54 protein-coding genes (1 of these 54 cut by a window edge) are annotated in these 56242 nt (G+C 67.6%); 25 read left to right on the top strand and 29 right to left on the bottom strand.

From position 1 onward, the window contains the following. Both CYU89_RS07725 and CYU89_RS07730 read left to right on the top strand, forming a co-directional pair. Positions 1 to 251: aldehyde dehydrogenase family protein (locus CYU89_RS07725; protein ID WP_296279970.1), on the top strand; the 251-nt coding region annotated here is incomplete at its 5' end. A 215-nt stretch (positions 252 to 466) separates the two neighbouring features. Next, positions 467 to 1744, top strand: a complete 1278-nt coding sequence (locus CYU89_RS07730; RefSeq protein ID WP_296279972.1) for an MFS transporter — start codon at positions 467 to 469, stop codon at positions 1742 to 1744. 131 nt (positions 1745 to 1875) lie between these two features. Here CYU89_RS07730 and CYU89_RS07735 read toward each other — a convergent pair whose 3' ends face one another. From CYU89_RS07735 to CYU89_RS07750, 4 genes are all read right to left on the bottom strand, one after another. Next, positions 1876 to 2337 (bottom strand): bacteriohemerythrin, encoded by a 462-nt coding sequence (locus CYU89_RS07735; RefSeq protein WP_296279975.1) that lies wholly within the window; start codon positions 2335 to 2337, stop codon positions 1876 to 1878. A gap of 276 nt (positions 2338 to 2613) precedes the next feature. Further along, positions 2614 to 3918, bottom strand: a complete 1305-nt coding sequence (locus CYU89_RS07740) for a diguanylate cyclase (protein WP_296279976.1) — start codon at positions 3916 to 3918, stop codon at positions 2614 to 2616. 97 nt (positions 3919 to 4015) lie between these two features. Next, entirely contained in the window at positions 4016 to 5299 is a 1284-nt protein-coding gene (locus CYU89_RS07745; protein WP_296279978.1) for an FAD-binding oxidoreductase, read from the bottom strand. Positions 5300 to 5315: 16 nt separating this feature from the next. Then, positions 5316 to 6695: a glutamine synthetase family protein gene (locus CYU89_RS07750; RefSeq protein WP_296279981.1), complete on the bottom strand. Its 1380-nt coding sequence runs from the start codon at positions 6693 to 6695 to the stop codon at positions 5316 to 5318. A gap of 209 nt (positions 6696 to 6904) precedes the next feature. Here CYU89_RS07750 and CYU89_RS07755 point away from each other — a divergent pair, with 209 nt between their 5' ends. From CYU89_RS07755 to CYU89_RS07800, 10 genes are all read left to right on the top strand, one after another. Continuing rightward, positions 6905 to 7666 (top strand): gamma-glutamyl-gamma-aminobutyrate hydrolase family protein, encoded by a 762-nt coding sequence (locus tag CYU89_RS07755; protein WP_296279983.1) that lies wholly within the window; start codon positions 6905 to 6907, stop codon positions 7664 to 7666. Positions 7667 to 7777: 111 nt separating this feature from the next. Further along, complete coding sequence (locus tag CYU89_RS07760; RefSeq protein ID WP_296279984.1) at positions 7778 to 9172, top strand: glutamine synthetase family protein; 1395 nt, start codon at positions 7778 to 7780, stop codon at positions 9170 to 9172. A gap of 175 nt (positions 9173 to 9347) precedes the next feature. Beyond that, complete coding sequence (locus CYU89_RS07765; protein WP_296279986.1) at positions 9348 to 10712, top strand: aspartate aminotransferase family protein; 1365 nt, start codon at positions 9348 to 9350, stop codon at positions 10710 to 10712. A gap of 92 nt (positions 10713 to 10804) precedes the next feature. Continuing rightward, a complete protein-coding gene (locus tag CYU89_RS07770) occupies positions 10805 to 11920 on the top strand; it encodes a polyamine ABC transporter substrate-binding protein (RefSeq protein ID WP_296279988.1) in 1116 nt (371 codons plus the stop codon). Between the two features lie 199 nt (positions 11921 to 12119). Next, entirely contained in the window at positions 12120 to 13241 is a 1122-nt protein-coding gene (locus tag CYU89_RS07775; protein WP_296279990.1) for a polyamine ABC transporter substrate-binding protein, read from the top strand. Positions 13242 to 13342: 101 nt separating this feature from the next. Further along, complete coding sequence (gene potA / locus CYU89_RS07780; RefSeq protein WP_296279991.1) at positions 13343 to 14479, top strand: polyamine ABC transporter ATP-binding protein; 1137 nt, start codon at positions 13343 to 13345, stop codon at positions 14477 to 14479. Continuing rightward, positions 14476 to 15390, top strand: coding sequence for an ABC transporter permease subunit (locus CYU89_RS07785; RefSeq protein WP_296279993.1), 915 nt, complete (start codon positions 14476 to 14478; stop codon positions 15388 to 15390). Before potA ends, CYU89_RS07785 begins: the two co-directional genes overlap by 4 nt. Continuing rightward, positions 15387 to 16229 carry an ABC transporter permease subunit gene (locus CYU89_RS07790; protein ID WP_296279994.1) on the top strand — a complete coding sequence of 281 codons (843 nt, stop codon included), beginning with the start codon at positions 15387 to 15389 and terminating at the stop codon, positions 16227 to 16229. Before CYU89_RS07785 ends, CYU89_RS07790 begins: the two co-directional genes overlap by 4 nt. Before the next feature lie 130 nt (positions 16230 to 16359). Further along, positions 16360 to 17721, top strand: coding sequence for an NAD-dependent succinate-semialdehyde dehydrogenase (locus CYU89_RS07795; RefSeq protein WP_296279995.1), 1362 nt, complete (start codon positions 16360 to 16362; stop codon positions 17719 to 17721). Positions 17722 to 17898: 177 nt separating this feature from the next. Beyond that, positions 17899 to 18759 carry a pirin family protein gene (locus tag CYU89_RS07800; protein ID WP_296279996.1) on the top strand — a complete coding sequence of 287 codons (861 nt, stop codon included), beginning with the start codon at positions 17899 to 17901 and terminating at the stop codon, positions 18757 to 18759. Between the two features lie 39 nt (positions 18760 to 18798). Here the strand turns inward: CYU89_RS07800 and CYU89_RS07805 are convergent, their stop codons facing one another. The 5 genes from CYU89_RS07805 to CYU89_RS07825 all read right to left on the bottom strand — a co-directional run bounded on the left by CYU89_RS07805 (position 18799) and on the right by CYU89_RS07825 (position 22608). Continuing rightward, entirely contained in the window at positions 18799 to 19260 is a 462-nt protein-coding gene (locus tag CYU89_RS07805) for a hypothetical protein (protein WP_296279997.1), read from the bottom strand. A 245-nt stretch (positions 19261 to 19505) separates the two neighbouring features. Beyond that, complete coding sequence (aqpZ, locus tag CYU89_RS07810; protein WP_296279998.1) at positions 19506 to 20228, bottom strand: aquaporin Z; 723 nt, start codon at positions 20226 to 20228, stop codon at positions 19506 to 19508. A 154-nt stretch (positions 20229 to 20382) separates the two neighbouring features. After that, entirely contained in the window at positions 20383 to 21246 is an 864-nt protein-coding gene (locus CYU89_RS07815) for a pirin family protein (RefSeq protein WP_296279999.1), read from the bottom strand. Positions 21247 to 21334: 88 nt separating this feature from the next. Beyond that, positions 21335 to 22000 carry a deoxyribonuclease V gene (nfi, locus tag CYU89_RS07820; protein ID WP_296280000.1) on the bottom strand — a complete coding sequence of 222 codons (666 nt, stop codon included), beginning with the start codon at positions 21998 to 22000 and terminating at the stop codon, positions 21335 to 21337. Further along, positions 21997 to 22608 carry a histidine phosphatase family protein gene (locus CYU89_RS07825; protein ID WP_296280001.1) on the bottom strand — a complete coding sequence of 204 codons (612 nt, stop codon included), beginning with the start codon at positions 22606 to 22608 and terminating at the stop codon, positions 21997 to 21999. The genes nfi and CYU89_RS07825 overlap by 4 nt, the downstream gene beginning before the upstream one ends. A 49-nt stretch (positions 22609 to 22657) precedes the next feature. Between CYU89_RS07825 and CYU89_RS07830 the strand changes: the two genes are divergently transcribed. Then, entirely contained in the window at positions 22658 to 24208 is a 1551-nt protein-coding gene (locus CYU89_RS07830) for a phospholipase D family protein (protein ID WP_296280002.1), read from the top strand. A gap of 116 nt (positions 24209 to 24324) precedes the next feature. On the opposite strand, the gene mfd is transcribed toward CYU89_RS07830, so the two are convergent. The 5 genes from mfd to rlmJ form a co-directional block, all read right to left on the bottom strand. Beyond that, the gene (gene mfd / locus CYU89_RS07835; RefSeq protein ID WP_296280004.1) at positions 24325 to 27912 is read right to left on the bottom strand and encodes a transcription-repair coupling factor; all 3588 of its coding nucleotides are present in this window, start codon (positions 27910 to 27912) and stop codon (positions 24325 to 24327) included. A 107-nt stretch (positions 27913 to 28019) separates the two neighbouring features. Further along, entirely contained in the window at positions 28020 to 28322 is a 303-nt protein-coding gene (locus CYU89_RS07840) for a DUF4242 domain-containing protein (protein WP_296280006.1), read from the bottom strand. Positions 28323 to 28379: 57 nt separating this feature from the next. Then, complete coding sequence (locus CYU89_RS07845; RefSeq protein ID WP_296280008.1) at positions 28380 to 28928, bottom strand: GNAT family N-acetyltransferase; 549 nt, start codon at positions 28926 to 28928, stop codon at positions 28380 to 28382. 55 nt (positions 28929 to 28983) lie between these two features. After that, positions 28984 to 29934, bottom strand: coding sequence for a DUF808 domain-containing protein (locus CYU89_RS07850; protein ID WP_296280010.1), 951 nt, complete (start codon positions 29932 to 29934; stop codon positions 28984 to 28986). Positions 29935 to 29991: 57 nt separating this feature from the next. Then, positions 29992 to 30849, bottom strand: a complete 858-nt coding sequence (gene rlmJ / locus CYU89_RS07855) for a 23S rRNA (adenine(2030)-N(6))-methyltransferase RlmJ (RefSeq protein WP_296280012.1) — start codon at positions 30847 to 30849, stop codon at positions 29992 to 29994. Between rlmJ and creB the strand changes: the two genes are divergently transcribed. The 6 genes from creB (at position 30848) to CYU89_RS07885 (ending at position 36629) form a co-directional block, all read left to right on the top strand. Next, entirely contained in the window at positions 30848 to 31558 is a 711-nt protein-coding gene (gene creB, locus CYU89_RS07860) for a two-component system response regulator CreB (protein WP_296280014.1), read from the top strand. The two genes, rlmJ and creB, sit on opposite strands and share 2 nt — an antisense overlap. 1 nt (position 31559) lies before the next feature. Continuing rightward, entirely contained in the window at positions 31560 to 33005 is a 1446-nt protein-coding gene (creC, locus tag CYU89_RS07865) for a two-component system sensor histidine kinase CreC (protein ID WP_296280016.1), read from the top strand. Positions 33006 to 33287: 282 nt separating this feature from the next. After that, complete coding sequence (gene creD / locus CYU89_RS07870; protein WP_296280018.1) at positions 33288 to 34658, top strand: cell envelope integrity protein CreD; 1371 nt, start codon at positions 33288 to 33290, stop codon at positions 34656 to 34658. Positions 34659 to 34665: 7 nt separating this feature from the next. Beyond that, complete coding sequence (locus CYU89_RS07875) at positions 34666 to 35091, top strand: hypothetical protein (protein ID WP_296280019.1); 426 nt, start codon at positions 34666 to 34668, stop codon at positions 35089 to 35091. 54 nt (positions 35092 to 35145) lie between these two features. Continuing rightward, positions 35146 to 35751, top strand: a complete 606-nt coding sequence (locus tag CYU89_RS07880) for a GNAT family N-acetyltransferase (protein WP_296280020.1) — start codon at positions 35146 to 35148, stop codon at positions 35749 to 35751. Next, positions 35748 to 36629, top strand: coding sequence for a carbon-nitrogen hydrolase family protein (locus CYU89_RS07885; RefSeq protein WP_296280023.1), 882 nt, complete (start codon positions 35748 to 35750; stop codon positions 36627 to 36629). The genes CYU89_RS07880 and CYU89_RS07885 overlap by 4 nt, the downstream gene beginning before the upstream one ends. A gap of 131 nt (positions 36630 to 36760) precedes the next feature. Here CYU89_RS07885 and CYU89_RS07890 read toward each other — a convergent pair whose 3' ends face one another. The 3 genes from CYU89_RS07890 to CYU89_RS07900 form a co-directional block, all read right to left on the bottom strand. Continuing rightward, the gene (locus tag CYU89_RS07890) at positions 36761 to 37312 is read right to left on the bottom strand and encodes a phosphatase PAP2 family protein (RefSeq protein ID WP_296280024.1); all 552 of its coding nucleotides are present in this window, start codon (positions 37310 to 37312) and stop codon (positions 36761 to 36763) included. Beyond that, positions 37290 to 38435, bottom strand: coding sequence for a glycosyltransferase family 1 protein (locus CYU89_RS07895; RefSeq protein WP_296280028.1), 1146 nt, complete (start codon positions 38433 to 38435; stop codon positions 37290 to 37292). Before CYU89_RS07895 ends, CYU89_RS07890 begins: the two co-directional genes overlap by 23 nt. Before the next feature lie 91 nt (positions 38436 to 38526). After that, positions 38527 to 38940: a helix-turn-helix domain-containing protein gene (locus CYU89_RS07900; RefSeq protein ID WP_343125247.1), complete on the bottom strand. Its 414-nt coding sequence runs from the start codon at positions 38938 to 38940 to the stop codon at positions 38527 to 38529. Positions 38941 to 39031: 91 nt separating this feature from the next. Here CYU89_RS07900 and CYU89_RS07905 point away from each other — a divergent pair, with 91 nt between their 5' ends. Both CYU89_RS07905 and CYU89_RS07910 read left to right on the top strand, forming a co-directional pair. Further along, a complete protein-coding gene (locus CYU89_RS07905) occupies positions 39032 to 39523 on the top strand; it encodes a DUF2938 domain-containing protein (RefSeq protein WP_296280032.1) in 492 nt (163 codons plus the stop codon). Between the two features lie 26 nt (positions 39524 to 39549). Next, positions 39550 to 39774: a DUF2798 domain-containing protein gene (locus CYU89_RS07910; protein ID WP_296280033.1), complete on the top strand. Its 225-nt coding sequence runs from the start codon at positions 39550 to 39552 to the stop codon at positions 39772 to 39774. 22 nt (positions 39775 to 39796) lie between these two features. On the opposite strand, the gene CYU89_RS07915 is transcribed toward CYU89_RS07910, so the two are convergent. The 11 genes from CYU89_RS07915 to CYU89_RS07965 form a co-directional block, all read right to left on the bottom strand. Next, positions 39797 to 40228, bottom strand: a complete 432-nt coding sequence (locus tag CYU89_RS07915) for a hypothetical protein (protein WP_296280035.1) — start codon at positions 40226 to 40228, stop codon at positions 39797 to 39799. 23 nt (positions 40229 to 40251) lie between these two features. Next, positions 40252 to 40659, bottom strand: coding sequence for a DUF4259 domain-containing protein (locus CYU89_RS07920; protein WP_296280037.1), 408 nt, complete (start codon positions 40657 to 40659; stop codon positions 40252 to 40254). A 168-nt stretch (positions 40660 to 40827) separates the two neighbouring features. Continuing rightward, positions 40828 to 41193 carry a cupin domain-containing protein gene (locus tag CYU89_RS07925; RefSeq protein WP_296280038.1) on the bottom strand — a complete coding sequence of 122 codons (366 nt, stop codon included), beginning with the start codon at positions 41191 to 41193 and terminating at the stop codon, positions 40828 to 40830. Between the two features lie 55 nt (positions 41194 to 41248). Further along, on the bottom strand, positions 41249 to 42217 hold the full coding sequence (locus tag CYU89_RS07930; protein WP_296280040.1) for an aldo/keto reductase: 969 nt from the start codon (positions 42215 to 42217) through the stop codon (positions 41249 to 41251). A 51-nt stretch (positions 42218 to 42268) separates the two neighbouring features. Further along, complete coding sequence (locus CYU89_RS07935) at positions 42269 to 43525, bottom strand: EAL domain-containing protein (RefSeq protein WP_296280043.1); 1257 nt, start codon at positions 43523 to 43525, stop codon at positions 42269 to 42271. Positions 43526 to 43666: 141 nt separating this feature from the next. Further along, positions 43667 to 44875: an erythromycin esterase family protein gene (locus CYU89_RS07940; protein ID WP_296280045.1), complete on the bottom strand. Its 1209-nt coding sequence runs from the start codon at positions 44873 to 44875 to the stop codon at positions 43667 to 43669. 9 nt (positions 44876 to 44884) lie between these two features. Next, entirely contained in the window at positions 44885 to 46414 is a 1530-nt protein-coding gene (ppx, locus tag CYU89_RS07945) for an exopolyphosphatase (RefSeq protein ID WP_343125246.1), read from the bottom strand. Positions 46415 to 46497: 83 nt separating this feature from the next. Beyond that, positions 46498 to 48585 (bottom strand): polyphosphate kinase 1, encoded by a 2088-nt coding sequence (ppk1, locus tag CYU89_RS07950; RefSeq protein WP_296280046.1) that lies wholly within the window; start codon positions 48583 to 48585, stop codon positions 46498 to 46500. Further along, positions 48582 to 49925: a phosphate regulon sensor histidine kinase PhoR gene (phoR, locus tag CYU89_RS07955; protein WP_296280048.1), complete on the bottom strand. Its 1344-nt coding sequence runs from the start codon at positions 49923 to 49925 to the stop codon at positions 48582 to 48584. The genes ppk1 and phoR overlap by 4 nt, the downstream gene beginning before the upstream one ends. 62 nt (positions 49926 to 49987) lie before the next feature. Further along, complete coding sequence (gene phoB / locus CYU89_RS07960; RefSeq protein ID WP_296280049.1) at positions 49988 to 50677, bottom strand: phosphate regulon transcriptional regulator PhoB; 690 nt, start codon at positions 50675 to 50677, stop codon at positions 49988 to 49990. Between the two features lie 100 nt (positions 50678 to 50777). Further along, complete coding sequence (locus CYU89_RS07965; protein WP_296280050.1) at positions 50778 to 52454, bottom strand: M48 family metalloprotease; 1677 nt, start codon at positions 52452 to 52454, stop codon at positions 50778 to 50780. A gap of 152 nt (positions 52455 to 52606) precedes the next feature. Here CYU89_RS07965 and grxC point away from each other — a divergent pair, with 152 nt between their 5' ends. The 4 genes from grxC (at position 52607) to CYU89_RS07985 (ending at position 55945) form a co-directional block, all read left to right on the top strand. Next, the gene (gene grxC / locus CYU89_RS07970) at positions 52607 to 52897 is read left to right on the top strand and encodes a glutaredoxin 3 (RefSeq protein ID WP_296280051.1); all 291 of its coding nucleotides are present in this window, start codon (positions 52607 to 52609) and stop codon (positions 52895 to 52897) included. Then, positions 52894 to 53289, top strand: coding sequence for a carboxymuconolactone decarboxylase family protein (locus CYU89_RS07975; RefSeq protein ID WP_296280052.1), 396 nt, complete (start codon positions 52894 to 52896; stop codon positions 53287 to 53289). The genes grxC and CYU89_RS07975 overlap by 4 nt, the downstream gene beginning before the upstream one ends. Before the next feature lie 202 nt (positions 53290 to 53491). Continuing rightward, the gene (locus tag CYU89_RS07980) at positions 53492 to 54499 is read left to right on the top strand and encodes an isocitrate dehydrogenase (protein WP_296280053.1); all 1008 of its coding nucleotides are present in this window, start codon (positions 53492 to 53494) and stop codon (positions 54497 to 54499) included. A gap of 132 nt (positions 54500 to 54631) precedes the next feature. Then, positions 54632 to 55945: a Na+/H+ antiporter NhaC family protein gene (locus CYU89_RS07985; RefSeq protein WP_296280054.1), complete on the top strand. Its 1314-nt coding sequence runs from the start codon at positions 54632 to 54634 to the stop codon at positions 55943 to 55945. A 50-nt stretch (positions 55946 to 55995) separates the two neighbouring features. Here CYU89_RS07985 and CYU89_RS07990 read toward each other — a convergent pair whose 3' ends face one another. Next, on the bottom strand, positions 55996 to 56242 hold the 3' portion of the coding sequence (locus tag CYU89_RS07990; protein ID WP_296280055.1) for a Bax inhibitor-1/YccA family protein. The gene runs 515 nt beyond the window's last position; 247 of the gene's 762 nt are visible here — the last part of the coding sequence; its start codon lies beyond the right edge, outside the window; its stop codon occupies positions 55996 to 55998.

Genomic DNA, 56242 nt, shown 5'->3' on the forward strand with positions numbered 1-56242 from the left:
AAGCGCTGCGGATGGCCAACGACAGCGAGTACGGACTGGCGGCCGGCGTGTGGACGCGGGACATCAGCCGCGCCCACCGCGTGGCGCGCAAGCTGCGTGCGGGCAGCGTCTGGGTGAACTACTGGGACGGTGGCGACATGACCGCGCCGTTCGGCGGCTACAAGCAGTCCGGCAACGGCCGCGACAAGTCGCTGCACGCCTTCGACAAGTACACCGAGATCAAGGCGACCTGGATCAATCTGGGGAGCTGATCCCATGCTCCCTTCTCCCCGCAAGCGGGGAGAAGGTGCCCGGAGGGCGGATGAGGGGCGTGCGCGAACTCGGCGTCGTCGCGGTGCCTGTTTTGCGTGGATTCCGTTCGCCCCTCACCCGCCTTCGGCACCCTCTCCCCGCACGTGGGGAGAGGGGACTCACGACAAGAAGTTCTTCTGCCAGAATCGCCCACGTCCCATCCACCGGCCCGTCCATGACCGCCACCGCCGTCGCTCCCGCGCCCGCCAACTCGCCCGGTCGGGTGCTGTTCGCCAGCCTGATCGGCACCACCATCGAGTTCTTCGATTTCTACATCTACGCGACGGCCGCGGTGCTGGTGTTTCCGCACCTGTTCTTCCCGCAGGGGGATCCGACCACCGCGACACTGCAGTCGTTCGCCACTTTCGCGCTGGCGTTCATCGCGCGGCCGGTGGGGTCGGCGCTGTTCGGCCACTACGGCGACCGCATCGGACGCAAGGCGACGCTGGTGGCGGCGCTGCTGACGATGGGTATCTCCACCGTGCTGATCGGCCTGCTGCCCACCTACGCGCAGGTCGGTATCGTGGCGCCCCTGCTGCTGGCGCTGTGCCGGCTGGGGCAGGGGATCGGGCTGGGCGGCGAGTGGGGCGGTGCGGTGTTGCTGGCGACCGAGAACGCGCCACCCGGCAAGCGCGCTTGGTACGGGATGTTCCCGCAGCTCGGGGCGCCCCTCGGCTTCCTGTTCTCCACCGGCATCTTCCTGCTGCTGACCGCAGTGATGAGCGATGCGCAGTTCCTGGCCTGGGGCTGGCGCATTCCGTTCGTGGCCAGTGCAGTGCTGGTGTTCGTCGGCCTGTGGGTGCGGCTGAGCATCGCCGAGACGCCGGATTTCCAGAAGGCCCTGGACCGCGACGAGCGCGTCAAGGTGCCGATGCTGACCACCGTGCGCGAGCACCCGTTCGCCCTGGTGACCGGCACGCTCGCGCTGGTGGCCACGTTCGTGCTGTTCTACCTGATGACCGTGTTCGCGCTGAGCTGGGGTACGTCGAAGCTCGGCTACACGCGCGAGCATTTCCTGATGCTGCAGATGGTCGGCGTGCTGTTCTTCGCCCTGACCATCCCGCTGTCGGCGCTCTATGCGGACCGGTTCGGGCGGCGCAACGCGATGATCGTCGCCACGCTGCTGATCATCGGGTTCGGCTTCGTGTTCGCGCCGTTGCTGGAGTCGGGTAGCGACCTGGGCGTGCTGGCTTTCCTTGCGCTGGGTCTGGGCGCGATGGGGCTCACCTATGGCCCCTGCGGGACGATCCTGGCGGAGATGTTCCCCACCGCCGTGCGCTACACGGGTGCGTCGCTGGCGTTCAACCTGGCCGGCATCCTGGGCGCATCGCCGGCGCCGTACATCGCCACGCGGCTGGGTGAACGCTACGGGCTTCCGTCGGTGGGCTGGTACCTGGCGGGCATGGCCGTGCTGACGTTGCTGGCCTTGTTGGCGATGCCGCGCCGGCGGTAGGGCATCCACGCTCGCAATGGGGCATCACATGGTCGTGCGCATGGCGCACTACGATCCCGCCGCCATGATTCGTCACGTAGCGTGCGCCACGCGCACGTCCGCAGAATCTCTCCCCAAGCGCACACAGTACGCTACCCGAACAGGCGCTTCACGGTGCGGGTGAGCCAGCCGCCCTGCTGGTGTTCGCGGACGAACTGGTTCAAGTGTCGCTTGACGGTATCCGCATAGGCTTTGTCGTCGTTGCGGATGTGGTTGAACAGCCAGCGCGACAGCATGCTGCGCAGCTCGTCCACGATGTCTTCGCCGGCCTCGAAGCGGAGCCGGTACTCGGACACGCGCTTGGTGAATACTTCGTGCACGCGCTTGTGCGCGGCGCTGAACGGATAGCCGGCTTCCTCCATCAGCTCTTCCTCGAACGCGAAGTGCGACAGCGTGTAGTCGACAAGCTCATCGATCACTTCGCCGACGGCGAAACGCTCCCTCGACTTCTGGGTCACGTGCAGATGGTTGATCATCTCCACGATGCGCCGGTGCTGGCCATCGATGATGTCGATGCCGGTGTCCATGTCGTCCTGCCAGATCAGCAGTGTCATGTTCGGATCCCCTGCCGGCGGATGCCGGAATGCGGGGAAATCTAGGTGCGGGCGGATGTCGCGGCATTGATCGGGATCAATGCTGTGGCATTCGGTCGCAGGGATCTGTGGGTCCCTGTAGGAGCGACGTGAGTCGCGACCGCCGACGTGACACACTCAGGGCCGCATGATCGGGCGAATCACCTCCAGACCATGTCCGGCTTTCCGCGCTGTCCTCATGCATCGCCGGCACCTCGCTTCTGCGGTCGCGACTTACGTCGCTCCTACAGAAAGCGGTTAGCCGCTCGACACCACCCGGTTCCGCCCACCGGCCTTCGCCAGGTACAGCCGCCGGTCCGCTTCGCTGAGCAAGTGATTGAGGGTCTGGCCGGGAAAGCGCGTGCGGAACACGCCGACGCTGACCGTCATCTTCAGTATGCGCTCGCCGATGTCGACGTCGAGGGCCTCGATCGAGGCGCGCAGCGATTCGAAGTAGTCCACGGCTTCGCTTTCGCCCAGGTACGGCACCAGCGCGCAGAACTCCTCGCCGCCGAAGCGCGCGATCAGGTCCTGCGTACCCGCATGGCGCGCGATGGCCTGGGCGACGGCCTTCAGTGCGATATCGCCGGCTTCATGGCCGTGGGTGTCGTTGATGTGCTTGAAGTGGTCGATGTCGATGATGGCGGCCGTCACCGACTGTTGCCTGCCCAGGGTGTTCGGCAGCAGGGCATGGCACTCGGACAGGAAGTGGCGGCGGTTGGGCAGGCCGGTGAGGAAGTCGCGGGTGGCGAGATCCTGCAGGGTGCCGATCAGTTCCAGCTGGTCGATGTTCTGCGAGACGCGGCAGAAGAATTCCTCGCGCGAGAACGGCTTGTGCAGGAAGTCATTGGCGCCGCTCTTCAGGAAGCGCGGGACCAGGCTGCCATCGCTGGTGCCCGAGATGCCGATGATCGCCAGGTGGTCGCGGGCGTGGCGCGCACGCAGGCGACGGGTGAACTCGTGGCCCTTCATGCCGGGCATTTCCTGGTCGACGATCGCCAGGCGGATGTCGGGGTTGGCGTCGAGCATGGCCAGGCCGGCCTCGCCATCCGCCGCTTCCACCACGCGGAAGCCGTACATCGACAACAGCGCGGCCGCGTGCTGGCGGGCGGAACGGGAGTCGTCCACGATCAGGGCGGCGATGCGGCGGTTGCGTTCCAGGCGCTGCACCAGCCACACGAGATAGTCGATGCTGCCTGGCGTGTTCTTGAGGACGTAGTCCACCACCTGCCGTCGCAGTACCTGCTCGCGCAGCGTGTCGTCGTAGACGCCGCTGACGACCACGGTGGGCAACTGCCGGGACAGGAAGAACTCCACCACCTCGTCGTGGCTGCCGTCGGCCAGGACCAGGCTGGTGACCACCATGAACCAGTCCGGATGCTTCTCCAGCGTCGTGCGCGCCTCGTCCAGCGTGGCGGCGTAGACGACCGGCAGGCTGAGCTTCTGTTCGATCGCTTCGCCGATCAGGCGCGCATGCGTGCGCGAGTTCTCCACCACCAGGATCCGCTGGGGCAGGGGCGATTGGCTGGCGATGGCGGATACGGCGCGTTGCGGACTGGACATGCTCGGGAAGGCCGAGGAAGGTTTCCTTTCATGTCTATCGGCCCGGGCGGACGGGACTTGAGAGCAGCGTCACGGAATGCGCGGCTGCCGGCGCCGCTCACCAGAGTGCGTCGCGCAGCTTGTACCAGGCCATTCCGGCGACCAGGAGCGGCGTGCGCAGCGCACGGCCGCCCGGGAACGGGTGGTGGTCGATCTTCTCGAACAGGTCCAGCCGCTCGGATTGACCGCGGATCGCCTGGGCGAGCGTCGTGCCCGCCAGGCACGCGGCGATCAGGCCATGTCCCGAGAAGCCCTGGGCGAAGTACAGGTTCGGCGCCAGCCGGCCCCAGTGCGGCGCACGGTTGAGCGAGATGTCGATCATTCCGCCCCACAGGTACTCGATGCCCACGTCGCGCAACTGCGGGAATACGCGGTGCATGCGGCGCGTCATCACGCCGCGCAGGTTCGGGGGCGTCATCGTCGAATAGCTGGCGCGACCGCCGAACAGCAGGCGGTGGTCGCGGCCCAGCCGGAAGTAGTCCAGCGCCCAGTTGGTGTCCGCCACCGCCATGTCGTTGCGGATCAGCGCGCGCGCGCGCTGCTCGCCCAGCGGCGGCGTGGCGGCGATGTAGGTGCCCACCGGCATCATGCGCGATTCGAGTTCCGGCGCGATGCCGCGCAGCAGCGCGTTGCCGGCGAGGATCACGGTATCGCAGGCGACCTCGCCCTGCGCGGTCTTCAGCAGCGGACGCGTGCCCCGTACGAGCTCCGTCACGCGGGAAGCTTCGAAGATGCGCACGCCCGCATCCAGCGCCGCGCGTCCGAGCCCCAATGCATAGGCGAGCGGATGGAGGTGGCCGCTGACCGGATCGTACATTGCGCCAAGATAGCGGTCGCTGGCGAGCTCGCCGCGCAGGCGCTCGCGATCCCACCACTGCACCGGGTGGTGGTAGCGCGTGTTGAACTCCTCCACGGCCTCCTGCACGTCGCGTTGCTGGCGCGCCTTGATCGGTACGGTGGCGTGCCCGTCGCGCCAGTCGCAGTCGATGCCGTGCCGGTCGATCCGCCCGCGCAGCCAGCGCAGGCCCTCCAGCGACAGGTCGAACATCTTCTTCGCATCGTCGAAGCCGACCAGCGCTTCGAGCTTCGCTTCGCCGCAGCTGAAGCCGGCAATGGCCTGGCCACCATTGCGGCCCGAGGCGCCCCAGCCGATGCGCTCGGCTTCCAGCACGACCACCTTGTAGCCGGCTTCGGCAAGTTCCAGCGCCGCCGACAGGCCGGTGTAGCCGGCGCCGAGGATGCAGACGTCGGCCTCGATGCGGCCTTCCAGTGCCGGCTGCGATGGCAGCGGCGACGTGCTGGCGGCGTACCAGCTGTCGGGATAGGTATGCGCGGACGTCATGCGGGCAGCGCCTGGTTCACACCGATCGCAGGTACCACGCGTATTCCAGGTCGGTCACTTCGGTGTAGAAGCTGTGCATCTCCTTGAGCTTCTGCTGGCCGTAGATGTGCTGGAAGGACGTGCCGAACTGCTCGCGGATGAACTCGCTGCCCATGAACGCGCCGATGGCCTCGCGCCAGAACGGCGTACGGATCTCGGTCTGGTCGTAGGCGTTGCCGGTGATCGGCGGGCCGGGATCGAAGCCCTGTTCGATGCCGTGCAGCATGCCGGCCAACACGGCGGCAGTGACGAGGTAGATGTTGGCGTCGGCGCCGGCGATGCGGTGCTCGATCCGGGTGTTGGCTTCGTCGCTGTGCGGGATGCGCATGGCGACGGTGCGGTTGTTGTAACCCCACACGTCGTTGAGCGGGACGAACGCGTTGAGCACGAAGCGCCGGTAGCTGTTGGCGTGCGGCGCGAACAGCAGCAGGCAGTCCTGGTCGCTCCGCTGCAGGCCGCCGATGGCGTGCCTCAGCGCAGCGGCCGGGGCCGTCTGCGGCGAGGCGAAGATGTTGCGGCCATCGGCATCCAGCACGCTGGCGTGGATATGCATGCCGCTGCCCGCCTGCTCGGCGAACGGCTTGGCCATGAAGCTCGCCATCAGGCCCTGCTGCTGCGCAGCCGCCTTGATCGCGCGCTTGAGGTAGATCGCATCGTCGCAAGCGAGCAGGGCATCGTCGCGATGCTTGAGGTTGATTTCGAACTGGCCCGGCGCGTACTCGGCCACGGCGGTATCGGCCGGGATGCGCTGCGCACGACACGCAGCGGCGACCGCATCGGTGAAGCCGCGGTAGTCGTTCAGGTCTTCCATGTAGTAGACCTGCGTGCTGGTGTTGCGTTGCCCGGTCGCCGGATTGATCGACGTGCGAGGGCGTCCTGCATCGTCCATGCGCTGGTCGAACAGGTAGAACTCCAGTTCCACCGCGACCACCGGCTTCAGGCCGCGCGCGGCGTAGCGTGCGAGCACGCGCTTGAGCACGTCGCGCGGGTTGGCCTCGAACATGCCGCCCTTCGCGTCCTCCATGCTCAGCAGCAGCTGGGCGGCGGGGCGCGGCGACCACGGCACGGGCCGCAGCGAGCCCGGTACCGGGCGGCAGATGCGGTCCTCGTCGCCGATGTCGTAACCCAGCCCGGTTTCCTCGACCGTGTTGCCGGTGATGTCGGTAGCGATCAGTGACATCGGCAGGCAGACGCCGTCGCGGTAGACCTTCTCCAGCGCATCGCGGGTGATGCGCTTGCCGCGCAGCAGTCCGTTCATGTCGGGCAGCAGCAGGTCGATCTGCTCGCAGTCGGGGATGGACGCGAGCGTGGCGGCATCGTCGGCGGGCAGGGAAGACGCGTCGGAATCGGGGCGCATGAGGGTCATCCAGGAGGCTGCGGCGCAGCTTAGCAGAGCGTTCGATGCGTCAAGAATACTCAACGCGAAGTTTCCAATGGGCCGCTGAAACGCCCGAATTTGGTGCCGCAGCGCACCATATGGGCGCCAAAAATGTCATCCGAGCCCTTCGTGTTGTAAAAATAAAACGGCCGGGTTAACGTGCCTGCAAGCCATTCCGGGCTTCCTGCATGACCCCGCTGCCGCGGGTCGGTCTGCCGACCGACCACAAGCAAATCGGTGCGCATCCCTTTCTTGCCGTCGGCGAGAAATACGTGCGCGCGGTGGTCGACGGGGCGGGCTGCCTGCCGCTGCTGATCCCGACGCTGGATCCCGTACTGCCGCTGCGCCAGGTGCTCGACAGCCTCGATGGCCTGCTGCTGACGGGCGCCGTCAGCAACATCGAGCCGCACCATTACAGTGACGAATCCAGCTATGAAGGCAACCTGCTGGATCCCCGCCGCGACGCGACCAATCTGCCGCTGATCCCGCTCGCCATCGAAGTGGGGGTGCCCGTGCTGGCGATCTGCCGCGGCTTCCAGGAGGCCAATGTCGCTTTCGGCGGCACGCTGTACCAGAAGGTACACGAGCAGCCAGGCCTCATGGACCATCGCGAAAACAAGGACGATCCCCTGGACGTGCAGTACGGGCCGGCGCACGACATCGCGCTGGTGCCGGGTGGCCTGCTGGCCAAGCTGTCCGGGGTGACGCAGGCCAGCGTGAACTCGTTGCACGGCCAGGGTGTGCGTCGGCTGGGCGACGGCCTAGTGGTCGAGGCGCAGGCACCCGACGGCCTGATTGAAGCGTTCCGGCATGACGGCTCCGCCTTCATGCTGGCGGTGCAGTGGCATCCGGAATGGAAGGTGACGGAAAACCCGTTCTATCTCGCGATCTTCCGCGCTTTCGGCGATGCCTGCCGTGCCCGTGCGGCCCGGCGCGGGGCGGTGGCATGAAGCGGCGGCATCCCCCGCCATGGAGAGGGAGCACACGCCACGACGTGGCGGCGTAGCGCGCCGGCGCGCAAGGCGGCCGTTCCTCTCTCCCTTACCGATCGCACCGACACCATGAGCCAGAAGAAGCCGAACCCCCGAAAGAAGCCTGCCGCGCCCGAGCCGGCCGACAGTTCATTGCGCCGCTGGCTGAAGGAACGCAGCATCACCGAGGTCGAGTGCCTGGTGCCGGACATCACCGGCATCGCACGCGGCAAGATCATTCCGGCCGACAAGTTCAGCCACGACTACGGCACGCGCCTGCCGGAAGGCATTTTCGCCACCACCGTCACCGGCGACTATCCGGACGACTATTACGACCTGACGTCGCCGTCGGATTCGGACATGTTCCTGCGGCCGGACCCGGATACCGTGCGGATGGTGCCCTGGGCGACCGACCCCACCGCGCAGGTCATCCACGACTGCCATACCAAGGACGGCAAGCCGCATGACCTGGCGCCACGCAACGTGTTGCGCCGCGTGCTGGCCGCGTACGAGAAAGAAGGCCTGCGCCCGGTCGTCGCGCCGGAACTGGAATTCTTCCTGGTGCAGAAGAACACCGACCCCGATTTCCCGCTCCTGCCGCCCGCCGGGCGCTCGGGTCGCCCGGAGACCGCACGGCAGTCGTATTCCATCGATGCGGTCAACGAGTTCGACCCGATCCTCGACCTGATGTACGACTACTGCGACGCCATGGAACTGGACGTGGACACGCTGATCCACGAATCCGGCGCCGCCCAGCTCGAGGTGAACTTCACCCATGACGATGCGTTGTCGCGCGCCGACCAGGTGTTCCTGTTCAAGCGCACGATGCGCGAGGCGGCGATGCGCCATGGCGTGTACGCCACCTTCCTGGCCAAGCCGATGGAGAACGAGCCCGGCAGCGCCATGCACATCCACCAGAGCCTGGTGGACGTGAAGACGGGCCGCAATGTGTTCACCGGCAAGACGGAGGGCAAGGGCAGCAAGCTGTTCGGCCACTACCTGGCGGGGCTGCAGAAGTACGTGCCCATGGCGATGGCTTTCTTCGGCCCCAACGTCAATTCGTATCGGCGGCTGGCGCTTGGGCAGGTGGCACCGATCAACGTGCAGTGGGGGTACGACAACCGTACCTGCGGCCTGCGGGTGCCGATGGACACACCGGAGAACATGCGCGTGGAGAGTCGTTTCGCCGGCTCCGATGCCAATCCCTATCTCGCGATGGCCGCGACGCTGGCCTGCGGCCTGCTGGGCATCCGTGAACAACTCAAGCCGACCGAGCCGCTGGCCAGCAGCGCGCAGGACATCGGGTTCGAACTGCCGCGGTCGCTGGGCGAGGCGCTGGACGAACTCGAAGGCTGCAAGCCGCTGCAGGAGCTGATGGGCGCGCGCTTCGTGCGTGCGTACGTATCGGTCAAGCGCAAGGAATACGAGACCTTCTTCCGGGTGATCAGTTCGTGGGAGCGGGAATTCCTGTTGTTGAACGTCTGACTGTTGTTCCCTTTTCCCTCCGGGAGAAGGTGGTGCGAAGCGCCGGATGAGGGTGCGGCGGAATCGGGATGATTCATCACTGATGATTCCGCCGGACCCTCACCCCAACCCCTCTCTCCCACAGGGACTTCCTTTGGTCGCCGGTGGGAGAGGGGCTCGATATCACGGAGCCCTTATGACCCAACTCGACACCCGCACCCTGCAGAAGCTCGACGCCGAGCACCACCTGCATCCGTTCAACGACAATGCCGCGCTGGCGAAGCGGGGCACACGCATCCTCACCAAGGGCGAGGGCTGCTACGTCTGGGATGCCGACGGCAACAAGCTGCTCGATGCCTTCGCCGGGCTGTGGTGCGTCAACATCGGCTACGGGCGCAAGGAACTGGGCGAGGTGGCATCGAAGCAGATGACGCAGCTCGCCTACTACAACAGCTTCTTCCAGTGCACGACTGAGCCGACGATCGAACTGGCAGCGAAGCTGGCGGAACTCGCGCCGGGCGACCTCAATCATTCCTTCTTCGTCAATTCCGGCTCCGAGGCGAACGACACCATCCTGCGCATGGTCCGCCACTTCTGGGCGGTGCAGGACCAGCCGGCGAAGAACATCTTCATCGGCCGCCATGATGGTTACCACGGCACCACGATGGCCGGCGCCAGCCTCGGTGGCATGAAGGGCATGCACAAGCAGGGTGGCCTGCCGATCCCCGACATCCACCACATCGATCCGCCGTTCTGGTTCGCCGACGGCGGCGACCTGTCCGAAGACGAGTACGGCCTGGTCGCCGCACGCCGGCTGGAGCAGAAGATCCTGGAACTGGGGTCCGAGCGCGTGGCCGCGTTCATCGGCGAACCCATCATGGGCGCGATCGGCGTCTACATCCCGCCGAAGACCTATTGGCCGGAGATCGAACGCATCTGCCGCCAGTACGACGTACTGCTGGTGGCCGACGAGGTGATCTGTGGTTTCGGGCGCACGGGCGAGTGGTTCGGCTCGCAGTATTTCGGTTTCCAGCCCGACATCATGCCGGTGGCCAAGGGCATCACGTCCGGCTACATCCCGCTCGGTGCGGCGATGTTCAACGATCGCGTGGCCAGCGTGCTGAAGGAGCGGGGCGGCGAGCTGGCGCATGGCGCCACCTACTCGGGCCACCCGGTGTGTGCTGCAGTGGCACTCGAGAACATCCGCATCCTGCAGGACGAGAAGATCGTCGAAACCGCGAAGACCGACACCGCGCCCTACCTGGCCCAGCGCTGGGCGGAACTGGGCGAGCACCGCTTGGTCGGACAGGCGCGCATCGCCGGCATGGTGGGCGCGCTGGAACTGGTGCCGGACAAGAAGAAGCGCGCCTTCTTCCCCGAGCGGGGCACCGTCGGTCCGCGTTGCCGCGACCACGCGTTGAAGCATGGGCTGATCCTGCGCGCGACCTGGGACGCCATGCTGCTCTCGCCGCCGTTGATCATCACCCGTGCGCAGGTGGACGAACTGTTCGACAAGACGTGGAAGGCGCTCGACGACACCGCGACGGACCTGGGCATGTGAGGCCATCGAAGCGGCCCGTGCGCTGCGTCACGCCCTCGCAGCGCGGGCGTATGATGGTTCCCATCCCCCGTTCCTGTTCCATGGAGACCCCGATGAAGCTCAAAGCCCTCACCGTCATGCTGGCTGCCGCCGTGCTGGCCGCCTGTGGCGGCAAGGATGACAAGGCCGCCGACGGTGCGCCGTCGAAGGTGCTCAATGTCTACAACTGGTCCGACTACATCGCCGAGGACACGATCCCGAACTTCGAGCAGCAGTCGGGCGTCAGGGTCACCTACGACGTGTTCGACAGCGACGAGATGGTCGAGACCAAGCTGCTGGCCGGCAGCAGTGGCTACGACGTGGTGGTGCCGTCGCTGAGCTTCCTGGGTCGCCAGATCCAGGCCGGCGTGTTCCTGCCGCTGGACAAGAGCAGGATCCCGAACCTGAAGAACGTCGACCCCAAGATGCTCGAGCGGATCGCGCTGCAGGATCCGGGCAACCAGTTCGCGGTGCCGTACCTGTGGGGCACCAGTGGCATCGGCTACAACGTCGACAAGATCAAGGCCATCTTCGGCGACACCGCCGTCACCGGCAGCTGGGACGTGGTGTTCAAGCCGGAGAACGCGGCCAAGCTGAAGGACTGCGGGATCACCGTGCTGGATACGCCGTCGGAGCTGATCCCGATCGCGCTGAACTACCTGGGCGAGGATCCGCACAGCTTCGATCCCAAGGTGATCGACAAGGCCGCGGCGCTGCTGAAGTCGATCCGCCCGTACATCCGAAACTTCCACTCGTCCTCGTACATCAACGACCTGGCCAACGGCGATGTCTGCCTGGTGGTGGGCTGGTCCGGCGACATCATCCAGGCGCGTGATCGCGCGGCGGAGTCGGGCAACGGGGTCAACGTGGCGTACTCCATCCCGAAGGAAGGCGCGCCGCAGTGGTTCGACATGCTGGCCATCCCGAAGGATGCGAAGAACGTCGACAGCGCCTACGCCTTCATCAACTACCTGCTGGACCCGAAGGTCGCTGCGGCGAACACCAACTTCGTGACGTATCCCAATCCGGTGCCGTCGTCGAAGCCGATGGTCGACAAGGCGATCGCGGACGATCCGACGATCTACCCGCCCGCCGACGTCGACGCGAAGCTGTTCACCTTCGCGGTGCTGCCGCCGGACGTGGATCGCCAGTACACGCGCATCTGGACGGAGCTGAAGACCGGACGCTGAAACACCACGGGCGCGTGCCGGCGAGGACGCGCCCTTTGTCATCGTGGCATCGCCCGTGCAAGCCGGCGACGCCACAGGGAGGGGGTAGGGGAGCGGGACGGCACGGAACACGCCATTGCAATGACAGCACGCCCGCGGCGGCCCAGGCCGGTCCGGGACCACATCAAGCCGCCCTCGCGGGCCGAATGGAGAGAGATTGATGAAACTGCGCGTACTGGCAACCACCCTGGCCCTCTGTACCCTTGCCGCTTGCGGCGGAAAATCCGGCAGCGACGGCGGCGCCGACACCGGCGGCGCCAAGCAGGTCAACGTCTACAACTGGTCCGACTACATCGCCGAGGACACCATCCCCAACTTCGAGAAGGCCACCGGCATCAAGGTGACCTATGACGTGTTCGACAGCAACGAAGTACTGGAAACCAAGCTGCTGGCGGGCAGCAGCGGCTACGACGTGGTGGTGCCGACGATGAACTTCCTCGGGCGGCAGATCCAGGCCGGCGTATTCCTGCCGCTGGACAAGAGCAAGATCCCCAACTACGCCAACCTGGACCCGGCCATCATGAAGCGGCTGGAGAACCAGGACCCCGGCAACCAGTACGCCATCCCCTACATGTGGGGCACCACCGGCATCGGCTACAACGTCGACAAGGTCAAGGCCGCGTTCGGCAGCACCGATGTCGCCAACAGCCTCGACATCGTCTTCAAGCCGGAGAACATCAGCAAGCTGAAGGATTGCGGCGTGACCTTCCTCGACACACCGTCGGAAATCATCCCGATCGCCCTGAACTACCTGGGCGAGGACCCGAACAGCCAGGATCCTGCGGTGATCGACAAGGCCGCCGCACTGCTGAAGACCATCCGCCCGTACATCACCAACTTCCATTCCTCGCAGTACATCGATGCCATGGCCAACGGCGACACCTGCCTGGTCGTCGGCTGGTCGGGCGACATCATCCAGGCGCGCGATCGCGCGGTGGAAGCCAAGAACGGCGTCAACATCGCGTATGCGATCCCGAAGGAAGGCGCCCCGCAATGGTTCGACATGCTGGCCATCCCGAAGGACGCCAAGCACGTCGACGAGGCCTACGCCTTCATCAACAACCTGCTCGACCCGCAGGTGATGGCCAACAACTCCAACTTCATCAGCTATCCGAATGCCATCCCGAAGGCGAAGGCGCTGATGGACACGTCGATCACCGGCGATCCCACGATCTACCCGACGCCGGACGTCGAAGCGAAGCTGTTCACCTTCGCCATCATCACGCCCGAGGTCGATCGCCAGTACACGCGGATCTGGACGGAACTGAAGACCGGCAAGTAAACGCCCTGGCCGGGACGGACAGACGCCGTCCCGGCCTTGCGTGATCGCTCATACCCACATCCATGCCGGCGCCCAGGCTGCCCGGCGACCAGGGGATCTCCATGGCGGCAGAACAGGGCAACGGCGCGGCACAGAACGGCAAGGCGAACGCGCAGGAGTACCTGCGCATCGTCGACGTCCGCAAGGAGTTCGACGGGTTCGTCGCGGTCGACGACACCAACCTGACCATCCGCAAGGGCGAGATCTTCGCGCTGCTGGGAGGCTCGGGCAGCGGCAAATCGACGCTGCTCCGCTGCCTGGCCGGGTTCGAGAAGCCGACCTCCGGCAAGATCTTCCTGGACGGCCAGTTGCTCAACGACCTGCCGCCCTACGAGCGGCCGCTCAACATGATGTTCCAGTCCTACGCGCTGTTCCCGCACATGACGGTGGAGCAGAACATCGCCTTCGGCCTGAAGCAGGACGGCCTGTCCAGGGAGGCGATCAGGAAGCGCGTCGATGAGATGCTGGCGCTGGTGCAGCTGGGCAAGCTGGCCAAGCGCAAGCCGCACCAGCTTTCCGGCGGCCAGCAGCAGCGCGTGGCGCTGGCGCGGTCGCTGGCGAAAGGACCTAAGCTGCTGCTGCTGGACGAGCCGATGGGCGCGCTGGACAAGAAGCTGCGGTCGCAGATGCAACTGGAGCTGGTGAGCATCATCGAGAAGTCGGGCGTGACCTGCGTGATGGTCACCCACGACCAGGAAGAAGCGATGACGATGGCCACCCGCATCGCGCTGATGGACCAGGGCTGGATCCGCCAGGTCGGCACGCCGGATGAAATCTACGAGCAGCCGACCAGCCGCTTCGCCGCCGAGTTCATCGGCTCGGTCAACCTGATCGAGGGCGCGGTCGAGGAGGACGAAGCGAACTACGTCACCATCCGCTCGCCGCAGTTGCCCGATCCGATCTACATCGGTCACGGCATCTCGGGCTTCGAAGGGCAGGAGGTCGGGTTCGCGGTGCGGCCGGAAAAGCTTGGGATCGGCAAGCAGGAGCCGCAGCAGCCGCACAACAAGGCCAAGGGCGTGATCGAGGACATCGCGTACTTCGGCAGCCATTCGGTCTACCACGTGCGCCTGCCGAGCGGGTACAAGTTCATGGCCAATTTCGCCAACGTGCAGCGCTGGGCCAGCGAAGGCCTCACCTGGAACGATGAAGTCTGGGTATGGTGGGGCGACAACGATGGCGTGGTGCTGACGTCATGAACCTTCTCCGCTCCCTGGGCAAGCGCCTGCCGGGGCCACGCTGGGGCGTGATCTCGGTGCCCTACGTCTGGCTGCTGCTGTTCTTCGCCATTCCCTTCCTGATCGTGCTGAAGATCTCGTTCGCCAAGCTGGCGATCGCGATGCCGCCCTATACGCCCATCCTCGAGTACATCGACGAGGCGCTCACGCTCAAGCTCAACCTGGGCAACTATGCGGCGCTGTTCACCGACTCCCAGTACGTGGCCGCCTACCTCAGCTCGATCAAGATCGCGGCAATCTCGACCTTCCTCGCGCTGCTGGTCGCGTATCCGATCGCCTACGTCATCGCCCGCATGCCCCCCTCGTCGCGCAACATCGCGATGATGCTGGTGGTGCTGCCGTCGTGGACGTCGTTCCTCATCCGCGTCTACGCGTGGATCGGCATCCTCAAGAACAACGGCCTGCTCAACAACCTGCTGATGAAGATCGGCCTGATCGACGAACCGCTGCAGATCCTGTACACGCCGATGGCGGCGTACATCGGCATCGTCTATTGCTACCTGCCCTTCATGGTGCTGCCGCTGTACACCAACCTGGTGAAGCACGACCACCGCCTGCTCGAGGCCGCCTACGACCTCGGCGCCAAACCGTGGAAGGCGTTCTTCACCATCACCCTGCCGCTGTCGAAGGCCGGCATCATCGCCGGCTGCATGCTGGTGATGATCCCGGCGGTCGGCGAGTTCGTCATCCCCGAACTGCTCGGTGGCCCGGACACGCTGATGATCGGCCGCGTGCTGTGGGGCGAGTTCTTCAACAACCGCGACTGGCCGGCGGCGTCGGCGGTGGCCATCGTCATGCTGATCCTGCTGCTGATCCCCATCCTGATCTTCAACCGCGTGCAGCAGCGCGAGATGGAAGGGAGGCTGACATGAGCCGCACCGGACACCGCGCGGTCAACTGGACGATCCTGGGGCTCGGCTTCGCCTTCCTCTACGTGCCGGTCATCATCCTGATGGTGTATTCGTTCAACGAGTCGCGCCTGGCTACGGTGTGGTCCGGATTCTCGTTGAAGTGGTACGCCGAGCTGTTCCGCGATACGCAGATGCTGCAGGCGGCATGGATCAGCATCAAGGTCGCGTTCTGGACGGCGACGGCGGCCGTGGTGCTCGGCACGATGGCGGCCCTGGTGATGACGCGCATGCGCCGCTTCCCGGGCAAGACGCTGTTCGGCGCGTTGATCACCGCGCCGCTGGTGATGCCGGAAGTGATCATCGGCCTGTCGATCCTGCTGATGTTCGTCTCGCTCGGCCAGGTGGTGGGGCTGCAACCGCGCGGCATCCTGTCGATCTGGATCGCGCACGTGACCTTCACCCTGGCCTTCGTCACCGTGGTGGTGTCTTCGCGACTGGCGGAGCTGGACAAGTCGCTGGAAGAAGCCGCCATGGACCTGGGCGCGAACCGCATCAAGGTGTTCTTCCTCATCACGCTGCCGATCATCGCGCCGGCGCTGGTGTCGGGCTGGCTGCTGGCATTCACGTTGTCGCTGGACGACGTGGTGATCGCCAGTTTCGTCGCCGGGCCCAGTTCGACCACGCTGCCGATGAAGGTGTTCTCGTCCGTGCGCATGGGCCTGAGTCCGAAGATCAATGCGCTCGCGACGCTGATGATCCTGGTGGTCAGCGTGGCTGCGTTCCTGGGCTGGTGGTTCATGGCCCGGGAAGAGAAGCGTCGCCAGCGCGACATGCAACTGGCGCTGCAGGACAACGGGTAGCACCCTGGCGGTCACGCACCTCCGGCATCCAAGCCTACCCGCAGGAGCCCCCCCCCGGGCGCTCCTGCAAGGCAACGACGATCCGCTAACACATGCCGTCCGAAAATCCGGGCCGGGCAAGAGAATCTCCATGACCATCGAAACCACCAATCCCGCGACCGGCAAGGTCGAGTATCGCCACGAACTGATGACACCCGCGCAGGTCGACGCTGTACTGGCGGCGTCCGTGAAGGCATTTCCCGCGTGGTCCGCGCTGTCGTTGGCCGAACGCGGCAAGGTGTTGCGGGCGATAGGCGCCGAGTTGCGCCGGCGTCGCGAGGATATCCAGCGCACGATCACCGCCGAGATGGGCAAGTTGCGCAAGGAGGCCCTGGCCGAGGTGGACAAGTGCGCAGGCGCCTGCGACTACTACGCCGACCACGCCGCCGATTACCTGCAGGACCAGCCGGTCGCCACCGATGGCCAGCGCAGCTACGTGCGCTATGAGCCGATCGGCTGCGTGCTGGCCGTGATGCCGTGGAACTTCCCCCTCTGGCAGGTGTTCCGGTTCCTGGCGCCGGCCTTCATGGCGGGCAACGTCGCCGTGCTGAAGCATGCGAGCAACGTGCCGCGTTGCGCCGACGTGATCGGGGAGGTGGTGGCTGCGGCGGGTCTGCCGGAAGGTGTGTTCGGCGTGCTGCATATCGACAACGATCAGGCGGCCGAGGTCATCCGTGATGCACGGGTGGCGGCGGTGACCCTGACCGGCAGCGAACGTGCCGGCCGTTCCGTCGCCGCCAACGCCGGCAGCCAGCTCAAGAAGAGCGTCATGGAGCTGGGCGGCAGCGACGCCTTCATCGTGCTCGACGATGCCGACCTCGACAAGACCGTCGCCGGCGCCGTGGCATCGCGCTTCGGCAACGCCGGGCAGACCTGCATCGCTGCGAAGCGGTTCATCGTGCAGGACGCCATCGCCGATGCGTTCGTGAAGCGGTTCGTGGAAGCGGCGGCAAAGCTGCAGCTCGGCGATCCGCAGGACGAGGCGACCACGCTCGCTCCCATGGCGCGCCAGGACCTGCGCGACGAGCTGCACAAGCAGGTGCAGTCCAGCGTTTCCAAAGGGGCCAAGGTGCTGCTGGGCGCGGAACCCGATGCGTCGCATGCCGGTTATCCGGCGTCGATCCTGGATGCGGTCGCGCCGGGCATGCCGGCCTATGACGAGGAACTGTTCGGCCCCGTCGCCAGCATCCTGCGGGTGAAGGACGATGCCGAGGCCGTGCGCGTGGCCAACGACACCACGTTCGGACTGGGCGGCAGCGTGTGGACGAAGGACGTCGAGCGCGGCAACCGCATCGCGCGCGAGTTGCAGGTCGGTGCGGCCTTCGTCAACGCGATCGTGCGCAGCGACGTGCGCCTGCCGTTCGGCGGCACGAAGCGGTCCGGCTTCGGTCGCGAACTGGCCGAGCACGGCATCCACGAGTTCATGAACATCAAGTCGGTCTATATCGCCTGACCTGGGATGGCATCAAAGAGCCGGGCATGCTCGGCTCTTTGATGATGGGCCAGACGGAAGGGCAGCGGAGCAGGCTCCGCCCTACGGTGTCCATGGGTGGAACGGATGGTTACGGCAGGCGCCGTTCCTAAGCCGACATGCCGGTGCCATCTTGTCGGCAGTTGAATTGGAGGCGCCATGAGCACCCTGACCGATACCACGCCCGCCCGCGTGATCCGCACGATCCGCGGCCGCCCCACGTCCGATGGCGCTGGCGTCAAGCTGACGCGCGTGATCGGCGGGCCCGACCTGCCGGATCTCGACCCCTTCCTGTTGCTGGACGAGTTCGGCACCGACAAGGCCGAGGACTACCTTGCCGGCTTCCCGGAGCATCCGCACCGCGGCTTCGAGACCGTCACCTACATGCTCGACGGCCGCATGCGCCATCGCGACAACCACGGCAACGAAGGCCTGCTGACGCCCGGTGCCGTGCAGTGGATGACGGCCGGTCGCGGCCTGGTGCATTCGGAGATGCCCGAGCAGGAATCCGGCCGCATGCGCGGCTTCCAGCTGTGGGTGAACCTGCCGGCGCACGAGAAGATGACGGCGCCGAAGTACCAGGAGTTCGCGCCGGAGAAGATTCCGGTCGCGCATCCGGCCAACGGCATCGAGGTGAAGGTGATCGCCGGCAGTGTCGGCGACACGCGGGGTCCGATCTCCCAGCCGGCCACCGACCCGGTGTACCTCGACATCGCACTGCAGCCGGGACGTGCCTGGGACTACAAGCTGCCCGTCGGCCACAACGCGTTCGCCTACGTGTTCGAGGGCGCGGTGACGGTGGGCGAGGGCGAAGAAGCGCGTGCGCTGGACACCCATGAAATGGGGGTGCTGGGCGGTGGCGATACGCTGCAGGTGCGTGCGGGCAACCAGCCGGCGCGGTTGATCCTGGTGGCGGGGCGTCCGTTGCGCGAGCCGGTGATGCGCCACGGCCCGTTCGTCATGAACACGCGGCAGGAACTGATGCAGGCGTTCGTGGATTTCCAGGAAGGCCGCTTCTGAACCCTGCAGGGGGCGGGACGACGGCCCGCCCCGCGACCATCAGTTGCCGGCGGACAGCTGCGCGCTGGTGGCGCGCACGTCCAGTTGCTGCGCCAGCGAAATCAGGCTGCCGAGCTCTTCGGGCGAGTTGGCGTTGATCCAGACCTGCGCGTAGCGGTCGTTGTCCAGCTCGACGACGGTGATGCGGCGCGAGGCCATCGCGGGCGAGGTTTCCTGGCCGGCCAGATCGGGTCGGTACCAGAAGATCTCCTCGCCGGAGAACGCGCTTTCCTCCTCACGCAGTCGCCGTTCCAGGCGGATCCGCGGATCGCGCGAGGTGAGCATGACGTTCAGCACCTCGCGCCCGTCGGCGGCGACCGCCTTGCAGGCGATGAAGGTGGCATCCACGCGTTGTTGCCATTCCAGGCCCGCGTTCGCGGGCAGGGTGGGGCACGGCGGCGCTGTCTGCGCCCACGCAGCGGCGGAAAACAGGAAAAGGAAGGCAGCGATCATGGTCTTCATGCAAATCCCCTGGGGTGCGACACCCCGGACTACGGCGGTACGAATGTCCGCGCACCGTGGCGGGCCGTCACGGCCCTCCGTCATCCCCTGGCATGCCACGTTGGCGGCTGCCGCTTTCCCCCGGCAGTCGACCCGACCATAGCCCATGCTGCGTCGCAAAACAACGCGAGGGCGCGGGAACGGCGACCCCGGTCACCGCCATGCCGTCGCCGTGCCCGGCAGCTACCGGGCACGGCGCGCAAGAATCAGTCGCGGTCGCGACCCAACCAACCGTAGAGCATTCCGCCGATCAGCCCGCCGAGGATCGGCGCCAGCCAGAACAGCCACAGCTGGCCCACGGCAGCCGGCCCTGCGAACAGCGCGACGGCGGTCGACCGCGCCGGATTCACCGAGGTATTGGTCACCGGAATGCTGATCAGGTGGATCAGGGTCAGGGCCAGGCCGATGGCGATCGGCGCGAAACCCACCGGCGCGCGGCCGTGGGTGGAACCCATGATGACGACCAGGAAGAACGCAGTCAGCACGACTTCCGTCAGGAAGCCGGCCGCTACCGAATACCCCCCGGGCGACATGGCGCCGTAGCCGTTGCTGGCGAAGGCGCCAGCCGCATTCGGATCCACTGCGAAAGCGGGGTTGCCCGAGGCGATCTGCCATAGGATGAAGCCCGCCGCGAGACCGCCCACCACCTGGGCGACGATGTAGGGCAGCAGGTCGCGCGCCGGGAAGCGTCCGCCGGCCCAGAGGCCGATACTGACCGCCGGATTGAAATGGCCACCCGAGATATGGCCGAACGCGTAGGCCCCGGTGAGGACCGTCAGGCCGAACGCGAGCGACACGCCCAGCAGTCCGATGCCCAGGGGATTGCCATCGCCGCCGAAGTTGGCCGCCAGCACTGCGCTGCCGCAGCCGCCCAACACAAGCCAGAACGTGCCCAGGAACTCTGCCGCGAGCCTCTTCGCCATACTCATGTCAGCTCCCCTCACTGTGATCGTGCGCCCCGTCACATGACGGTGCGCGCACGATAGCGGAAGCCCCTCGCCGAACGTGTTTGCTTTGCGTTACGCCGCAGGCATTCAAAACTTCAATGAAGTTCGTGTCACATTCTGGCGGCGAGGCCGGCGATCATCTTTCGGGCAGCGGGATGAATTCGGTTTCGCCGGGGACGTGGCCGAAGCGGCCTTCCAGCCAGTCCTGCTTGGCCTGTTCGATGCGCTCCCTGGAACTCGACACGAAGTTCCACCACAGGTGGCGCGGTGCATCCAGCGGCTCGCCGCCCAGCAACATGGCCTTCACGGGTGTCCTGGCGCGCAGCACGGCCCGGCTGCCGCGATCGAACACCACCAGGTGCTTCTCCGGGATGTCCGCACCGTCCACCTGCGCCTGGCCTTCGAGTACGTAGAGCGCGCGCTCCACATGCCCGCCGTCGATGTCCAGCTCGGCATCCGGCTGCAGGTCCACGGCGACGTTGAAGGTACCGCTGAACACCTTCACCGGCGACTCTTCGCCATACGCGCGACCGGCGATGACGCGCAGCCGGGCACCGCCTCGCTCGATCGACGGCAGGGTCGCCGCCGTATGGTGGTGGAATTCGGGTGCGACTTCTTCCGCCGACGTCGGCAGCGCCACCCAGGTCTGCATGCCGTGCACGTCATGGCGTCCGGCACGCACGTCTCCCGGCGTACGTTCAGAGTGGGCGATGCCGCGGCCGGCGGTCATCCAGTTGACGTCGCCGGGCGTGATCACCTGCTCGGACCCCAGCGTGTCGCGGTGGTGGATCGCGCCGGACCAGAGGTAGGTCACCGTGGCCAGGCCGATGTGGGGGTGAGGCCTCACGTCGATGCCGCGGCCGGGCTCGAACACCGCCGGCCCCATGTGGTCGACGAAGACGAACGGGCCCACGCTGCGGGCCTGGAGGCTGGGCACGGCGCGCCGGACGTTGAAACCGTCGCCGAGGTCGTGCACGCGGGGCGCGATGATCGTGGTCATGGGCAGGTCCTCCGGGAGAGGGACGAAGCATCGCACGGCGCCTCGGCCATGCCTGCAACAGCACGGAAACGGATCGTTGCGCGCCGGATCAGCCGCGCCGCGACGCCAGCCGGTCCGCCAGCCGCGTCGGTTCCGGCAAGCGGTAGCCGCGGAGCGTACGCAGCACCCAGTCCAGCGCGCCCTGCATCGAGACGCGATGCCCCGGCGAGACGATCAGCGGGTTGCAGCGCGGCTTGCTGCGAAGGACCCAGCCGATGTGGTCGCCGCGATGGAGCAGTGGCGTGCGTTCGCCGGCAAGGGCGCCCGGTGCTTCGTGTTGACCGCAGAGGACGTTCTTGGCGACGCCGACGGCAGGCAGGCCGGTGACCACGCCAAAATGCGCGGCGATGCCCAGGCGACGCGGATGCGCGATGCCCTGGCCATCGACGAAGGCGAGGTCCGGCACGTGCGGCAGCCGGCCAAGAGCCGCGACCAGCGCCGGCAGCTCGCGGAAACTCAGCAGGCCCGGCACGTAGGGCATCGACGTGGGAAGGCGGACCACCTCCATGGCGGTGGGCTGCAGCGTGCCGGCGTCCAGCAGCACGGCGGCGGCGCGGGTCGTGGCGCCGTCGTCCTCGAATCCGACATCGAAGCCGCCGAGCCACCGCGGGACCTCCGGCACGTCGTCGTGCAGCACGACATCCGCCGCCAGTTGCGCCTGCACACGCCGCGCATCCGCGACGCTGCCGTCCCAGTCGCCGAATACGGGGTTCATCGTGGCGGCGCGGTCCCGTAACGCTGCACGTCCAGGGTCGCGATGCCGTCGGCGCCGATGCGCACGATGGACACGCGGTCGTATTCGCCATCGTCCATCGGTGCGGTCGCACACGCGCAGAGCGCGGCGACCAGGTCCGGCACCGTGTTGCTGTGGCCGACCACGAGCACCGTGCCGGCACGGTGCGCCTGCCGCCACTGCCCGGCGATCTCTGTCGCCGGACCGCGCGCGTAATACGCCGCGACCGGCAGCCGGTGCGCCGTGGCGGTGGGCTGTGCCGTCTGCCGGGTGCGGCGGAACTCGGTGGCGTACACGGCGACCAGCGGCTCGTCGCTCAGGCGACTGGCCAGTGCATCGGCACGGATCCGGCCGGCGGCGGAGAGGCTCGGGTCCTCGGGATCGTCCGTCGCCTTCTCGGCATGTCGGACCACCACGAACGTCAGCGGTGCGGCCATGTCGCGGGGAGCGCGGGTCACGCAGCCGGCGGCCAACGACGCCAGCAGGACCAGGAGGGGAGTGCGTAACCGTTGCGGCAGGCGCATGGCGATCCTCGGTGAAGGCAGGTGGCGAGCGTGCAGCGGCGGATCGGCCGGCGCAAGCGGCGCCATCACGACGCTGCCGCTACGATAGGGCCGTGTCCGTGAAGAGGGGGAGACCATGCGCAAGTGGCTGCGTCGGCTGGCCATCGCCATCGTCCTGCTGCTGGCGGCGTCCGCGGTGGCGCTGTACAGCTATGGGCGGTTCGCCGAAGGCGCGCGCGGGCCGGCATCGCACGCATTGCCGACGGCGGCCGATGCCACTGCGCTCGACCGCGCGATCGCGCCGATGCTTCGCGCGCGTGGCCTCCAGAGCGGCATGGCGCTACTGTCGGACAACCTGGATGCCTTCACCGTGCGCGCGGCCACGGCACGTGCCGCCGGCCGCAGCCTGGACCTGCAGTACTACATCTGGAACCACGACTTCACCGGCAACCTGCTGGGGTACGAGGTGCTGCGCGCCGCCGACCGCGGCGTGCGCGTGCGCCTGTTGCTGGACGACATGACGGCGCACGGCAAGGACTCTCACCTGGCCGCATTGGACGCGCACGCGAACATCGAAGTGCGCCTGTTCAATCCCTCGCGCAGCCGTGCGGGCGTGCTGGGCCGTGCGACCGAGATGCTGCTGCGGCCGATGGCGATGAACCGCCGCATGCACAACAAGGCGTGGATCGCCGACGGCCGCGTTGCGGTGGTGGGCGGACGCAACGTGGGCGACGAGTACTTCGACGCGGCTGCGCAGACCAACTTCCTCGACCTCGATGCCGTCCTGCTGGGCCCGGCAGTGAAGCAGACCTCCGCCATCTTCGATGATTTCTGGAACAGCGCGTCGGTCATCCCGCTCTCCGCCCTTACCCGGGCCGAGGACGGCGCGCTGGATCGCCTGCGCGAGAACGGCGATGCCGGTTACCGGTCGCCACAGGCGACGGACTATGTCGCGCGACTGCGCAGCACGCCCGGCATGCGGGCGCTGGTGGGCGGCAACACGCTGCACTGGCTCGACCAGGTGGGCGTGTACTCGGATCCGGCGTCCAAGGGACAGGGCGAGGGGCAGGGGTCGTGGCTCGTGCACCGGCTGGGCCGGGCGATGAACGAAGCCCGGCGCGAACTGCGGGTGATCTCGCCCTATTTCGTGCCGGGCGAGGAAGGCACGCGCTGGCTGGTGGGCAAGCGCGCCGAGGGCGTGGACGTCAGCGTCCTGACCAACTCGCTGGCCGCGAACGACGTGATGGCGGTGCATGGCGGGTACGCGCCGTACCGTATTCCGCTGCTGGAAGGGGGCGTGACGCTGTTCGAACTGATGCCGCACGGCCACCAGGACAGCAGCCTGTTCGGCTCCAGCGGCGCCAGCCTGCACACCAAGGCGTTCGCGGTGGACGGGGAGGGAGGATTCATCGGTTCGTTCAACCTCGATCCGCGCTCGGTGAACCTCAACACCGAGATGGGCGTGCTGTTCCGCGACCGCAACGCGGCCACCGCGCTCGTGCGCAGCTATGAGACGAAGATCGCCCCCGACATGAGTTATCGCGTGCAGGTGCACGACGGTGCACTGCGCTGGGAGGACGCCTCTCAGCAGCCGCCGCGCATCTGGGACCGGGAGCCCGAGGCCAGCGTCTGGCGACGGTGGACCGCACACGCCATCGGCTGGCTGCCCGTCGAATCCCAGCTGTAGCGTGCGCCGCGCGCACGACCGCCTGATGCCGGATCCCGTGTCGTGCGCCACGCGCACGGCGGCCCACGGAACTCCCTGAGCCGAACCGCGCATCGTGCGCGTGGCGCACGCGATGGTCAGGTCGCGAGCGTGGTCAGCAGGCCCTTCGCCGCATTGAACCGGTCCGGGGCATCCGGCATCGGCACCTTGATGCGCAGCTTGTCCGGCCCGTCCATGGCGTAGAGCTTGGGCTGCTTCTGGATCAGCTGGATCACCGCCATCGGGTCGATCTTCGGCTTGGCCTCGAACACGATGCGCCCGCCGTGCTCGCCCAGTTCCAGCTTGCGGATACCCATCGCGTTCGCCGCCAGCTTCAGCTCGGCGGTGGCGAACAGGTACTTGGCCGGGTCCGGCAGCAGGCCGAAGCGATCGATCATCTCCACCTGCAGGTCGCGCAACTCCTCCTTGTCGCGCGCGCTGCTGATGCGCTTGTACAGCGTCAGGCGCGTATGCACGTCCGGCAGGTAGTCGTCCGGGATCAACGCGGGCACGTTCAGTTCGACCTCCGCGCCGCGACGCTCCTGGCCCAGGTCGACGTCGGGCAGGTGGCCGGCCTTGATGGAGCGCACCGCGCGTTCCAGCAGCTCGGTGTAGAGGCTGAAGCCGACCTCCGCCATCTGGCCGCTCTGGTCCTCGCCGAGCAGTTCACCGGCGCCGCGGATTTCCAGGTCGTGCGTCGCGAGGGTGAAGCCGGCGCCCAGTTCGTCCATCGACGCGATCGCTTCCAGGCGGCGCTGCGCATCGGCGGTGATGCTGCGCTTGTCCGGCACCACCAGGTACGCGTAGCTGCGGTGATGCGAACGGCCGACGCGGCCACGCAGCTGGTGCAGCTGCGCCAGGCCGAACTTGTCGGCGCGGTTCATGATGATGGTGTTGGCGTTGGGGATGTCGATGCCGGACTCGATGATCGTCGTGCACAGCAGCACGTTGAAACGTTGCTTCTGGAAATCCAGCATCACCTGTTCCAGCTCGCGCTCGGGCATCTGCCCGTGCGCCACGCCGATGCGCGATTCGGGCACCAGTTCCTGCAGCTCGCGCTGCATGCGGCCGATGCTCTCGACGTCGTTGTGCAGGAAGTACACCTGGCCACCGCGCGACAGCTCGCGCTGGAACGCCTCCTTCAGCAACGCCGCGTCCCAGGGGGTGACGAACGTCTGCACGGCCATGCGGTTGGCCGGCGGCGTGGCGATGATGGACAGGTCGCGCAGGCCTGCCATGGCCATGTTGAGCGTGCGCGGGATCGGCGTGGCGGTCAGCGTCAGCAGGTGCACGTTGGCGCGCAGCGCCTTCAGCGCCTCCTTCTGGCGCACGCCGAAGCGCTGCTCCTCGTCGACGATCACCAGGCCGAGATCCTTGAATTTCACGTCGGGCTGGAGCAGCCGGTGCGTGCCGACGATGACATCCAGCCTGCCGTCGGCCAGCTTTTCCAGTTCCGCCTTGATCTCCTTGGCCGTCTTGAAGCGCGAAAGCACTTCCACCTTCAGCGGCCAGTCGGCGAAACGGTCGCGGAAGTTGCGGTAGTGCTGTTCGGCGAGCAGCGTGGTCGGCACCAGCACCGCTACCTGCTTGCCCGCGCTGGCGGCGGCGAACGCGGCACGCACCGCGACTTCGGTCTTGCCGAAGCCGACGTCGCCGCAGACCACCCGGTCCATCGGCTGGCTGCTGGCCAGGTCGCGGATCACCGATTCGATCGCGTGGTGCTGGTCGGGGGTCTCTTCGAACGGGAAACCGGCGGCGAACGGTTCGTACATCGCGCGGTCCAGGTGCAGGGCCAGGCCGGCGCGGGCCTGGCGGCGCGCCTGGATCTCCAGCAGTTCGGCGGCGACATCGCGGACTTTCTCCGCCGCTTTCTTCTTGGCCTTCGCCCAGGCTTCACCACCGAGCGAATGCAACGGGGCCGTTTCCACCGACGCACCCGAGTAACGGCTGATCAGGTGCAACTGTGCGACCGGCACGTACAGGCGATCGCCCTTCGCGTATTCGATCTCCAGGAACTCGCCCGGCATGCCGCCGACGTCCATCGCGATCAGGCCGCGATAACGGCCGACGCCATGATCCTCGTGGACGATCGGCGCGCCTTCGGTCAGTTCACCGAGGTCGCGGATGATCGCTTCCGGCTCACGCCCGGTGCGCTTGCGCCGGTGCGCCTGCGTGGCGCGTTCCGGGAACAGCTGCCGTTCGGTCAGCACCGCGATGCGTGGGTCGTCCAGTGCGAAGCCGTCGGCGAGCGGCGCAACGGCGATGGTGAAGCGTGGAAGCCCCTCTCCCTCCGGGAGAGGGGTTGGGGTGAGGGTGCGGGGCGTACGCGATGGTTCGGCTGCCGAGGTCTTCGCCGCACCCTCATCCGGCGCTGCGCGCCACCTTCTCCCGGCGGGAGAAGGAAGAAATGCGCTGAAGTCGGCAACCACCTCCGGCTTCAGTTCCGCCGCCTGCAGCACTTCCAGCAAGGCCTCGCGGCGACCGGGCGAATCGGCGGCGATCAGCACGCGTCCCGGGTAGTGGCCGAGGAACGACTTCAATGCGTCGCCGGCGGGCGCGTCCTTGGCGGCGACAGGCAGCGGTGGCAACGGGTGTTCGCCCAGCGGCAGCGCATCGGCATGCCGGCTGTGCTGCGTGCCGCAGACCTCGATGCGGGCGCGCCGGTTGAGGTGCTCGCGCAGTCCGTCGGGCGATAGATACAGCTCGTCCGGCGGCAGCAGCGGACGTTCGATGTCGTGGCGACGCTGCTCGTAGCGGTTGCGCGTCTGGGCCCAGAACGCTTCGGCCGCCTCGCCGAAGCCGTCGGTGAGCAGCGGCAGCGCGTTCTCCTGCAGGTAGTCGAACAGGGTCGACGTCTGGTCGAAGAACAGCGGCAGGTAGTACTCCACGCCGGCCGGCGCCAGGCCGGACTTCAGGTCCTGGTACAGCGCGCTGCGCCGCGTGTCGACGTCGAAGCGGTCGCGCAGCAGCGTCATCGCGCGTTCGACGGAGCGTTCGTCCAGCGGCACTTCGCGGCCGGGGAGCAGCTGCACGGCATCGGTCTTGTCGAGCGAGCGCTGGCTTTCCGGGTCGAAGTGGCGGATCGAATCGATGGTGTCGTCGAGCAGCTCGATGCGCAGCGGCGCGTCCGCACCCATCGGGTAGACATCGAGCAACCCGCCTCGCACGGCGAAGTCGCCCGGGTCGAGCACCTGCGGCACGTGGCGGTAGCTGGCCGCTTCCAGCCGGCGCTTCTCGGCGTCGAAGTCGAGCCGCTGGCCGACGCGGTAGTCGAAGCTGCCGCCGACGATGTGGCGCAACGGCGACAGCCGCTGCATCAGCGTCTGCACCGGCACGATCACGATGCCGCGCGCCAGCGTGGGCAGGCGATGCAGGGCGGACAGGCGTTGCGACACGATGTCCGGATGCGGGCTGAACTGGTCGTACGGCAGGGTTTCCCAATCGGGGAACGGCACCACCGGTATCGCTGGGTCGTGCCCCAGCAGCGTATGCAGGTCCGCTTCGAGCTGGTGCGCATCGTGGTTGTCGCGAGCGACGACCAGCAGCGGCCCGTCATGCGCGTGCGCGGCGGACGCGATCGACCAGGCGAGTGCGGTCGGCGATGCCGGGGCACGCCACCAAGCGCGCGACTGGCCGCCACGGGGCAGCGGCGGTGGGAGAGGGAAGGTTTTCGGGGCGTCGGTCATGGGGTCTGCAAAAACAACGGCAGCGCCGGACACCATGGATGGCCAGCGCGAAGGAACGCGGAGTTTACCAAGCGGGCTTGCCGGGGCCTGTCACGCCCGGGAACGGATCATTCCGCGGTGAGTGGATCGATCACGTGGGCAACCACGGAAATGCGGTCGACGGGAAAGCCGCCGCGCCGCGCATGTTCGAGCACAAGGTCTTCGCTCGATGCGCGGTAGACGCAGTAGAGGCGGTCATCGGTGACGTAGCTGTGCTCCCACTGGACCTGCGGGCCGAGGTCGTGGAGCACGCGGCACGAGGCCTGGGAGACGGACTTCAGCTCGACGGGCGTCATCAGGCCGGCGCCCTGGATGTCGCGTTCGATCAGATAGCGTGGCACGGTCGCCTCGAGGGCGGGTGGCGGGGTCACCCTGTACGCATGACACGCTGTCCACGGCCCGCACGGGCCGACCGCCGGTCGGCGCGGTCAGGGATCTTCGTTCAGGTCGAGCACCACGCGGACCAGTCCGGAGCCGTCGTTTTCGCGGACACGCTTGAAACCCAGCGACAGCGCCAGCGTCAGCATGGGCTGGTTGGTATCGAGCACGTCGCCATACAGGCGGTCGAGCTTCTTCGAGCGCGCCCACTTGGCCAGCTTGCGCATCAGGTGGCGGCCCAGGCCCTGGCCGGCGATGAAGTGGCTGACCAGGATGGCGAATTCGGCCTCGCGTGTCCGCGGCACCATGGCGGCGCGCGCCACCGCGCCCACGAGGGCCTCGCCCGGCGGAAGCGCCTCGGCGGCGACCAGGGCGAACTCGGTGTTGGGGTCCGGATGGGTCAGGCGCTGCGCCATTTCCGGCGTGAGCTCCTTCAGCGCATACATGAACCGGTGGCGGATCTCTTCGGGCCCCAGCAGGCCGAAGGCGCCCTGGATGGGCCCGGCATCCTCCGGCCGGATCGGGCGGATCAGCAGCTCGCGCCCGCTGGGCAGGCGGAAGTGTTCATGCCAGGGCGGAAGGCGTTTCGGCGCAGTCATGGCGTGATGCTCGCATGAAATCCGGAACCGGGGCGAGGGTCGCCGGCCCGCCGGTTCAGGCGCCGTGGCGTTTGCCGCGCAGGCGCGAGATCCCCGTGACGACGGCCACGATCACCGCGCCGGTAAGCACGCCGATGCCCGCATTGAACAGGCTGTCCCACAGCCAGCCGAGCTTGCCTTCCGCATACGGCGGGATGACGTGGTGCAGCGCCGGGACGCTGTGGACGAGGATGCCGCCGCCGACCAGGAACATGGCGGCGGTGCCGGCGATAGACAGGAACTTCATCAGGTACGGCGCGCTGTAGAGGATGCCGCGGCCGAAGGCACGCTTGAAGCGCGCCCAGCCGGTAGCGCGCGCATCGGCGGTCAGCGCCAGGCCGGCATCGTCCAGTTTCACGATGCCGCCGACCAGGCCGTACACGCCGACGGTCATGATGGCGGAGATCGCCACCAGCGTCAGCACCTGCTCCATGAAGGTGCGGCCCGCGAGCGTGCCCAGCGAGATGACGATGATTTCGGCGGACAGGATGAAGTCGGTGCGGATGGCGCCGCGGACCTTGTCCTTCTCGAACGCGACCATGTCGACGTTCGCGTCCTGGATCGCGGCCACGCGCTCGGCGTGGCGCTGGGTGTCGTCTTCCTTGTGCAGGAACTTGTGGGCCAGCTTCTCCACGCCCTCGAAGCAGAGGAAGGCACCGCCGGTCATCATCAGCGGCGTCACCAGCGGGATGTCGTAACCTCGCCCGTGCAGCCAGGTTTCCAGGGCGCTGATCGCGAGCGCCGCCGGCACCAGGATCGCCTTGTTGACCACCGAGCCTTTCGCCACGGCCCATACCACCGGCAATTCGCGGTCGGCCTTCACGCCGGTGACCTGTTGCGCATTGAGCGCCAGGTCGTCGCCCAGCACGCCCGCCGTCTTCTTGGCGGCCACCTTGGTCATCACCGACACGTCGTCCAGCAGGGTGGCGATGTCGTCGATCAGGGCGAACAGGCTGGATCCGGCCATGGATGAGGTGTCGTCTTGGGAAAGGGAGCGGCGATTCTCGCACAGCGCCCCGATGGATCAGGTCGCGGCCTTCACCCACTCCAGCCGATGGCTCGCACCGGCTTCGCCGAGGGTGGCGGCCAGTACCGGCAGCACCGGCGCCAGTGCGGCGTCGAGTTGCCACGGCGGGTTCACCACCAGCATCCCGCTGCCATTGAGGCGCAGCGGGGAGTCGTCCGGGCGGACCAGCAGTTCCGCGACGAAGGCGCCCTTCGAGGGCAGCGCGGCGGCCTTGCGGAAGAACGGCAGCAGGCTGCGCCGCTGCTTGACGGGATACCAGACCGCATACGTGGCGGCCGGCCAGCGCTCCAGGGCATCGCGCAGCGAGGCGATGATCTGCGGGTACTCCGCATCCTGCACTTCGTACGGCGGATCGATCAGTACCAGTCCGCGCGCGAAGCGTTGCGTGCCGAGACGCGGCGGCAGCAGGGCCTTCATCGCCGCATAGCCGTCGCGGGCATGGACGGCCACGCGCTCGTCGCCATCGAAGACCTCGCGCAACGCCTTCGCCTCGTCGGGCTGCAGCTCGCACGCCGCCAGCCGGTCCTGCGCACGCAGCGCCTGCGCGACCAGCAGGGGCGAACCCGGATAGGTGATCAGCGCGCCGACGGGATTGTTGGCGACCACGGCGCGCAGGTAGCGCTCGGCGGGGTCGGGCAGGCGGGCGGCGCCCATCAGCTTGAAGACGCCGTCGTCGGCCTCGGACGTCTTGCGGCTTTCCGCGCTACCCAGCAGGTAGCGGCCGCGTCCGGCATGCGTGTCCAGCACGAAGAACGGCGCGTCCTTGCGCTTCAGCGCATCGACCAGGGCCAGCAGCACGATGTGCTTGAGGACGTCGGCGTGGTTGCCGGCGTGGAACGCATGGCGGTAATTCATGGCGCGCAGCATATATGCTTGCGCCATGCCCCGCGTACTGATTGCCGAAGACGAAGCCGCCATCGCCGACGCCCTGCTGTATGCCCTGCGCAGCGAAGGCATCGACGCCGACCACTGCCTGCTGGCCCGCGATGTCGTGCCGCGCGTCCGCGCCGGCGGCATCGACGTGGTGGTGCTGGACGTGGGCCTGCCCGACGCCAGCGGCTTCGACGTCTGTCGCGCGCTGCGCGGCTTCACCGAGGTGCCGGTGATCTTCCTGACCGCGCGCAACGACGAGATCGACCGCGTGCTGGGCCTGGAGCTGGGTGCCGACGACTATGTCACCAAGCCGTTCTCGCCACGCGAACTGGTGGCGCGCGTGCGTGCCCGCCTGCGTCGCAGCGGCGGTACCGCGCCGACAGTTGCGGGCGACTGGGTCGCGCGCGGTGACTTCGCGATCGACCGCGAAGGCCACCGGATCCGCTACCGCCAGCAACCGCTCGACCTGACCCGCTATGAGTACGCCCTGCTGGACGCGTTGCTGCAACGCCCCGGCGCCATCCTCAGCCGGTCCCAGCTGATGGATCGCGGCTGGGACAGCGATGCCGACAGCACCGACCGTACCGTCGACACCCACGTCAAGACGCTGCGCGCCAAGCTGCGCGCGGCCGGCGCCGACCCCGACCCGATCCGCACGCACCGCGGGCTGGGCTACGCCATCGAGGCCTGAGATGCGCCTCGGGCTGAAGCTGGTCCTCGGCTTCTTCCTCATCGTCGGCATCGCCGCCTTCTTCGTGATGCGCGTGTTCGTCAACGAGGTGAAGCCCGGCGTGCGCCAGGCGATGGAATCCACCCTGGTCGATGCCGCGAACCTGCTGGCGGAAGTGGCCGCCGACGATCTCAAGGCCGGGCGCATCGCCGATGGCGCGTTCGCTCGCCACGTGGCACTGGCGCAGAAGCGCGACCCGAAAGCGTGGGTGTGGCGCTTCCAGAAGCGGACGGTGGACTACCGCGTCACGGTCACCGACGCCCGCGGCACGGTGGTGTTCGATTCGCAGGGGCGCGACGTGGGCCGCGACAACTCGCGCTGGAACGACGTCTATCGCACCCTGCGTGGCGAATACGGCGCCCGCTCCAGCGCGGAAGTGCCGGGCGACAAGACGAACACCGTCATGCACGTGGCCGCGCCGATCTTCGATCCGGCCGAGCGCTCGACGCTGATCGGCGTACTGACGCTGTCGCAGCCGAACCGCAGCATCGAGCCCTTCATCGTCGCCAGCCAGCGCAGCATCCTGTTGCGGGGCGCGTGGCTGATCGGCATCTCCGCCCTGATCGGCGTGGTGATGACGTGGTGGCTGATGCGCGGCATCGGCAGCCTGAACCGTTACGCGCAGGCGGTCAGCGCCGGCGAGCCCGTGCCGCCGCCGCGCCCGCGCACCGACGAGATCGGCGACCTCGGCCGCGCGCTGGAGACCATGCGCCGCAAGCTGCAGGGCAAGGCCTACGTCGAGCAGTATGTGCAGTCGCTGACCCATGAAATGAAAAGTCCGCTCGCGGCGATCCGCGGCGCGGCCGAACTCCTGCAGGAACCGTTGCCGGAAGCCGATCGGCAACGCTTCGCGCGCAACATCCAGACCCAGGAGCAGCGGCTCACCGAGACCATCGACAAGCTGCTCGCATTGGCGGAAGTGGAGCAGCACGGGTGGCTGCAGCGCCGTGAACGCATCGATACCGCCACCCTCGCCGATGATGTGGTGCAGGGAGTCGGTGCGAAGCTGACCCCGCAAGGCGTCGACGTCGTGCGGGTGCCCCAGGCCGGCGCGTGGGCCGTCGAAGGCGATGCCTTCCTCCTGCGGCGCGCGCTGGGCAACCTGCTGGACAACGCGATCGCCTTCTCGCCGCCCGGCGGCACGGTGGAGCTGGTCGTCGATGCCGTGGACGGACTGGTGCGCTTCATCGTGCGCGACCAGGGCCCGGGTGTGCCGGACTACGCGCGGGAGCGCGTGTTCGAGCGTTTCTATTCGTTGCCACGGCCGGAGGGCGGGCAACGCAGTTCCGGCCTGGGCCTGCCCTTCGTGCGCGAAGTGATGCGCCTGCACGGGGGCGAAGTCACGCTGGAGAACCGGCCCGACGGTGGCGCGGAGGCGGTGTTGTCGCTGCCTGCGCTGCAGCCTTGAGGGATGCCTTCTCCCCGCGTGCGGGGGAGAAGGTGCCCGAAGGGTGGATGAGGGGCGTTTCCCCATCAGGCTTCGCGTCTCTCGCCGATAACGCCGCGCCTGCTGACCATGTCGTCAAGCGCCATCGTCGACGGTCTCCGCTCGCCCCTCACCCGCCTTCGGCGCCCTCTCCCCGTTAACGGTGAGAGGGAACCCCGCACTTCACACAGCCTTCAAACACGCCTCCTGCCGGTTGCACATCACCGGCGGACGATGCACCGCGTATCCAACCGGGGCATCGACATGAAGTCACTGAAGTTGCTGTTGCGTTTCCTCACCATCGGCGGGCTGGTCCTGCTGCTGCTCATTCCGCTGATGATGATCCGCGGCACCATCCAGGAGCGCGAGGCCTACCGGCATCAGGCCGTGGAGCGGGTCATCGAAGGCACGGCTGGCAAACAGCGCGTGACCGGGCCGATCCGCGTCGTCCCGTGGACCGAGGTCCGTCGCGTCGAGTGGCAGGACGACAAGGGCTCGAAGCGTTACCGCGACGAGAAGACTGCCGGCCACTTGTTGCAGATGCCGAAGACCTTGAACGTCGCGGGCCATCTGGCGCCCGCCGAACGCGCCGTGGGCCTGTACAAGGTACGCGTGTATGAATGGCATGCTGACCTCGATGCCACCTTCGAGTCCGCACTGCCGGGGCCGTCGGCCACCGGCGCTGAGCGCCAGTACGGCACGCCGTACATCGTGTTCGGCATTGCCGACGTGCGCGGTGTCGCCGGCACGCCCGAACTGAAGATCGATGGCGCGACGCTCCCGCTGAAGTCCGGTACCGGCTACCTGGGCGCGCGCCTGGACGGCATCCATGCCGAACTTCCTGCCATCGCGGCGGGTCGGGTGGCGGGCCAGCAGGTGAAGATGAAGCTGCTCCTCAAGGGTACCGAATCGTTGTCCGTCGTCCCGCTGGGCGACAGCAATGACATCCGGATCAAGTCCAGCTGGCCGCATCCTAAGTTCGAAGGCTATTCGCCGAGCAGCGACGTCAGCGGTTCCGGTTTCAATGCCACGTGGAAGATTTCCTCGCTCGCCAGCAACGCGCAGAAGCAGCTGCGGGGCGAGGACGGTGGCGCGTCGCAGACCGACCGCATCGTCGACGGCCGCGTGCTGGCTGCGCCGTTGAACGGCGGCGTGGACGCGCTACAGGTCAGCCTGGTGGACCCGATCGACGTCTACACGCAGGCCGACCGCGCCAGCAAGTACGGCATCCTGTTCGTGGTGCTGACGTTCGTGGGGTTCGCGCTGTTCGAACTGATCAAGCGCTTGCCCATCCATCCGCTGCAATACCTGCTGGTGGGCCTGGCACTGGCGATCTTCTTCCTGCTGCTGCTCAGCCTGTCCGAGCACATCGCATTCTGGAAGGCCTACCTTGTTTCCGCGGCCGCCTGCATCGGGTTGCAGTTCGTCTACCTGTCGGGCGTGCTGCAGAGCGGAGCGCGGGCGGCCGGGTTCGCCGCGATGCTGACCTCGCTGTACGGGGTGCTCTACGGCCTGCTGGTGTCGGAAGACAATGCCTTGCTGATGGGCTCTCTGCTGCTGTTCGGCATCCTCGCGGCGATCATGTGGGTCACCCGCAAGGTGGACTGGTACGCGCTGGGCGCGGAACTGCGCTGAGGCGGCCATGCTCGATGTCGACAGCCTCCATCGTCGTGCGTGCCGCGTGCTGCCGGTCAAGATCGGTACCGACGCGGTGCTGCTCGACGGCGCGGACGATCGACGGCTGGCCGCACTGTTGCTGCCGCTGTCGCATCGTCGCCAGGGCAGCCTCGTGTTCCGGTTGTCGTCGACCACGTTGCGGTCGCTGGCATCGCGCGCGGCGCAGTACCTGCAGGACGCGTGCCGGGCCAGGGAGGGCCTGGGGCGTCGCGCGCGACCCTTGACGTACGCCGCGTGGAAGCAGGAAGGGACCGGTCCGGCATCGCGCTTCCGGACCTGCAGCATGGACGGCCGCGCGGGCCTCTGCCTGCTGCCCGCCGCGGCATCCGTCGTCTACGTCTGGGACGATCGCGGACTCGACCGGGCGGGGTGGCGTGCCGTCCTTCCCTAGTGCCTGCTGCGTCACGATCTCGCCGCGGCCGATGGCGTGCGCTAGAGTCCAGGGATGGATTCAGCGCCCACCATCGGCCTCTTCCGTGGCCCGGAAATCACGCCCTGGCTCGACGATGTCGCGCGCCTGCGCGTCGCGGTGTTCCGTGACTGGCCTTACCTCTACGAAGGCGATCCCGGTTACGAGCGCGACTACCTGGCCGCTTATGCCGCGTCTGCCGAAAGCATCTTCGTGCTGGCCATGCAGGGCGGGGACGTCGTCGGCGCATCCACGGGCCTGCCCCTGGCGGACGACACCGACGCCTTCCAGCAGCCGTTCCTTGCCGCGGGCATGGATCCCGAGCAGGTTTTCTACTTCGGCGAGTCGGTGCTGTTGCCTGCCTGGCGGGGCCACGGCATCGGCCATGCGTTCTTCGATCACCGCGAGGCGCATGCGCGCGCCCTCGGGCGCTTCGGCTGGACGGCCTTCTGCGCGGTGGACCGCGACGCCGGCGATCCGCGCAGGCCGTTGGCGCACCGCACGAACGAAGCGTTCTGGGACAAGCGGGGCTATGCGCGACAACCGGGCATGACGATGCGGCTGGCATGGAACGAGATCGGCCGCGGTGAGGTCGACCACGCACTGACGTTCTGGCTGCGCGGACTGGAGCCATCACGATGAAGGTGGCCGTCGCCAAGTACGCGATCGGGGCGCCCGCCGATTTCGATGCCTTCGCCGAACGCCAGGCACGCGTGATCGGCGAAGCGGCGGCGCAGGGTGCGCGCGTGGCCGTGCTGCCGGAATATCTTTCGCTGGAACTGGCGGCGACCTTCGATGCCGCAGTGCAGGCCGACCTGCTGGCTTCGCTCGCGGCGATACAGCAGTACCGGGATCGCTGGCTCGCGCTGTATGCACGGTTGGCCCGGGAGATGGATCTGTGCATCGTGGCCGGCAGCTTCCTGCTCGCGCGCGATGGGGGACGCTACCGCAACCGCAGCGATGTCTTCACGCCGCGTGGCGGGCATGCCTGGCAGGACAAGCTGCAGTTGACCGGATTCGAGAAGGCGCTCGGCGTCATCGAAGGTGGCGACGCGCTGACGGTATTCGACCTTGATGGCGTGCGGTGCGGGGTGTCCGTCTGCTACGACAGCGAGTTCCCGCTGCCGGTGCGTGCGCAGGCCGAGGCGGGCGCACGACTGCTGCTGGTTCCGAGTTGCACGGATACCGACGCCGGGGCCACGCGTGTGCGGGTCGGTTGCCTGGCGCGCGCGCTGGAGAACCGTATGTTCGTCGCGCAGGCGGTGACGGCCGGGGAGGCGCCCTGGAGCCCCGCGCTGGACATCAACACCGGCGAGGCGGCTATCTATGCCCCGATGGATCGCGGCCTGCCTGCCGATGGCGTGGTGGCGAAGACCGCCGGCGCCCAGGCCTGGGCGATCGCGGACCTGGATCTCGACGCCCTGGACCGCAGCCGTGCGGACGCGCAGGTGGCGAATGATCGTGACTGGGCGGGTCAGCTGCGGCCGGCACTCGTGCGCGCCAAACTCCAGTCGTTGTAGGAGCGCCCTCGGGCGCGATGCTTTTCCGCACATCCAACGAACAGCATCGCGCCCGAGGGCGCTCCTGCAACAGATGGTCGTGCTCGCGATGCCTGGCGTGACTGCCGACTCAACCCGCAGCGATAGTCCCCCTAGCCCAGCAAGCTGACGCCAGGCACGATCCAGATCGACAGTCCTGCCAGCAGTGTTCCGATGGCCGTGGCGGCCAGCACGTCGCTCGGATAATGCAGTCCCAACACCACGCGCGACGCGGCCACGCAGGCGGCGAACGGGATCAGCAACGGCGCCAGGCCCGGGTAGTGCGCGAGTGCAACAAGGGTGAATGCGACGGCATGCAGCGTGTGGCCGGACGGGAAGCTGAACTCGTCCAGCGGCGCGATCCACGCGCGGATGCGCACGTCGTATGCGAACGGGCGCGGCCGGCGCGTCCAGCGCTTCAATGCCTTGTACAGCGTCAGTGCGATGACGCCGGTGCCCGCGAGGTGGGCAGAGGCCGCCAGGCCGTCCATGCCGTCGGCGACGATCAGCGCCGCCATCAGCACATACCAGAACACGCCGTCGCCCAGGCGGCTCACGACAGCGAAGAACCGGCGTACGCCGGCCCATTCACCCCACCGGTTGGCGCGCAGGCACCAGCCGGCGTCCCGGCCCAGGAAGGCATTACGCGGCAGCAGCGGACGCATGGATGTTCCTCCGTGTCAGGGCGAGACCGGTCAGCAATGCATCGAAATCCGCCGCCACCTGGTCCGGATGCAGGCCGCGCATCGCGCTGCTGGCGGAACTGCCCTGCGCGCGACGCATCGGTGCATCCGCACCCAGGCGCAGTGCGGCGGCCAGGAAATCCTCGTCGTTCTCCACCGCCGCGCCGTGCACGCCGTCGATCAGGTGTTCGCGGGCAGCGCCGTAGTTGAACGCCACGGTCGGCACGCCGCTGGCCATCGCCTCCAGCGTGACGTTGCCGAAGGTTTCGCTGTGGCTGGAGAACAGGAACAGGTCACCGCTGGCGAAGTGCCGAGCCAGCGCTTCCCCGCGCTGCACGCCGCAGAACACGAAGTCGGGATGCTCCTGCGCCAGTCGCTCGCGCAGCGGACCGTCGCCGACCCACACGAACTTCGCCGTCGGTTGCCGCTGCTGGATCGCGCGGAACGCGCGTATCGACAGGTCCAGGTTCTTTTCTGCCGCGATGCGGCCGACATAGATGACCGCCAGGTCGTCCGGCCCCAGGCCCCACGCGGCGCGCAGCGCGTCGTCGCGCCTGGACGGGCTGAAGTGACGCGCATCGACCGCGCGCGCCAGCCGTACCACGCGGTCGAACCCCTCCGCCTGCAGGAAGTCCGCCAACTCGCGCGTGGGCACCAGCGTCGCGTCGGCGCCGTTGTGGAAGCGGCGCATCCATCGCAGGGCGGTGTGCTGCAGGAAGCGCACGCCGTAGTCGCGCATGTATTCGTCGAAACGGGTGTGGAAGCCGGTCGCCACCGGGATGCCGAGCCGCCGCGCGGCACGCAACGCCGACCATCCCAGCGGACCTTCCGTAGCCACGTAGATCGCATCCGGCGGGTCGTCCTTCCACTGCGACAGCAGGCGGCCAGTGGCGGGCAGGCCGAACTTCAGTCCCGGATAACGCGGCAGGCTGGCGCCGCGCACCAGCAGGGTGTCGTCGACATACGGCAGGTCGCCGGGTTGGCGCGGGCGGACCAGCGAGACCGCGCGACCGCGCTGGCGAAGGCCGGCCTCCAGGCCCTGCACGGTCAGGGCCACGCCGTTCACTTCCGGCGGATACGTCTCGGTGACGATGGCAAAGCGCATGCGCGACTCCACGTTTTGCGCATGCTGGACGCGGAAGATGTAGCCGGTGTGTCGAACGCGTGACCGGCCGATGACGGCGACCGCCGCGACATCAGCGTGGGGCGCGTGCAGGCCGGCCGTTGGCGGCGGCCTCCTTCAAGAGGCGCCGGAACGTGGGGCATGCCATGTGGTCGGGGGCAGGGCAGGCCGCGGCATGCCGCAGGCCACGGCGCAGCGCAGCGAGGCGGTGGATCATGGAATCGATCTCGCGCGCTTTCGCCAGCAGGCTGCGCCGGTCGATGTCGGGTCGTCCGTCGGGACCGAACATGGCGGCGATCTCGTGCAGCGTGAAGCCTGCGGTCTGCCCCAGCGCGATCAGCGCCAGGCGTTCCAGTACGCCTGGGTCGAACGTGCGGCGCAGGCCCTGCCGTCCGTTCGAGGCGATCAGCCCTTTCTGTTCGTAGTAGCGCAATGCCGACGCGGGGACGCCGGACCGCTTCGCGACCTCGCCGATATCCATCCGGATCCCCTTGACTTGAAGTCGACTTGAAGTGGCATCGTGCGCTCACCGGCCCTGCAGGACAAGCCTGCGCTGGCTACCGTTCACGGAGATCGCCATGGAACTTCTGGTCTGCACACTGCTCATCGGCATCGGTGCCACGATGGCAATGGATGCCTGGGGCATGGTGCGCGGGCGCGTATTCGACGTGCCGCGTACCGACTACGCGCTCGTCGGGCGCTGGCTCGGCCATATGGCGGATGGGCGGTTCCATCATCAGGCCATCGCGCGCAGCGCACCCATCCGCGGCGAGCGCCTGCTGGGCTGGTGCGCGCACTACCTGACCGGGATCGCCTTCGCTGCGTTGCTGCCGATGTGCCGGGGCTATGCGTGGTTGCAAGATCCGACGCCGATACCGGCATTGCTGCTGGGTGTCGGCACCGTCGCTGCGCCCTTCCTGCTGATGCAGCCGGGCATGGGCGCGGGCGTGGCGGCATCCCGTACGGCCCGGCCAGGCAGGGCGCGCTTGCACAGCCTGCTGAACCACCTCGTGTTCGGCGCGGGACTGTATGTCTCGGCCGTGCTCGTGCGTCCGTTGTTCTTCCCTTGATCCTTGACTACTCCAGGAGTCCTTCCATGCGCATTCCCGTCCGTTTCGCTCCGTTGCTGTTCGGCGCCCTGCTGTCCGCGATCATGGTGTCGCTGGTGTCCGCGTTCGTGCTGCTGGTCAACCAGGGCCTGCGTCCCGACTTCCTGGGCACCTGGGCACGCAGTTGCGCCACGACCTGGCCCGTGGCCTTCCTTGCCGTCACGCTGGTGGCACCCCGGGTGCGCCGGGTGGTCGCCCGCATGACGGCCTGAGCGTCGGAGGGTCAGGCGATGCTTACCAGGCGAGGCCTTCCTGCCACGCCTCTTCCGGCAACCAGGTGGTCCGGGTCGGCGAGGGGGCATCCACACGTCCCTCAGCCACACTGCGCGCGACCCTGGGTTCGATCTCGGCGAACCGGACGGCACGTGCGCCGATCCGGGCTCCGATCAGGTTGTTGTGGATATCCATCGCATTGGAGCGCTTCCCTTGGTGTTCCATCACGGCGTTGACCCACGACACGACCCGCGGGTGGAGCGTATGCGAGACCACCGCGCTTGCCAGCGTGTGCCGATAGGCATCCAACGGTCCGTGCCGCCCGCCAGGCAGCGGGCTCTGCGAAACGTGCGACCAGGTGTAGGTCAGCACGAATGCCGGGTAGGCTCCCATCGCCAGGGCGGTGAGGGCGAGCCGGATCAGCCACGTGCGCTTTCGTCGGGACAGGTGCATGGCGCTTCGGACGATGCCAGGGATCAGGCGTCGAGCTGGTGGCGCAGTTCGGTCACGACGGCGCGCCACGCATGGATGTCGTCGGTCTCTTCCCACAAGTCCCGGAGCTCGGAGTGGTCGCCCAGCAAGCGTGTGAGCGCCTGCCGCGCTTGCGTGGCGATTCCGGCGGTGATCGTGGGCCGGATGCGGGCGAGCCAGGCAGTCAGGCCGTCCTGCTGCTGCGCGGCCAGCGTGGGCCGGCCTGCCGCAGCCGCGACGATCTCGGCGGCCACGATGGCCAGCACAGCATCCGATGCTTCCACGTACTCGGTCGAGGTCAGCACGTTGTCCAGTGCTTCGTGGACAAGCGCCAGGTCGCCGCTGTCCAGGACGTCGATCATGAAATCCGCCGCGTCGTCGTTTTCGAAGGAACCGATGCCCCAGGTGCCCATCCGCCTACTCCTTGCGCTGGCCTGCAAGGGCGAGCACGCCCATGGCGGGCAGCGCCACGAGAAACGCGATGACAGCCATCTGGTAGTGCCGCGCGTTGTACAGATTGGTCATCCCGAGATTTCCTCGCGTGGGTTTTCACGTCGTGGAGAGGCGCTCCGCACGATCGGTTACACCCAGACGTCATTCTTCGCCGTGTAGGCACCGCCCGCATCGCCCGTATTCACCACGCCGCGGGGTTCCACCAGCATGATGCTGCATTCATCGATGGCCACGGGCCGGTGCTCGACGCCCCTGGGTACTACGTACATTTCCCCGGTCGTCAGCACTACCGCCTTGTCGCGGAACTCCAGCGTCAGCGCGCCGTCGAGCACGATGAAAACCTCGTCGGTGTCCGCATGCGCATGCCAGACGAATTCGCCCTTCACCTTGGCGAGCTTGAACTGGTAGTCGTTCATTTCGGCGATGACGCGCGGAGACCAATGCTCGGAGAAGCGGGACAGCTTGTCCTTCAGATTGATGGCGGTGTGTGACATGGGCGTCCCGGAATGAAGCGGCTCGCAATACCGCATGGTGGGGTTGCACTGTGCGTCAGGGAACCCGCTCGCCGCGTGCCGCGGTGAACAGCGCATACCACTCTTCCCGCGTCAGCACGACGTCGTCCGCGGCCGCGCACGCGCCGAGCCTGACGGGATCCGTCGTGCCGATGATCGGCTGGATGCCGGCAGGGTGCCGCAGCAGCCAGGCGATCTGGATCGCCTCGGGCGCCACGCCTTTGTCTTCCGCGATCCGCCGCAGCAGCAGCGATGTCGCGTGGATGACGGGATCGGCAAACGCCGACGTCGTCGCCAGCCTGCCGCCCGCCAAGGGCGACCAGGCCTGCACGCGGACGCCGTGCAAGCGGCAGTGGTCCAGCGTGCCGGCGGCGGAGGCATGGACATGGCCGGTGGTGTTGGCGACCACGCCGTCGTCAATCAGGTGATGGTGGAGCAGGCTGAGTTCCACCTGGTTGGCGACCAGGGGTTGCCGCACATGGCGCCGCAGCAGGTCGATCTGCCACGGCGTATGGTTGCTCACGCCGAAATGCCGCACCTTGCCGGCGGCCTGCAGGTCGTCGAAGGCGCGCGCGACCTCCTCCGGCTCGACCAGGGCGTCCGGACGGTGCAGCAGCAGCACGTCGAGATGGTCCACGCCAAGGCGTGACAGGCTGCCTTCCACCGACGCGGTGATGTGGGCATGGCTGAAATCGTAGCGGCCCGGCGTGCCGGCGGGATCCTCGGCAAAGCGGATGCCGCACTTGGATTGCAGCACCATCCGACCGCGCAGGCCGGGCGACGCGCGCAGCACGTCGCCGAATACCTGCTCGGACTTGCCGCGGGCGTAGATGTCGGCGTGGTCGAACAGCGTGATGCCGTGCGACAGCGCGGTTTCGACCAGGCGCTGCGCCTGCCGGCGCTCGTCGGCGGTGACCGGGGTGGCGTCCCAGGCACGGCTGAGGTGCATGCAGCCGTAGGCGATGCGGGACACCGGCAGGCCATCGGCGAGGAGGTAGGTCTTCATGGCGGCGGAACGGAAAGGTCAGGGCGCATCATCGCAGGTCGCGGGCACGCCTCAGTAGCGCCGGCGCTCGGCCGCGAGCCGGCGGGCCAGTGCGTCGGCCTCGAGCGGGCGCGCCAGGTGGTAGCCCTGCACGTCGTCGACGCCGAGCGCGCGCAGGGCGTCCAGTTCGGAGGCGGTCTCCACGCCTTCGGCCACCACGTGCGACTGCGTCTGGCGGGCGAATTCGATCAGGGCGGCAGCCAGTGCGCGACGCGGAGAATCGTGGTCGATCCCGCGCGTCAGGCTCAGGTCCAGCTTGATGATGTCCGGATGGATCGCGAGCACGTGCCGCATGCTGGCGTAGCCGGCGCCGGCATCGTCCACGGCGATGCGCACGCCGGCCTCGCGCAGCGGCGCCAGCCGTTCGTTGAGCAACGCATAGTCGTCGACCAGCGAGTGCTCGGTGATCTCCAGCACCACGCGCCGTGGATCCAGGTCGTCGATGTAGCCGTCGATGCCGCCGCTGACGAGGGTCTGCGGCGAGACATTCAGCGCGACATAGAAATCGCCGCTGACCTCGCGCAGGCCGTCCAGCGCGGACAGGATGGCATTGAGTTCCAGCCTGACGCCGAGGCCGATGGCGCGGGCTTCGGCGAACCACACGTCGGGCGTGCGCTGCGGTTCCAGCAGGAAGCGCGACAGGCACTCCACGCCGACGATCCTGCGCGTGCTGCTGCGGTAGATCGGCTGGTACACCATGTGTGGCTGGCCGAGTTCCAGCACGGAGGTGATGCGCGCCACCTTCTCTTCATGCTCTTGGACGGCATTCAGGTCGCCGTCGATCTGGTAGGCGAGCAGGTCCGCGAACGCGCGCATCATGTGCAGGTCGCGCTCGCCGAGCGACAGGCTGGGCGCCAGGCTGAAGCAGCAGAACGTGCCGTAGACGCGTCCGTCGCGCAGCCGGATGGGCACGCTGATGTGCGCACCGATCGGCACGTGCTGTGTTTCGGGAATGCATTCCAGCGCGGGAATTGCCGCTGTATCGGGGATGAGCTGCGGGATACTCCCTTCGACCACGCGCATGCAGTAGCCCTCATCCAGCGGGCTGGAATCGCCGGGCCGGATGGGCGCGCGGTCGAGTCGGGTGGCGACATGGCGGAAGACACGGTGGCTGCCATTGAATTCGCTGACAAAGGCCACGTCCATGTCGAGGTGGCGGCGTACCGCGTCGAGCAGCCGGTCCACGTTGCGGCCGATCGCGACGGCGCCGGGCCCGCCTTCCAGCCAGGCGTCGGTCAACGTCTCCTCGGATTTCCTACTGTCGATCACGGGCTTCCTCCTGAAGTCAGGTACGCGACGAATAGTCAGCCGTCGTGTTCTGCCCCCATCGCACGGGCGCTGGGGAGGTGGCGCGGGGCGAAGGCGTTAGACGCGCCGCAGAGCCGGGGCGGGGTCGAGTGTAACCTCAAGTCACAATTTGACGGGTGAGGGGGAATCGTCGTCCGCGGACGATGGCGAGCCGGTAGCCTCGACGGCGCTCAGCGGGGTTTCCAGCGGCAGCATCCATATGCCATCCAGCAACGCGCTCCAGTCGGCGAGCTGCGGGTATCGGTAGGCGACGACCGACGATTCGATGGGGCCCATGCTGCGAAGACGCGTGCTGTCCAGATACATCGGTATCCCGCCGCGTGCCTCGAGCGAGGTCGCCGAGAGCGCGATAGCCACGGGTGGCAGGGAGGGGCGGCCGTGGCGACCCGATCGTGCGGTGAAGCCCACACTGGCCAGGCCACTCCCCAGTCGGCGGTGCAGGTGCATGCCCAGCGAAATCCGATCGGGCCGATCCGGAAGCGGGGCTTTCACCGCATGCGTTGTCGACGTCCAGATGATGGCGCGCTCACCCGGTGTGCGTGCATGCTGCCACGAGAAATTCCGTGCCATGCCCTCATCGCGCGTATTGAAGGAGGCCCCGCTGGACATGTCGAGGAATTGGCCAAGACTGATCGCCATTGCACGATCGGCCTGCCCATCGGGTCCGGACACACCGCGCCCGATCTTCGTCAGGCAACGGCGGAGGGCATCCCGGAATGCATCGTCGTACGGATGGGAGGCACTGAAATCCCATTGCGTCAGGCGCGCCAGCCGGCCTTCGCAGGCGACGCGCGCGGATCCGGCATGCGCGGCAAGGCGCCGGGGAAGCGCATGCTCCGAGAACGGTTGCGCTACGCCGCCTACCTGAATGTCGAGGCCGCGCAGGCGCAGGGTGCCTTTGCTGGCGCGATCCCAGAGCCAGCGCAGTGTCGGCTGGAATTCCCGCGTGCCGGACCACAGGGGGCCGATGGCCTCGGCAAGCCGTGTCGGCTGAGCAGTGCCCCGGGCCAGCTGCTCTTCCAGGGCGAGAAACTCGTAGACCGAACTCTCGAAGTAGAGCGCATCGAATCCGCATCGATCGACAAGCGCCTCGACGATGCGGCCCTTCAACATCACGGTGGCACCGGCACCGTGGCCGGCGTCTTCGCCCAGCATCACCACGCGCTGGGTACACAGCGATTCGATCGCCGCGTCGAAGTCGTCGGCAACCGGAACCGTCGACGCGGTGGCGATGCCAGGCATCGCGAGCGCGAGCATCAGGATCGCGAGGTGCTTCAGACAGGTTCTCAATCGGCCCTCCCTGGCCTGCATGGAATTCCGCTACGCCACGAACGGTTTGAACGCCACGCCCAGGCCCAGCATGTCCTCGGGCTCGCCGACGAGATCCGAGCGCAGCAGCGGGCGTGCGTCGATCCATTTCTTGCTCACCACCAGGTCCAGCCGGTCGTCCGCCGCGGTCAGGTCCAGGCGGGGGATCGCCTCGTTGTCGTGCGAGCGGTGCAGCAGCACGGCCAGGCGCAACAGCGCAGCCTTGCGCTTGGCGCTGAGCAGCAGGCGATCGGGCAGGGCGTCGAAGGCGGTCTTGGGCACGCCACGCCGGTGGGTGCGGACCAGCGCCGAAAGTACCTGCTGCTCCTGGCGCGAGAAGCCTTCGATGTCGGAATGTTCCAGCAGGTACGCGCCATGCACGTGGTACTGGCTGTGCGCGATCACCAGGCCGATCTCGTGCAGGCGCGCGGCCCAGCCGAGCATGCGTGCGTCGTCGTCGTCCAGGCCCCAGCTGTCCTCCACCTGCTCGAACAGGCGCATCGCCGTCGCCTCCACGCGCGCGGCCTGGAATTCGTCGATGCCGTAGCGCTGCATCAGCGCCGCAGTGGAAAGATCGCGCGGATCGTTGTCGCTGCCGCGGCCCAGCATGTCGAACAGGATGCCTTCCCGCATGGCCGCCTTGCTCACCATCAGGCGCTGCAGGCCCAGCGCCTCGAAGGCGGCCTCCAGCACCAGCACGCCGCCCGCGATGATGGGCCGGCGGTCGTTGGACAGGCCCGGCAGGTCGATGTCCTCGATGCGGTCGGCCTGCAGCAGCCGGTCGCGCACCTGCGGCAGCGCCTCGGCGGTCACCGCCCCCTTGGTGAGCTTCATCGCCGCACAGATCTCGCCGATGGCCTTGTTCGTGCCGGACGAGCCGATGGCTTCCTGCCACCCGAGGTTGCGGTACAGGCCGGCGAACTGCTGGAACTCGGCCCCGATCTCGGTGAGCGCTTCCTTCCAGCGCTTGCGCGACAGCTTGCCGCCGGGGAAGAAGCGGCGCGTGCTGGCGATGCAGCCGGCCTGAAGGCTTTCGCGCTCCAGCGTCTCGAAGCCGCGGCCGATGATGAATTCCGTCGAGCCGCCGCCGATGTCGATGACCAGGCGGCGCTGGTTCGACTTCGGCGGCTGCGAATGCGCCACGCCGAGGTAGATCAGTCGCGCCTCTTCGCGCCCGGAGACGACTTCGATGGGCTTGCCCAGCGCGGCTTCCGCCGCCGCCAGGAAGTCCTGCGGATCCCGCAGCTGTCGCACCGTGTTGGTCGCGAGCGCACGCACGCGGGCGGCCGGAATGTCGCGGATGCGCTGCCCGAAGCGCGAGAGGCAATCCAGGGCGCGTTGCCGTGCGGCGGCGGACAGGCCGCCCTTGCCATCGAGGCCGTCGGCCATGCGCACCGTCTCGCGCAGGCGGTCCACGACGCGCAACTGCCCCAGCAGCGAACGCGCGACCACCATGTGGAAGCTGTTGGAGCCCAGGTCGATCGCAGCCAGCATGTCCCCGTCCTGGAGCGGCGGGGAAGTGGGGGAAGTCAGGGGCGCCATGCGGTCAGTTTAGCCAATGGCGCCGTGCATGGCAGCAACGCGATCGGCAGGCGCGTCATCGCAGGCCGCATGCGGGGGGCGCCTCACACCTTTTCCAGCAGGGTGGCCTGCGCCGAATGCGGCACGTCGTCGCCGGGCGTCAGCTTGACGTAGCTTCCATCGGCCTGCAGTTCCCAAGCATTGCAGTTGTCATCCAGATAGTTCTGCAGGCCGTCCTTGAACACCCGTGCCGCCAGGTCCTTGTCCAGGATGGGGAAGCAGGTCTCCACCCGATGCAGCAGATTGCGTTCGAGCCAGTCGGCGCTCGCGCAGTAGAGCTCCGGCGCGCCGTCGTTGCCGAACCAGTAGAGACGGCTGTGCTCGAGGAAGCGACCGACGATGGAGCGCACCCGGATGTTGTCGGAAATGCCCGGCACCCCGGGGCGCAGCGCGCAGGCGCCGCGGACGATCAGGTCGATCCGTGCCCCTGCCTGCGAGGCCGCATACAGCGCGCGGATGATGCGCGGCTCGTTGATGGCATTGATCTTGGCGATGATGCGCGCCGGCTTGCCGGCCCGCGCCAGCTTGGCTTCGCGTTCGATCTTCTTGATCAGGCCCGGGTGCAGCGTGAAGGGCGATTGCAGCAGTCGCTTGAGCTTGGTCGTGGGCGCCAGGCCGGAGAGCTGCTGGAACAGCAGGTGCACGTCGCTGCCGATGTCGGGGTCGGCGGTGAGCAGGCCGATGTCCGTATACGCGCGTGCGGTACCGCTGTGGTAATTGCCGGTGCCCAGGTGCACGTAGCGCCGCAGCTTGCGTCCTTCGCGGCGCACGATGAGCAGCATCTTGGCGTGCGTCTTGTAACCCACGACGCCGTACACCACCTGCGCGCCAGCTTCCTGCAGCTTGTCGGCCACGCCGAGGTTGGCGTCCTCGTCGAAACGGGCGCGCAGTTCGACCACGACGGTCACGTCCTTGCCGTTCCGCGCCGCCTGCACCAGCGCTTCGACGATCGCCGAATCCTTGCCCGTGCGGTAGAGCGTCTGCTTGATCGCAAGCACGTCGGGGTCCACCGCGGCCTGCTTGATCAGGTCCAGCACGGCGCCGAACGAATCGAAGGGGTGGTGCAGCAGCACGTCGTCGTCGGCGACCTTTTCGAAGATCGCCTCGCTGTCGCGCAGCGGCCGGGGGGTGAACACGGGGTACTTCAGTTCCGGACGCTGCACCAGGTCGTACACTTGGATCACGCGGTTGAGGTTGACCGGCCCGTTGATCGGATACACCGCGTTGTCGGGCAGCGCGAAGTTCTGCAGCAACTGCCGCACGATGGGCTTGGGACAGTCGTGCGCGATCTCCAGGCGCACGGCCGGCCGGTAACCACGACCGACCAACTCGTCGCGCAACGCCAGCGCCAGGTTCTCGACTTCCTCTTCGTCGACGACCACTTCGGAGTTGCGCGTCACGCGGAACTGGTACGAGCCCTTCACTTCCATACCCGGGAACAGTTCGTCCACGAACACCGACAGCACCGAGGACAGCAGCACGAAGTCGTTCTCGCCACCGGACACGCGCTGCGGCAGGTGGATGATGCGTGGCAGCGAGCGCGGTGCGCGCACGATGGCGAGATGGCCGGCGCGACCGAACGCATCCTTGCCCTTCAGCACCACCACGATGTTCAACGACTTGTTGAGGATCTTCGGGAACGGATGCGCCGGGTCCAGTCCCAGCGGCGACAGCACCGGCATGATCTCGTTGCGGAAATACGCACGCAGCCAGCGCGTCTGGCGCGCATTCCAGCTGTCGCGGCCGAATACGCGCACGCCGGCTTCGGCCAGTCCGGGGCGGAGCACCTCGTTCCAGCACTTGTATTGGGCGTCGACCAGTTCGGCGGCGCGGTCGTGGATCTTGTTGAGCACGGTCGCCGGGCTCATGCCATCCGCGCCCGGCGGCAGGCCGAAGTCGAGTGCGTGGCGCACGGTGGCGGCGCGGATCTCGAAGAACTCGTCCAGGTTGGTGCAGGAGATGCACAGGAAGCGCAGCCGCTCCAGCAAGGGTACCGACGGGTCTTGGGCCTGCGCCAGCACGCGGAAGTTGAAGTCCAGCTGGGACAGTTCGCGGTTGAGGTAGAGCGCCGGGTCGCGCAGCGCGTCTTCGCCGGTGGCAGGGGCGGGCGTCGTGTCCAGGGCGGCGTTCATGCGGTCTGGCTGTCCGTGGTGAGGGCGCGCGGGGCGGCGTCGAGGCGAGGCTCGACACGTTCGGCGCCGAAATGGATGGAGAACAGGCTGCCCTGTCCGACCTCGCTTTCGATCTCGAGGCGGGCCTGGTGCAGGTTCAGCACGTGCTTGACGATCGACAGTCCCAGGCCGGTGCCGCCGCTCTCGCGCGAGCGGCTGGTCGAGACGCGGTAGAAGCGCTCGGTGATGCGCGGCAGGTGCGACGTCGGGATGCCGTAGCCGGTATCGCGCACGCTGAGCACCGCGCCGTCTCCCTCGCGCGCGAAGCGCACGGTGATGGTGCCGCCGACCGGCGTATAGCGCACCGCGTTACTAACCAGGTTGGAGAAGGCGCTGTGCAGTTCCTTGTTGGAGCCTGACAGGTCCACGTTCGCCTCGTCCTGGACCACGATGGTGTGGCGGCGCTGGCTCAGCGCTTCCGCCTCGCGACGCAGCGTGGCCAGCATCGGCGCCATCGCGACGTTCTCGTCGGGCAGGCTGTCCTGCGCTTCCAGGCGCGACAGCGTCAGGAGGTCTTCCACCAGCTGGGTCATGCGCTGCGACTGCTTCTGCATCTCGGCCAGCATCGGCGCCCAGTCCGGATACTCTGTGGGCTCCAGCATGTCCAGGTAGCCGTGCACCACGGTCAGCGGCGTGCGCAGCTCGTGCGAGACGTTGGCGACGAAGTCGCGCCGCATCTGCTCCAGGCGCAGCATCTTGCTGACATCGCGCGCGACCAGCAGCCAGTACTCGTCGGAATAGGGGATCAACCGCAGGTTGAGCCGCAGGTTCGGATCGACCGGCGAGGCCGCATCGAGCATGGGTTCGGCGTTGCGGCCCGCGGCCAGCCAGTGCGACATCGGCAGGGGCTGCAGGCGGTCGCCGACCGGGGCGCCGATGTCCGTGGGGTACTGCAGGCCCAGCAGGTGGGTGGCGGCCCGATTGAACCACTGCACGCGCTGGCTGTTCCGTTCCACGACGACGACCGCATCGGGCAGTGCGGCGGCGGCGGCGCGGTAGGCGCGCAGCATGTCGAGCAGGCGGCGCTTGCGGGTGCGCATCTCGGCCTGGCCGCGGAACAGCAGGCGGTCGAGTTCGTTCCAGACACCCTTGCCCTGCGCCGGTTCCATCCGCTGCCGGGCGGTCAGGCGCAGCAACACCTTGCGAAGCCGCCAGTAGTGCCACGCGACGACCCCGAGGGCAGCGACGGTGACGACGGGCCAGACCTGTCCCAGCAGCAGGCCGACCACGACCGCCATCGCCAGGATCAGGGCCAGCTGGCCGAGCGTCTTGAACCAGGCGGTGCGGATGTCGTGGGGCATGGATCGATTGTGTCAGATGTGTATGACAGCCTGCGCGGGCGGCGGCGCCGCCGCCGGCAGGGTCACATCGCCGCCGAGAAGCGGTAGCCCGAACCGCGGACGGTCTGCACCATGTTCTCCAGGCCATGGGGTTCGAGCGTCTTGCGCAGTCGGCGGATATGCACGTCGACGGTCCGCTCTTCCACATACACGCTGCCGCCCCACACGTGGTCGAGCAACTGCGTGCGCGAATAGACACGCTCGGGGTGGGTCATGAAGAAGTGCAGCAGGCGGTACTCGGTGGGGCCGATGGCGACCGGCGTATCGCCGGCGAACACGCGATGGGCGGCACCGTCGATGCGCAGGTTGCCCACCGCGACGCTGCCGTCCTCGTCGTCGTCGCGCGAGCGGCGCATGACGGCGCGGATGCGGGCGAGCAGCTCGCGGGCGGAAAAGGGCTTGACCACATAGTCGTCGACGCCGGCTTCCAGCCCGCCGACCCGGTCGTTCTCCTCGCCGCGGGCGGTGAGCATGATGATCGGCACGTCGCGGGTCATGGCGTCCTTGCGCCAGCGGCGGGCCAGTTCCAGCCCGCTGGTACCGGGCAGCATCCAGTCCAGCAGGATCAGGTCGGGCACGCGGTCGGCGATGGCGTTCTGGGCTTCGCGGGCGTCGCCGGCATGGATCGGTTCGTAGTCGCCCTTGCGCAGGGCGAAGGCCACCATGTCGCGGATGGCGGGCTCGTCGTCGACGATCAGGATGTGCTTCTGCACGCAGGATCCGTGTGCGGGGAGGGACGACGCCAGTAGACGACAATTTTATGACGTTTACATGACATGCCGCGGGGCTGTCATGGCGGCGCCCGCAGGCCGGTCAGCGTCGTTCCACGTCCGGGTCGCGCACGCCCTGCCGGCGCAGCTCGAGCACCTCCGGCGTGATGGCGGCTATGCGGGCATCGACACGGGCGCGCGCGTAGAAATCCAGGTCGCTCTGCTTCTTGAGATTCTGGAGCTGGATCAGAGCCTGCTCGGGCCGACCGTTCAGGTAGGCCGCTTCGGCATACGCCTCGCCGGCGCGCGCGGTATCGCCGGCCAGCTCGTTGGCCCGGGCGAAATTCTGCTGGAACACCGGGTCGTCGCCCGCGCGCGCCATCAGGGGGCGGAGCACGGCCTGCGCCCGCTGGCCGGCGTCACGGCCCCCCTGTTCATTGAGCACCTTGGCGTACGTCAGCGCGACGGGCCGGTTCTGGGGATACCGCAGCATCAGGGCGTCGAAGCGCTGGTTCGCCGAGGCACGGTCTCCGGTACGCGATTCCGCTTCACCCAGCGCCAGCGCGACCCACAGGTTGTCGGCATGCTCATCGGCCAGCCGTTTGAGCTCCGTCAGCGCCAGACGGGTATCGCCGCCCTGCAGATGGGCCACGGCAAGCCCATACCGTTCCGGCCCGGTCAGCGGCTTGCCGGCCTGGCGCCGCAGGGTCTCGTATTCGCGGACCGCGGCAGACGGCGTACTGGCGCTGAGCGCGCGCAGGCGTTCGCGGGCCCAGTCGAACTGGCCGGTATCGCCCTGCCGGAAGGCCTGTGAGGGCAGGGTCACCGGGATCGGCAGCAGCGGATTGTCGCTGCGGGTTTCCGCCAGGGTCACCGCGTTGCGGTCGAAGCGCTCCACCCGCTCCCCGCCCGGCACGCTGGTCACCGCCGTCACCTGGTTGCCGCGCAACTGGTCCGCACGCTGGCGGGCCTCGCTGATGCGGGTCGTGGTGACCGGGTGGGTCTGCAGATAATCCGGCACCGATTCGCGACCGCTCCCGCGAGCGACCCGGGTGGCCTGCTGCAGTTTGGCGAAGAAGCCGGCCATCGCATCGATGTCGTAGCCGGCGCGCGACAGCGTGCGGATGCCGACCCGGTCGGCTTCCGACTCGTTGGAGCGCGTGTAGTCGATCTGGCGCTGTTGCATCAGGCCCATCGCCGAGGCGATGGCCGCCTGCGACGCATCCCCGCTGGAACTGCCGCCGGCCGCCTGCGCCAGCACGATGGCGCCCAGCATGCCCAGCAGGATCGGGACCTGGTCGCGCTGGGCCCGCTCGACGCCGCGCAGCACATGCTGCTGGGTGACGTGGGCGATCTCGTGCGAGAGCACCGCCGCCACCTCGTCTTCGCGGTCGGCGGTCAGCACCAAGCCCGCGTTCATGCCGATGTAGCCGCCGAGCGTGGCGAAGGCGTTGATCTGCCGGTCGCGCATCATGAAGAACGTGTAGGACTGCTGCGGGTTGTCGCTGTCCGCACCCAGTCGCCCGCCCACGCCCTGCAGCCAGTCGGTGACCAGCGGGTCTTCCAGCAGGTAACCGTAGTTGCGCAGCTCGCGCAGCATCATGCCGCCGTACTGGGCCTGCCGGGCGGGCGTGAGCAACTCGCCCGCCGAGGACCCGATGTCCGGCAAACGGCTTTCCTGCGAGGCGGCCAGGGGCGCGGCGACGATCAGGGTCAGGGCGGTGGCAAGCAGCAAGGGACGCAAACGGGAAGCTCCGTGGCGGATAATGGGCGTCTTCATCAGGATGACCGTTCGTCGATCCGGGCGAGTGAATACGTGGTTAACCGGGCCCGTACCGGGTCGCACTGTTCCACTTCGTTCACTGGAAGACGGCGCGCACTGCCCTATATCGACGGGACTACCCGTCGCCAATTCCGTTCCGGAGACCTGCCTTGAGCAACACGCCCCACGCCGCCAGCGCCCCCGAGATCACGCTCTACAGCACGGCCATCTGCCCGTATTGCGTCGCCGCCAAGAACTTCCTCAAGAGCAAGGGCCAGACCTGGACGGAAGTGCGCATCGACCTGGATCCGGCCGAGCGCGAGAAGATGGTCGCCAAGGCCAGGCGCACCAGCGTCCCCCAGATATTCATCGGCGACGTCCACGTGGGCGGCTACGACGACATGATCGCGCTGCATCGCGCCGGACAGCTGGAGCCTTTGCTGGCCGGAGGTGCCGCATGAGCGCCCCCGACGACAGCCAGGACCGGGTGAAGGCGTTCACCGAATTCCGGCAGCGCATGAACAAGCGCATCCTGGACGAACCGAACCAGGTCGTGCGCCGCTTCTTCGCCCTGGACACGCAGACCTACCAGGCAGGCGCGCTGGACGTGAAGACCAAGGAGTTGCTCGGTCTGGTCGCCTCGATGGTCCTGCGCTGTGACGACTGCATCAGCTATCACGTCGCCCAGTGCAAGGAGGCCGGCGTGACCCGCGAGGAGTTCTTCGAAACCTTCTCGGTGGGCCTGGTCGTCGGCGGGTCGATCGTCATCCCGCACCTGCGTCGCGCGGTGGATTTCCTGGACCAGCTGGAAGGCGGGCAGGCGGATACGCCGCCGGCGCACGACCACGGCTGACGTTCCGCTTTTCCGCGAGGAAAGCCCGCGACGCGGAGAGGCGGCGCCCTGCCTCCCGTCCGCGCCTGGCGCGGACGGGGGCTCAGACCATGGTCGATTAGGGGACTTGCCGGCCGTTCGGGCATAATTGGCGGACAAATCTTCCTTTTCGCGCGCGTCGTGGCCTTGTCCGGTGCGTGCCCCTGTTCGGAAACCCCACTCAATGACCCAGACGATTACGGTCATCCGCGGCGATGGCATCGGCCCGGAGATCATGGACGCCACCCTTTACGTGCTCGACGCCCTCAAAGTCGGCCTGGCCTACGAGGAAGCCGATGCCGGCCTGGTGGCGCTGGAAAAGCACGGCGACCTGCTGCCGCAGGCCACGCTGGACTCCATCCGCAAGAACGGCGTGGCGCTGAAGAGTCCGCTGACCACGCCGGTGGGCGAGGGTTTCAGCTCGATCAACGTGGCCCTGCGCCGCCACTTCGACCTGTACGCCAACGTGCGTCCGGCGAAGTCGTTCCCGAACACCAAGTCGCGCTTCCCGTCGGGCGTGGACCTGATCACCGTGCGCGAGAACACCGAAGGCGCGTACATCGGTGAGGGCCAGTCGATTTCCGAAGACGGCGAGACCGCGCTGCTGACGCAGAAGATCACCCGCAAGGGCTCCGACCGCATCGTGCGCTACGCCTACGACCTGGCCCGCAAGACCGGCCGCAAGAAGGTCACGATCGTCCACAAGGCCAACATCCTGAAGACGACCTCGGGCCTGTTCCTGAAGGTCGCGCGCGAAGTGGCCGCGCAGTACCCCGACATCCAGACCAACGAGATGATCGTGGACAACACCTGCATGCAGCTGGTGATGCGTCCGGAGCAGTTCGACATCATCGTCACCACCAACCTGTTCGGCGACATCATCTCCGACCTGTGCGCCGGCCTCGTCGGCGGCCTGGGCCTGGCCCCCGGCGCCAACATCGGCGTGGACGCGGCGATCTTCGAAGCCGTGCACGGCTCGGCCCCGGACATCGCCGGCAAGGGCGTCGCCAATCCGTGCGCGCTGCTGCTGGGCGCGGCCCAGATGCTCGACCACCTGGGCCAGCCGGAGAAGGCCGAGCGCCTGCGCGCGGCCATCATCGCCACGCTGGACGCCAAGGATTCGCTGACCCCGGATCTGGGCGGCGAGGGCACCACGATGTCGTTCGCGAAGGCGATCGCCAGCCGCGTGTAAGCACAGCCACATCGCGGCAAGCACGAACGGGACGCTCAGCGTCCCGTTTTTGTTGGGCCCTGTCTCATCCATGGGGTTGGACGATAGGCTGGCGGCACGCACAATCCGCGGCCCCACGCAGAAGGCCCTGCCATGTCCGTCCGTCCCAGCGCGCTCGCGCTGACCCCGTTGCTTTTGTTCCTGGCGCTGTTCTTCGGTGCCGGGCTGTATTACACGGCGCAGGGCGAGGCGATGGGGTTCTACCAGCTGCGCGCGCCGGTGGCGATCCTGCCGGCGCTGGCGTTGGGCGTCTGGCTGGCGCGCCGGCGCGGCCTGCCTGCGCAGCAGACCCTGCTGCAGGGCATGGGCGACAGCAACGTCATGCTGATGTGCCTGATCTTCCTGCTGGCGGGCGCATTCGCGACCGTGTCCAAGGCTATCGGTGCGGTCGATGCGGTCGTCGCGCTGGGATTGGGCGCGCTACCGGCCAGCCTGATCCTGCCCGGCCTGTTCCTCGTGGCGGCCTTCGTGTCGCTGTCCATCGGCACGTCGATGGGCACCGTGGCGGCGGTCGTGCCCATCGCGCTGGGCGTGGCGGATGCGGCGGGACTGGACCGGGTGCTGGTCGTCAGCGCGGTGCTGGGGGGCGCCATGTTCGGCGACAACCTGTCGATCATTTCGGACACCACCATCGCGGCGACCCGCAGCCAGGGGGCCGAGATGCGCGACAAGTTCCGCGAGAACTTCAAGATCGCGCTGCCTGCCGCCATTGCCACGATCGTCTTGTTGGGTTCGCTGGGCGACGCAGCCCAGGTGGAAGCGCCGGACGCCGCGTCGCCGTGGTTGGTACTGCCCTACGTGCTGGTGCTCGGCCTGGCGCTGGCGGGCCTGGACGTGGTGCTGGTGCTCGGCATCGGCTTGGTGGCATCGGGCGTGTTCGGCTTCGTGCTGGCCGAAGACTACGACGTGGTCTCCTTCGCCGGCGACATCTACCTGGGTTTCGAGAGCATGGTGGAGATCACCCTGCTGTCGATCCTCATCGGCGGCCTGGCTGCGCTGATCAAGGTCACGGGCGGCCTGGACTGGCTGGCGCAGGTCATCGCGAAGTTTGCGCGCGGCCATACGGGACGCAGGTCGGGTGAGATCAGTATTGCCGCATTGGCGGCAGGCTCCGATGCGCTGACGGCAAACAACACGGTCGCGATCCTGGTCACCGGCAGCCTGGCGAAGGACATCGCTCAGCGCCATGGCATCAGTCCGCGGCGCGCGGCCAGCGTGCTCGACATCTTCGCGTGCGTGATCCAGGGCGTGCTGCCGTATGGCGCGCAGATCCTGCTGGCGGCATCACTGGCCGCCGTGTCGCCGCTGGCGCTGGCTGGCAGCGTGTACTACTGCTGGCTGCTTGCAGCATCGGCATTGGCTTTCATCCTTTGGCCCTCGCGCCGCGCGGCACGCGCCACCGAATGAAAACGGGGCGCTTGCGCGCCCCGTCCGGTTTCCGCTCTGGCCATCGAGGCTCAGTCGCGCGCCTGCAGCTTCGACAGCAGGCGCAGCAGTTCCAGGTACAGCCAGACCAGCGTGACCATCAGGCCGAAGGCGCCGTACCACTCCATGTACTTCGGTGCCCCCTGCTCGACGCCGCTTTCTATGAAATCGAAATCCAGCACCAGGTTCAGCGAGGCGATGACCACGACGAACAGGCTGAAGCCGATGCCGACCAGGCCGGACTCATGGATCAGCGGGATCTTGATGCCGAAGAATCCC

The sequence above is a fragment of the Pseudoxanthomonas sp. genome (assembly GCF_002863005.1).
GTDB lineage: Bacteria > Pseudomonadota > Gammaproteobacteria > Xanthomonadales > Xanthomonadaceae > Pseudoxanthomonas_A.

Excerpts from the sequence above, each read along its gene's own strand:
- CYU89_RS07730 (WP_296279972.1), top strand. The coding sequence starts at position 467 with ATGACCGCCACCGCCGTCGCTCCCGCGCCCGCCAACTCGCCCGGTCGG.
- CYU89_RS07735 (WP_296279975.1), bottom strand. The coding sequence starts at position 2,337 with ATGACACTGCTGATCTGGCAGGACGACATGGACACCGGCATCGACATC.
- CYU89_RS07740 (WP_296279976.1), bottom strand. The coding sequence starts at position 3,918 with ATGTCCAGTCCGCAACGCGCCGTATCCGCCATCGCCAGCCAATCGCCC.
- CYU89_RS07745 (WP_296279978.1), bottom strand. The coding sequence starts at position 5,299 with ATGACGTCCGCGCATACCTATCCCGACAGCTGGTACGCCGCCAGCACG.
- CYU89_RS07750 (WP_296279981.1), bottom strand. The coding sequence starts at position 6,695 with ATGCGCCCCGATTCCGACGCGTCTTCCCTGCCCGCCGACGATGCCGCC.
- CYU89_RS07755 (WP_296279983.1), top strand. The coding sequence starts at position 6,905 with ATGACCCCGCTGCCGCGGGTCGGTCTGCCGACCGACCACAAGCAAATC.
- CYU89_RS07760 (WP_296279984.1), top strand. The coding sequence starts at position 7,778 with ATGAGCCAGAAGAAGCCGAACCCCCGAAAGAAGCCTGCCGCGCCCGAG.
- CYU89_RS07765 (WP_296279986.1), top strand. The coding sequence starts at position 9,348 with ATGACCCAACTCGACACCCGCACCCTGCAGAAGCTCGACGCCGAGCAC.
- CYU89_RS07770 (WP_296279988.1), top strand. The coding sequence starts at position 10,805 with ATGAAGCTCAAAGCCCTCACCGTCATGCTGGCTGCCGCCGTGCTGGCC.
- CYU89_RS07775 (WP_296279990.1), top strand. The coding sequence starts at position 12,120 with ATGAAACTGCGCGTACTGGCAACCACCCTGGCCCTCTGTACCCTTGCC.
- potA (WP_296279991.1), top strand. The coding sequence starts at position 13,343 with ATGGCGGCAGAACAGGGCAACGGCGCGGCACAGAACGGCAAGGCGAAC.
- CYU89_RS07785 (WP_296279993.1), top strand. The coding sequence starts at position 14,476 with ATGAACCTTCTCCGCTCCCTGGGCAAGCGCCTGCCGGGGCCACGCTGG.
- CYU89_RS07790 (WP_296279994.1), top strand. The coding sequence starts at position 15,387 with ATGAGCCGCACCGGACACCGCGCGGTCAACTGGACGATCCTGGGGCTC.
- CYU89_RS07795 (WP_296279995.1), top strand. The coding sequence starts at position 16,360 with ATGACCATCGAAACCACCAATCCCGCGACCGGCAAGGTCGAGTATCGC.
- CYU89_RS07800 (WP_296279996.1), top strand. The coding sequence starts at position 17,899 with ATGAGCACCCTGACCGATACCACGCCCGCCCGCGTGATCCGCACGATC.
- CYU89_RS07805 (WP_296279997.1), bottom strand. The coding sequence starts at position 19,260 with ATGAAGACCATGATCGCTGCCTTCCTTTTCCTGTTTTCCGCCGCTGCG.
- aqpZ (WP_296279998.1), bottom strand. The coding sequence starts at position 20,228 with ATGAGTATGGCGAAGAGGCTCGCGGCAGAGTTCCTGGGCACGTTCTGG.
- CYU89_RS07815 (WP_296279999.1), bottom strand. The coding sequence starts at position 21,246 with ATGACCACGATCATCGCGCCCCGCGTGCACGACCTCGGCGACGGTTTC.
- nfi (WP_296280000.1), bottom strand. The coding sequence starts at position 22,000 with ATGAACCCCGTATTCGGCGACTGGGACGGCAGCGTCGCGGATGCGCGG.
- CYU89_RS07825 (WP_296280001.1), bottom strand. The coding sequence starts at position 22,608 with ATGGCGCCGCTTGCGCCGGCCGATCCGCCGCTGCACGCTCGCCACCTG.
- CYU89_RS07830 (WP_296280002.1), top strand. The coding sequence starts at position 22,658 with ATGCGCAAGTGGCTGCGTCGGCTGGCCATCGCCATCGTCCTGCTGCTG.
- mfd (WP_296280004.1), bottom strand. The coding sequence starts at position 27,912 with ATGACCGACGCCCCGAAAACCTTCCCTCTCCCACCGCCGCTGCCCCGT.
- CYU89_RS07845 (WP_296280008.1), bottom strand. The coding sequence starts at position 28,928 with ATGACTGCGCCGAAACGCCTTCCGCCCTGGCATGAACACTTCCGCCTG.
- CYU89_RS07850 (WP_296280010.1), bottom strand. The coding sequence starts at position 29,934 with ATGGCCGGATCCAGCCTGTTCGCCCTGATCGACGACATCGCCACCCTG.
- creB (WP_296280014.1), top strand. The coding sequence starts at position 30,848 with ATGGCGCGCAGCATATATGCTTGCGCCATGCCCCGCGTACTGATTGCC.
- rlmJ (WP_296280012.1), bottom strand. The coding sequence starts at position 30,849 with ATGAATTACCGCCATGCGTTCCACGCCGGCAACCACGCCGACGTCCTC.
- creC (WP_296280016.1), top strand. The coding sequence starts at position 31,560 with ATGCGCCTCGGGCTGAAGCTGGTCCTCGGCTTCTTCCTCATCGTCGGC.
- creD (WP_296280018.1), top strand. The coding sequence starts at position 33,288 with ATGAAGTCACTGAAGTTGCTGTTGCGTTTCCTCACCATCGGCGGGCTG.
- CYU89_RS07875 (WP_296280019.1), top strand. The coding sequence starts at position 34,666 with ATGCTCGATGTCGACAGCCTCCATCGTCGTGCGTGCCGCGTGCTGCCG.
- CYU89_RS07880 (WP_296280020.1), top strand. The coding sequence starts at position 35,146 with ATGGATTCAGCGCCCACCATCGGCCTCTTCCGTGGCCCGGAAATCACG.
- CYU89_RS07885 (WP_296280023.1), top strand. The coding sequence starts at position 35,748 with ATGAAGGTGGCCGTCGCCAAGTACGCGATCGGGGCGCCCGCCGATTTC.
- CYU89_RS07890 (WP_296280024.1), bottom strand. The coding sequence starts at position 37,312 with ATGCGTCCGCTGCTGCCGCGTAATGCCTTCCTGGGCCGGGACGCCGGC.
- CYU89_RS07895 (WP_296280028.1), bottom strand. The coding sequence starts at position 38,435 with ATGCGCTTTGCCATCGTCACCGAGACGTATCCGCCGGAAGTGAACGGC.
- CYU89_RS07905 (WP_296280032.1), top strand. The coding sequence starts at position 39,032 with ATGGAACTTCTGGTCTGCACACTGCTCATCGGCATCGGTGCCACGATG.
- CYU89_RS07910 (WP_296280033.1), top strand. The coding sequence starts at position 39,550 with ATGCGCATTCCCGTCCGTTTCGCTCCGTTGCTGTTCGGCGCCCTGCTG.
- CYU89_RS07915 (WP_296280035.1), bottom strand. The coding sequence starts at position 40,228 with ATGCACCTGTCCCGACGAAAGCGCACGTGGCTGATCCGGCTCGCCCTC.
- CYU89_RS07920 (WP_296280037.1), bottom strand. The coding sequence starts at position 40,659 with ATGGGCACCTGGGGCATCGGTTCCTTCGAAAACGACGACGCGGCGGAT.
- CYU89_RS07925 (WP_296280038.1), bottom strand. The coding sequence starts at position 41,193 with ATGTCACACACCGCCATCAATCTGAAGGACAAGCTGTCCCGCTTCTCC.
- CYU89_RS07930 (WP_296280040.1), bottom strand. The coding sequence starts at position 42,217 with ATGAAGACCTACCTCCTCGCCGATGGCCTGCCGGTGTCCCGCATCGCC.
- CYU89_RS07940 (WP_296280045.1), bottom strand. The coding sequence starts at position 44,875 with ATGCAGGCCAGGGAGGGCCGATTGAGAACCTGTCTGAAGCACCTCGCG.
- ppx (WP_343125246.1), bottom strand. The coding sequence starts at position 46,414 with ATGGCGCCCCTGACTTCCCCCACTTCCCCGCCGCTCCAGGACGGGGAC.
- ppk1 (WP_296280046.1), bottom strand. The coding sequence starts at position 48,585 with ATGAACGCCGCCCTGGACACGACGCCCGCCCCTGCCACCGGCGAAGAC.
- phoR (WP_296280048.1), bottom strand. The coding sequence starts at position 49,925 with ATGCCCCACGACATCCGCACCGCCTGGTTCAAGACGCTCGGCCAGCTG.
- CYU89_RS07965 (WP_296280050.1), bottom strand. The coding sequence starts at position 52,454 with ATGAAGACGCCCATTATCCGCCACGGAGCTTCCCGTTTGCGTCCCTTG.
- CYU89_RS07975 (WP_296280052.1), top strand. The coding sequence starts at position 52,894 with ATGAGCGCCCCCGACGACAGCCAGGACCGGGTGAAGGCGTTCACCGAA.
- CYU89_RS07980 (WP_296280053.1), top strand. The coding sequence starts at position 53,492 with ATGACCCAGACGATTACGGTCATCCGCGGCGATGGCATCGGCCCGGAG.
- CYU89_RS07985 (WP_296280054.1), top strand. The coding sequence starts at position 54,632 with ATGTCCGTCCGTCCCAGCGCGCTCGCGCTGACCCCGTTGCTTTTGTTC.